Origin of the sequence: Aliihoeflea sp. (genome assembly GCF_052435475.1) — a bacterium.
In the GTDB taxonomy this organism is placed as follows: Bacteria; Pseudomonadota; Alphaproteobacteria; order Rhizobiales; family Rhizobiaceae; genus Aliihoeflea.
The window spans coordinates 366689-418186 of sequence record NZ_JBQVMV010000001.1 but is presented as its reverse complement, the minus strand read 5'-3'; the positions used below and the strand labels follow the sequence as shown (position 1 = coordinate 418186).

Genomic DNA, 51498 nt, shown 5'->3' with positions numbered 1-51498 from the left:
CGGCACATATTTGCCGGTCGCCGTGATGCGCCCCATGACGGCTCCGGCCTTGAGAAGGCCCGAACCGGCAGCGACGACGCCCTGCTCTCGCGAGCGATAGCCATTTGCTTCCGAAACGAGATAATGAGCCGCTCCTGCGAAGCGGTCTTCAATCAAGATGGTCATGAACCCAGCCTCCTGTTAGCGGCGCTTGTTGGAACGGGCGACGGCTTCGGCGAGAGGTGTGCGATCCCCCTTGCGCGCAGTCGCAGGCGGCTTGCCGCCGGTGAGACCCTCGCCATTGAGGCGACGCCGCTCGAGGTCAGCAGCATCGTCAGCATCGTCGCCCGCCAAGCTGGCGACCGGGGCCTTCGCGAGCATCGCCTTGACGCGATCTTCGGAAAGATCGGTCTCGACCAGTTCCTCCGCGAGGCCCTTGCGACCCTTGGCCTCGGGAAGCGCCAGAATGGCGGTCCTCCGTGCCTTGTAAGCCGCTACGGCGGAAGCGCCGCCTTCGTTGCGGGCCTTGTCGAGATCGGCGGTCGAATGTGCCGCCTGCGTTGGCTCTGTCATGGAAATCTCCTTGGTCTGACGGGAGGTCGCGGCGGTCGCCGCTTGGCCGGCGTCGAGACGCCAGTTCTTCTTGCTTGCCAGCGCCTTGAGACGCTGCGGCGCATGGGCGTAGCTGCGGTAGTCGAAGGCCGCGATCGCGCGCGCCTCGCTCTCGCTCGTCGCGTCGGCGAAGCCCTCGGCGACGGCCTCGTCGGGCGCGTACCAGCGTTCCGCCTTCATGATCGCCCGGCATTCCTCGGGCGTCTTGCCGGATTTCCGCGCATAGATGCGCGACCAGGATTTGGCGATGGCATCGAGCTGCTCGATCGTCTTCGCGTGTTGGTCGGCATTTCCATGGGTCCAGCCGGCAGGATCGTGGATCATCATGATCGAGCCGATCGACATGGTGACCGTATCACCCGCCATGGCGATCAAGGATGCTGCGGACGCGGCGACGCCGTCGATCACGACATCGGTGCGACCAGGACGCCTGTCGAGAAGCGCGTGAATGGCGGCGCCCTCATCCGTGTAGCCGCCGCCGGAGTTAATGAAGACGGTCAAATCGGCGTCGTCGTCGATCTGTGCGAGAGCCGAGATCACGTCGGCATGGGTGAAGTGGTCGCCGAAAAAGAAATCGCCGACATCGCCGGTGAGCGTCAGCTCGCCGTCTTTCAGTATCGCAGCCATAGTCTTGATCCTCAGTAGGGCCGCATTCGGCCTGATTTTGCGAAGCGAACGCGGCGCGGAGTTTCGCCCCGCGAGATCTGGCACTCGCGGATCGCCTCGTTGAGGGCGCGCTGGACATCACCGATCGACGCGTTCGAGAAACGGGTCATGTCTTCCCCGAACCGGGCTTCGGTGACCATTTCACCCATCAACAACGCTTCTTCGACCTTGCGAAGCGTCGCCGCCCGCGCACACCAGTCGACGGCCAGGGGATCGTAGATTTCGGGCATCATGCATCCTCCCGCGCCGGTGTGCGGGCGCCCTCGACGGCCGCGCCATCGGGACCGGCACCATTGCCGCCCCTGCTGCGTCCATGCGGAACGGCCATCCCGATCGCAATCATCTTCTCGATCTCGAGCGCGATCTGGTCGGTCTCTTCCTCCCAGTCCAGCCCCTGCTCGGCATAGATGCGCTTGAGAGACCGTGTGCCGGTCTCGAGGCCGACCTTGTCGGCAAGTGCATCCTTGTAGGGATCGGCCGACGGCTTCGGCGGCCCGCGCCATTCCGATCCGACCACTCGCTCGCGGTTGGCCAGAAACGCCTGCAATCCTCCCTTGAGCGGAAGGCGGCCTTCGGCGATTCCCTCCTCCAGCCAGGCTTCGAAGATGCCCTGGGCGAAGGGCGCGGCGATCCGTTCGCGGCGGCGCAGGACGATCGGCCAGATCGTCGCCGTTTCCATGCGAACCGACGAGTAAGTCGAGTTCGAATGATCCATCGTGAAGCTGGTCGCCGTCAGGCCCAGGCACCGCGCCATCTCGCGCTGCAGATCCTGCTTGTAGGGCACATATTGCGATCCCGGCGTCGCGGCTGTGTGCATCTCGAATTCCTCGCCCGGACCAAGGTGATTGATCCGGGCGGGATCGTTCATCGCGACGCCCTTTTCCTTCAGGGCGTCGATCCGCATCGACCAGATGTCGAGAAGATCGTCCGCAAGCCCGCTCGCCCCTTCGATACCCGACAGCTCGTCGCGCAGGGTCTCGATCGCCTGGAACGCCTGTTCGCTCGGTTCCGGGCTCTTGATGGTCGCGGCAAAGATCGTCTGCATCAGTGCCGTCGCAAGCGTCGCGTCGGCAAGCTGGTCGCTCTGCGCGACCACCTTGAGAATGGGTGCCACGAGCGTGATCCCGCGCGAGCTATCCGGGTTGTCGCCGCGGTCCATGACATGGATAACGTCGCGGGCGGCTACATCGTGGTCCATCTCAATCCCGGCGTCGCGCCGCCGGAAACGATAGGTCTGCGGCCGGCCGGTGGCATCGTGGAAGATGCCCATGTCCAACCCCTCGAACTCCCGCGACACGCGCGGCAGCCGGTGCGGCGCGACGAGCGAGACCTTGGTGCCGGTTTCGATCCCGTAGAACCGCCGGCGGTTGCGCGGAATGAAGTCGAGCACGCCGAACGCTTCGCCATAGGCGAAATAGTGGCGCATGACGCCATCGATCATCTCGGCGACGGTCTTCTTGCCGGCGAGATCGCATTCGGCCTTCGCCCAGGCATACCGCTTCCACTCGGCCTCGATCAGCTTGACCCAGTCGGCCTGTTCCTTTTGATCGTAACCGAGCCGGCCAAGGTCGGGCTGGGCGTTGAGCTTCAGTTCGGCGCCGATCGTATCGGCCATGATCTGATCCACCGCGCCGGCGATCCATCCCGAATTGTGCATGAAGTCGATCGCGAGCGCGGAAGCGCGCTCCGCCGCCTGCCAGACATCGATCTTCGCGTCGCGCGTCACCGCGCGGCGCATGGCAAGAATGCCCGACGTGTCGCCGCGCAGATAACGCGCCACCGGCTTCACCCGGTCCTGCAGGGATCCGGCTTCTGCGACGACGGTGACGGCACGCCGCGCGGCCGGAACCCGAATGCGTGGTTTGGCCGCCATCGTTCCATTCCTGCTACTTGTACGCGTTCCAGCGTTTTCGGGTCCGCCTCGCACCGACACCGGCAACGGGCTCCGCCTTCTTTTCGAACGGGCTGGGCTGGCCGCTGAACAGGTCGGCTTCCGCCGGGGCGCCATGCACCTTCACCAGGAGGTCGACCCATCGATCCAGCGTCAGCCGCATCTTGTGCTCCAGATGCCAGGCCAGCGACAGCGCATAGACCGTGGCGTCAAACCAGTCGTTTGCCCGCCCGACGATCCGTTTCCATTCCCGCGCGGCCTTCGGATTGATCAGCCGCCGCGCCCGTCTCGAGATCGTCGCGCGCGCTTCCTCGTCCGGATCGACGAGCCGCTCGGCCGTCATCTCCATCGCGAAGTCCTGGTCGCAAAGGTCAGGCGGCAGATGCAGCGTGTTGCGCGGCCACGATCCCCTGGCGTCCGGACCGAGAACCAGATTGGCGAGCCCGGCCATGACCTCGGTCTTGATGTCGTAAAGACCGACCGGGTAGAGCATGACCTTCGCGATTCGGCGCTTGCGCTGATCCTTGATGTCCTTCTTCACCGGCGTTCCGAGCCACGGCAGGCCGACCTGATGCCGCCCGTCGAGGGCGTAGCAGTTCGGCCGCGTCGCGCAGAACAGATACACCCGGTCCGTCGCGAAGCCTGAATCGACGCCCGACAGGTCGATCCCCTTTTCCAACCCGCCTGCGGTCGGAAAGGTCCGGCCGAGCGCGTCGGCGAGCGCGATCCAGGGTTCGTCGGACTGATCCGGCGCCCCCTCGAAAACCTCGCGCGCGACGAGCCAGCGCTGGCCGAGCGGGCCGATCGCATAGACCAGCCACTTGATGCCGTAGCTCTGCACGTCCGCCGCCGACACGACGAGGCCGGCCTCTGCCGGAATGATCCCGCGCGGAAAAGGGTGCGCCTTCACCGCATCGACGATCTTCTCCCATTCGACGGCGACGCCGCCGGGATCGTACGGCTCCGCCAGATCCTGCTGGCTGAACACGCGCATCTTCGTCGTGTCGCCCTGAGCGTTCTCCCAGCGCTGCCAGATGTCGCCGAACCGTTCGCGCGGCGCGTAGGCGGCCCAGAGGTGATAGCTCGGCTGCCAGTCGCGGCACCGACCTTCGCATGGCGGGCAGACATAGGCGTCGAGATCGTCCGCCGCGATCGTTTGCGGTACCGGGTCGCTGCCCTCCGGAACACGGGTCGCAATCCAGATGCCGCCGGCGAGCATATCCATCTTGTGCGCGTCGCGGATTACACCGTCGCATGATAGGCATCTGAAATGCGCCGGCGCATCGTCAGACGGCCCGCGCATCTGGTCGAAGATCAGCGGCTGGCGGATCGAGCAATGCGGACACGGCACATAGAAATGCCGCTGGTCGCCAGCCTCGAAATCCGCCGTGATGGCACACTCGCCAGCGATGCCCGGCGTCGAGCCCTGCCACTCCTTGGCCATGTCGCCGTAAAATTTCTGACGCGCCCGTGCCTGGTCGCGGGGGCTGCCGCGGCCGTCGACATCGCTCGGATAGCCGGTCACCTCGTCCATGGCGAGGTTCTTGATCGAAACCATCTGCAGACCCTTCGAAGAACCTGCGTTCACGATCAGCCCGAAACCGCCGGCGAAGCGCTTGTAGGATGTCGTCGAGCCCTGCTCGTCGCGGCTATTGACCGGCATGACCTTGTGCGAAATGCGCGGGCTCGCCTCGATCGTCGGCTGCAGCTTGACGCGATTGAACTTCGTTGCCTCCTCCAACGTCGGCAGCACGATCATCATCGAGGCTGGCGCCTGGTCGACCGTGTAGCCGAACCAGTTCTCGATCGCCGTCGACTTGCCGAGTTGCGCTGCCCACCGCGCCGTCACCCGGCGCGCGGGATGATCGGGATGAAGGCAGTCCTGCGGCTCACGCAGATAAGGGACGCGATCGGTGCGGAATGGTCCCGGCCAGGGCGAGCCTGATTCTGCGGAGACGACGCGGTGCCGGTCTGCCCATTCGGAGATCGTCAGATCCTCGACGGGTCGACTCGCCGCCTCCAGCCCGGAATAGAACGTGACGGCGCCATGCGGAATATCAGGAAACTGGCTCCGCACGTCGTCGAGGGTCATTGGAGCAATGCCTGTGCTGTCTGGTCGATAGGTTTGTCGCCCGCATCTGCCGCGCGCCGGAACCGGTCGAGACTTTCGAGGACGTTGCGGTGGAAGACTTCGAGGCCAGCGCGCGAGAACGTCTTGAATGCGATGCGCGCGGTCCGTTCATCCCAGCCATATTTGAGCGCCACCGACTGTGCCTCGCTTTCAACGGCCTGGTCGAACGCGCTCACCATCAGAGCGATGGCTTCGCGCGCGGCCCGGTCCACCTCCGCGGTCGGCGTCAGTCGACGCCTACGCTCGGCGAGGTCCATTTCGCGCAGCTCGGCGTCCGCCTGCGCTTTCCGCGCCGCGCCGTCAGACTGACTGCCCGCAAACCGCGAAGGTTGACCGGCAGCCGGTTTGGCGTCAGGCGATAAGGCCGGGCTGGGCATTGACGGCCGTAGGCGGATATTCTCCTGCCGATGTGCGACGAGATCCTCGTAGTTGACGAGATTCGATCGGCCGTTCTCCTGAAGAGGCAGCGCCTCCGAATGCTGTTTAAGGTATCGAGACAAGGTCGAGCGGTCGACCGGATCGCCAGCCGCGGTCAACCGATGCGCCGCCTCCGTGATCGAAATCCAGTCCATCGTGCGTGATCCGTGCATTCGTTCGTGCAGCACGCGTGCATCCGTGTACCGCTTTCAACCCGACCCACTGGCAAAACCCCGGGAGCATTTCCGCCCGTGTGGCCGCGTGGATCGCGGTACGGTCCCTAAACCGGGGGGTGTTGCAGTCGGCAAAAGCCGGTCGACCGACCCGATCCCGCATCACCCGAACGCCCCGCCGGGCAACCGCCTCAGCTCGTGCGCCAAACGCTGCGGCATGACCCTCTGCACGGTCGAGTGGAAGGAACGAACGGTCGCGCCCGTTGTCATCTCGTTCGGGATGACGACGCCCGACTGCACCACCTTGATGGGGAAGCGCGCCTTGCCGACGCGCTGCATCACATGCCCCAGGAACACGATGCCCTTGCGGTTCGGAAACCGTCCGCCCTTGATGAATGTACCGCCGAACACCTGCCGCTTGCCAAAGGGCGAAGCGACGACGCCGGCGCGCGTCTCGCGCGGCCGGAAGAACTTCAGCGAGATATCTCCGCCGCGTGCCGTCATCCGATAGGTCAAAGTACCGGGCTGCGACCGCGCCACCGCCACTGCCTTGACGATGGTCTTGAGTGGCAGGCCTGTCTGTCCGGTAAGTTCGCGGCGAACCTGCGTGCGCGCCATGTCGCCAGTTCGGTTAACGACGCGATTAACTACGGTCTTGAATCGCTTGTCGGTCAGGCCTTGCAGGCTCTGCGCAAAGCGGTCGAGCCCTGTCCTGTCGCCCCAGCCGATGATCAGATTGGCCATGGCGCGCTCCAACGAATGAGGGAGTCTGGCGGCTGGGCGGGTTGGTGACTTTCACCCGCCCCCCTTGCAGGTGGCGGGACCGGCCACCACTTCTTGGTCAACGTAGCTCAGCGGATAGAGCACGAGGTTTCTCAACCTCGAGGTCGTGGGTTCGATTCCCACCGTTCCCACCAAGAGCGTCCCTTCGGGGGCGCTCTTCTATTTTCCCGCCGCTCTCCCGCCTGCTTGACGCTGTTGTGGCATGGCTTGCACAGGCACTGCAGGTTGTTCTCGTCCCAGAACAGCGTCTCGTCGCCACGATGAGCGGTGCGGTGATCCGCCACGAGCTTCGACGTTTCCGCCTCTACCCGACCGCATCCGGCCATTTGGCATGTGAAGAGATCGCCGACGAGCACCTTCCAGCGCAGCTTCTGCCAGCGGCTCGTCTTGTACCATGCGCGCCATGCGATGGTTGCATCGAGCCTCCGTGACCGGGCTGGCTCGTTTCCGCCCGCATATCCGATGCGAGGGGCAAGCTTGCCTACGCGCGGAGCGATGCTCTTCAGCCTGCCCATGAAGATGATAGTGTTCCATGCTTCCGCACTTGACCCGAGTCGGGAGCCGCGTGGCTCTCACGGGTCTGGATCGGTCAGGAGCTCCGCCACGGTTGCCCGCGGCTGCTACGCTGTGTCGGAGGAGCAATCCCCACGGTCGACCGGCGTCCATGGGGAGAGTCGCTACGCGAGTCGCTCAATCTGCGCAAGCTTGACGTCAACGATCATGTCGGCGCCGAACAGCATTGTGCGTACGCGCGCGGCCCTGCCCTTCGCATATCCTTCCAGCACACCGCTGAAGGCCGCATAGGGACCGACATTGATCTTCACCCGCGATCCCACATTTAAGCCCGTGGGGATATTGCGCTCATCGAACGCACCCTTCTGGGCAAGATCCATGAACGCGGTCATCTGCCGATCGCCGATAGGATGCGGCCTGTCACCCTTGCCAATCACTGCCTGGATACCGCGGACGCGTAACAGCCCGGCAACCGCCTGGTCGGATTGCGCGACGCGGACGAAGATGAGCTTCCGCAAAACGGGAATCTGAATGGCCTTACCGCCCGGCCTCACACCGCGACGAGGCAGGACGACCCGCTTCTCGGGCACGACCGCATCCACATGCATCTTCACTAGCGCATCGCGGATCTCGATCTCACCACGCCCGAGCGTGCGAAAGGCGAACCAACGCCGCACGCCCGGCACTTCCATTCCCGCCGCGTCGAGCAACTGCGCATCAAGCGCGCGCCGCTGCTCTTCGCCCAGGACTTTGGCTGGCACGGGATAGGGGTTGCCCTGCCCGTCGAGCCAGACCTGTTCGCCGTCACTCAGCTGCTTGCGCTCGATTGCCATTATCATCGGTTTCCCTCGTCTGCGGCCCTCAGGGCCAGTTCGAACGCATCCAGTTGCCCCGGCCCGCCAGCCGGCAGATAGACTACCGGCTGGTCACCAGGATCTGGCATCCACGGCCAGCCGCGCCGCGCGAACTCGTTCCGCCATGCGGCAAAGGTGCTGGACCCGACCGGCACCGGCTCGAAGTTCGAGCCCAGCTCGTGCCACCGGCGCGCGAACTTGTGCCCTTGGCGCAGCATCGCCTTCCGGTAGAGCACCGACAGCAGCGGCCAAGCCTTCTCCGCTTCGCCTTCCGCCGTCAGCAGATGCGCCACGATCCACGCGCCCCATGTCTTCGAGAACGGCGATGCGAACTCGTTGAACGGCTGCGCTGGCGCCGCCGGCAGCTTCTCCCAGCGCCGTTCGGACAGGTACACACCGAAGGTGCAGACCACCGTTCGCCCGCCAACCTTGGCATGGGTCAGATAGTCGTCGAGCCGGGCCACCGCCTCGTCGCGCTCTGCCGCCGACAGAGGCATCGCCGCCGCCAGGGCCTTGGGCGCGCTGTCGGTCACGTAGGTCGGCCAGCGCGGGTGTACCCGCTTCAGCCAGCGCACGATCTGTTTTCCTTCCTCCGCTCGCGTCCGCGCTCTCTCTTCCTCGTTTGAAGAAGTTGTTTGAGAGGGGTCGTTAATAGGTGCCGGTCCAGGATCGGCAGGGGGTGCCGGTTCTGGACCGGCAGGGGGTGCCGATATACCGGCAGGGGTGCCGACATACCGGCAGGGGTTATCAGCGTCGCAAACGGTCTCGACTGCGGGATGAACCGGGTCGAGGATGACGCGATAGGAGTGCGCGCTGTCACGCCCGCTTTCGCTTTCGAGGACGTGCCGCTCCAGATAGCCGGCGCGGATCAGCCGCTCGATCGCCTCGAACACGGTCGAGCGCGCACAGCCCATCTCGTCGGCCATCTTCACCTGGCTGCGACGGCACCATCCGAGATCGTCCGTATGGCGCCCGAGAACGCACAGCACTTGCAGGTCGCGAGGCTTCAAAGAGCGATCCGTCGCCGCCCGCGCCGGTATGATAGAAAGTCGAGGTCCGGTCATTTGGCAGCCTCCGCAACTGATTCGCGGGCCGCGCATTGAGTCGCGTCCGGTGGGAGGGCAAAGCCATGGATGAAGGGCGTTTCGATTAGCCCGTCCGCGCCTTCGTCGAGAAGCGCGGCAACATCGCCGACACGGTGACGAGCACGGTCCAAGCGGCAGACATCTTGCTGAACCGCTGGCCGGGTGATCGCGGCGCGCGCAAGCACCTTGCCGCGCGCAAGGCGTGCATCGCCGTGCTGGAGGGCATCAAGGAAGCACGCGCCGCGCGGTTGGCCTTCGAAGCCGCGGCGAAGGAAGCCGACATTCTCGCGCCCTCGGTTACGCCGATTGGCAAGAGTGAAGGGCCCGTGCTCTGGAACAAGCGCACGCGAATGCTGAAGCGCGATCGGTAGTCGGCGCTCTTGACGGCGCCTGAGCGGATTCCCAAATCTTTTGCCTCCCGAACTGCGAGGGAGAACGACGTTCACGCAGGCTGCTTTGCAAGCCCAAGAGCCACGGAGGTCACAATGCTCGCGCAACACTTCGACAAGCCGGTCCGCGTATGGGTCGGGCTCGGTTTTCCGCGACAGCTCAATACTGTCGTCGATGCCTATCAGATGCTGACAAGCTGGAATGGAAACAGTCCCGAGCAAAGGGCGGCCATCCGTGCGTGCAAAGCGGCATTGTGCGGCGAGGTCGATGCCGAGACGGCGCGCGGCGTCGTACTGGCCTTTGCGCGCAAGAAGGACATCCTGGTTGAAGACGGCATATTGCCGCCGCCGGTGATGAAGGGCAGCGCCAGCCACGTTTAGCGGCGCCGAGGCGGATCTGACTACTTCAGCATAGCGATCAGGATGGGTCGGCTTTCTCATCATGCCGCCCCCTCCTGACTCGTCCAAGGCGCGCCCTTCCGCTTGTAAGGCCGCACGCCTTCGGCTGCCTGTGCCATCCGCTCCAGGTGCCAAGTTGTGAACATCGTCGTGGAAGCCTCGCGCTCGGCGTCGGTGACCTCGTCGAGCCGCCCGCAGCGGCGCTGTTGGTCGTATTGATGCGCCAGCTGTTTCACGAGACAGCGAGGGCTCGTCTCGTCGCAGTCCGGCGGCACGCATCGGAAACACGGATCGTCGGTCACCGCCCCACCCTCTTCCAGTTCTCGAAATCGCCGCGCAGGCGCTGCCAGCGCTCCACGGCCTGTTGTGAATCGTTGATCTCGCGCCGTGAGGTCACGCCAAGGAGCGAGCGCAGCTTTGCCGCCGTGCGTTCGTCGGTGGCGGGGTTCTCAAGACCGTGCTTGTCGATCAGGAAGCGCTTGAACGCCGGGTCCTGGCACCGCATCGCCGCCTCAGTTCGGTAGTCTTTCGACCGCCCGGCCTTCGCCGCTCGCGCCGCCGGCGACGCCTCTTCAGCACTCGCCGCAGGCGCGGCCTTAACCGTTGCCTGGCCGTCATCGCCCGCCGCGCCGGCGCGCTGTCCGCGTGTCGCCGCGATTGCCCGATCGACAAGCCCGAGCAGGAAGCGGAGTGCCGACGGCAGATCGGCGATGAGCTGGCGTTCCTCGGTCGTCGCGACGCCAGTGAATTCGAGCAGCTTGATCAGGCTGCCGTCACGACCCCGCGCCTCGACAAAGGTCGTCGCGCCATCGGTGGCGAACAGCCATTCGGCCCCGTCGAGCGATGCCAGCTGCGCGCGGATCGTTGCGAGGCGTTTTGCTTCCGTCATCGCCCGCCTCGCGCGATGTCGACCATCAGCAGCCGCGCTTCTTCGAAGGCCGGATTTTTATGCCGACCATCATCGCCGCGAATGGCGTGCCAGGCCGCGCGGCGGAAGCTGATGAACATCACGCCCTCGTCAAAGCCCGCCCGCGTACAGGCCGCCTCGAACACGTCGCGATATTTCATCAGCACGGCGTCGGAGACGGCGAGCAGCACGACAGCGCGCGCTGCATGGTCGCGCGCGTCGTGGATTTGGCGGATGATCGGCAGAAGGCTATCGGTCATGGGAGACCAGCCCGGGCCAAGAACTGGCGCCACTTCGCGGTCAGCGCCAACTTCGCCGCCCCCTCGTTTTTCGCCTTCTGCGAAGGACCGACCGTTGCGTCAGGCCCAATGAACATGCGCCATTCCAGCCGGTTACCGTGACTGAATATCGCTCCGATTTCCACGTCACCGGCGACAGCGAGCTTTCGACCCGGCTCATCGATCCAAACCAGCGGACCGTTATCGGCTGCAGTCGACGCCCGTTCGCCTGGCTCGCGCAAAGGCACGTCCTGCAGCGTCTTCCAATCTACGCGGTTCACAATTGTCGGGCCGCGATAGGCGCCGGTCGCGTCCGCCTCCCACACGAACCAGGCCGTGTTCATGCTGCTTTGCGCCTTCGGCCCGTCCCAGCCGTCGCGGTGCATCATGGGCAACCGGCGCGTAAACACGTGCACGCGCGCGGGCGGGTTCTCATCCATGGCAAAACAACGTTCGGGATCTTCGAACCCGCACAGGAAATTTAGGTTGAGCAGCAATGCCATCTTGCGCGGCCGATGGGCGCGCAGCGCATGTGCGATGAAACTGTTCAACGCCTCGCCATAGGGAGGGTTGGTGACGATATCGCACGGCCTGTCCATGCCAATCGCCGCCGCGCCATCGCGATCGATCTGCCGGAAATCGCCGACATGCTGGACCGCACCATGCCGGTCTGCCGTCTCGCGATCGACAAGATCGGAAAGGAAGACCTCATATCCGGCATCTTCCAGAATGCGGCTGATGGCACCCTTGCCGCAGGCAGGCTCCCATATCTCCAGGTGGAAGCTTTCGAGCGCCAAAAGCGCCCGCGTCGCCTCAAGCGGCGTCTCATAAAAATTGTCGCCGCGCTCTTCACGGGTCGCGGTCTTGGTGCCGATGTTGTTGCGCAAGCTGGCGCGCGATGGTTCGAGGCCGGCCTCAAGCCGCGCCTGGATGGCCCGCTCCACGATCCCAGGTGTGACGCGCTCGGCATCCCGCAGCTTGCGGGCATCGTGGATTTCGTGTCGCGAGAACCCGACATCCTCAGCCCGCGGCGGCGGAATGTCGTCGTCGACTGCGACGACTTTCTTTGGGCGCCCGGTACGTTGCCCGACTTCGCCGCGCTCCTGGGCGGCATCATATTCATCGGCGATACGGATTTTAGCGCGGGATTCGATGAGCAGCGCGTCACCCTGCAGGCGCCGAGCCTTGTCGACCAGCCGTTCGGCCGCGCCAAATCGTTCCGCAAACCCGCCCGCCGCCTTTGCCTGATCATAGGCGCCGGCCGCCAGCATCCGCGCGGCAATCACATCGCCGTCGTCGAGCAGCGCGCGCGCACGCTCCACCACGGCCGCAATGTCAGATGCGTCAGAAATGGCGACCGGCATGTTCATGTCGGTTAGGCCTCAGGCGAGCCTTCGAACGACGGGAGTTCCGTTCGCTCGGCAGCATCCCGCAAGTCGCGCCCGACCTGCTCCCGGAGGAAGAATTCCCAGCGATAGAGCTGGTAGAACCACTTGATGTCGCCGCCCGAGATTCGGTAGCGCAACCGCGCCGGAATCCTCACGGGCTCACCGTCGATGAAGGCGGGAACGGACACCATGAAGATGCCCGGGATGGTGACCTTTTCGCCCTTTGCATTCTGGTGCTCTTCGGCAAACTCGACGACGCGTTCGCCCGTCTGCAGGCGAATGCCCTGCTTGGCCTTGGCGGAGACGAAGACTTCCAGATGACGCGATAGTTCAAGCACTTCGGACGGTGTCGCAAAGCGTTCCTTGAAGAGACGCTCATATTCGCTGACTTCGCCATCCATAGGCGCGGCAAGCTCGGCAGCGTGCTCTTCGAGGAAGGCGGCAAAGACCTCCTGTGGCATCGCGTTGCCGCTGCCATTGACCCAGGCCTTGAACTCTTCGGTCAGCGGAAATTCATAGACGATGCGATGATCGCGACGGCGCGCGTCGACGCCTTCACGATCGTAGTTCAACACCGCTGTCAGCGTCGGCTTCGGCCAGGTCGTCTTGCCGAAAATGACGGATTCGCCGTCCTTATGCCGATCGATGAGCGCCACGAAGCTATCGAGAGTATCGGCGCGCGCCGTGCCATGGCGGGCTGCCGGCGCCTGCCGGTATTCGTCGATCAACGACTTGATCGAATGAAACCGCTGGTTCTTGGCGTCGAACGCAATCTCGACGTGCTCCGGCAGACCCTTGCCGAGACCTTCTGTCGATATCTTGATCACCGACGGCGCAGCGGCATCGGTGGCAAGTTCGGAAATCAGTTTGACGGCGGTGCCGTCGAGCATGGTGGTTTCGGCCATTGCCGGTTCCTTTCAGGGTTTGACTGGATCAAGCGGTCGCGGCCTCGTCGTCCGGCTCCTGAGAGCCGACCGCGCGGGCCGAGAACATGTCGATCTGGTTGGGGTGCTGGACTGAAAGCTGACCGTCGATCACCCAGAAGGGCGTCTTCACGAACTTCGCCGTTTCGGGCAGCTTGACCTTGACTTCAGGCTTGATGTCGATGCGCCCGAGTTCGTACTCGAGCACAACCTTGAGGGTGATTTCGGCCTTGCATTTGTCCGCCGGGCATTGTTCGAGCGCGACCAGCGCCTCCTCCATCTTCTCGTCGAGGTGACGCGAGAAATCGCCCCGCGAGACGAGACCGATCATCTCGCGGAAGGTTCGCAGCATTCTGCTCATGGCAAAGTCCTCTCTGATTTGAGCATTCGGTGATGAAGGAGCACGCGCGCCGCGCAGGCCGCGCCGCTTTCGACAGCGGCCATGGCAAGGCTGTCGACTGCCGACGCAGGCATCGCAGCGATGTTGCCGAAATAGACATGGCGGGTTTGGTTGGAGCGGTTCATCCCCGTTCCTCCCGCCGCGCTTCGCGCGCGCGATGCTCAAGCTGCGCGACGGTCATGATGATCGGCTTCAGAACGGCTGGCGCGCTATCGTAGTCGCGGCCAAACCGGCCGTTTAGCCGAGGGAGCATCGCACGTGGGACAAGCGCCCAGTTCGCAGGATCCGTGTCGAGGCGGTCACCGAGACACTTCAGGCACATGCCGTCCGGCAGCGGACCGTGCTTCTGCTCCCAGAGCCAGCGGTGCTTCAGCACATAGCGGCGCTCGAAACCCGTATGGGGATTTGTCTTCTCCACGCTGATCTCGACATAGCCGTCTTTGGAGACCCGCTCGTGGCCGGCATAGTTCGTGTTGTGCGGCCGCTGGCCCTTCTTGAACTGGGTTCGGGCGGAGTTGGCGTTGTAGGGCATCGGCTTGCCCTTGTTCGCCGGCACCTGGCCTGGCACGAACTGGCCCGTGCGCCCCGTCAACCAGCCTTTGCGCTTGCACAGCGCCGTCAGTGCGCCCAGCGTTACATCGGTGCGACCGAATGCACGAACGAACTCCGCATGGAGCAGGCGACGCGTCATGCATTGACGCAGCTCGACGAACGCCAGCTCCGCGGCGCTGTAGGAGATGGGATGCCCCTTCATGGCGCACCTTCCTTTTCGGGCGCGCCGAGCATCGGCAGATGTTTCATGAAGCGGTCGCCGTGATCCGCAACCAGCTTGCAGGCCTGCAACTGGAGCCGCGCGTTGTCGACGATCTTGTCCGCGACGCTTACGATGGCTTCGGACCGTTTGACCTCGTTGTCGATTTGGTCGCCAGTCAAGCCTTCCTCAGCCAGCCGCTCGAGCTGCATGAACAGGTGATTGTTCAGGTCGACGAGACGATTTTTCATCACGCCGCCCTCTTCGCTTCGAAGATCAGGTCGCGCGTGGCCTTTCGCTCACCTTCCGTGCCGGTGCCCTTCACGCGCATCAGGTGATGGCGACACCAGCGGGTGTTGCCGAAGGTGGCGGCGCCGCAGAAGAGATGCGTCTCGCCTCGCGCGGCATCGTTCACCGGGAACCGGCAGTCGCGCCATTCGAGATCCGCGAGCGGTAAGCGCCGGCTGGCGGCGTCATACGCACGCGCCTCGTCGGAGGTGGCAGGCGCCTCGTAATCGTTTGAGGCCACACCGGCGCGCGCCATGTTGGCGGCATGATGCGGGTTCCGGTTGCCGCGCATCAGCGCGCCGCGCCCGCGTTCCTTGAAGATCTTCGGCCGCTCCGCGACCAACTTGCGGACCACGTCATGGCAGACAGGCTTGCCGAACCGGTCGGAGAGCACGTCGGCGATGCGTTGGTAAGACTGGTTCCGGCTCCAGAGCTGGGCGGCGAACGCAACCTCGTGCGCGAGCAAAACCACTTTCGCTGGGCGCTTCACCGGCGCAGGCGTATCGCTCTTCACGCGTGGCGCAGCCTTGGGCTTGGCGACAGCGCGACCCTGGCGATCTTTGCGCCTGGCAAACCGCAGCGATTCCCGGCCTATCATACCCATCACGGCCGACCGAGTGCGCACCACGCCGAACTGCGCGGCGACGCGGTTGGCTATATCGGCACCCGAAAGCCCGTCATCGTTCCAAAGCTTGGCGGCAAAGACGATCTGCTCTTCGGTCCAGCTATTCTCGCGCGCGGTCATCAGCCCTGCCCTCCCTTCACCAGGGAAAGCCCGCCCTCGCCGCGCGCCGCGGCGGTCGCCTTGCGCAGTTCGGCAAGCGCCGCCTCCAACTTTCCGGCCGCTCGGTCGATCTGGGTGGCCTCGGATGGCGTCAGCATTCCGTCGGCGAATGCCATCGCGCCGGCCGCCATCAGCTCGCCCGCCTGGACGATCGCCTCGGCATGGCGCGACATGATGCAGCCATTGGCGACTTCGACCGCCTCGCGATCCAGAAGGCGGCGTCCGCGTGCGGCAACGATTGCCTCGGACATGTCGAATCGGCCGCATTCCTCCTCGAGCTTGAACACCGCATCGAGCGGCATCAGCTCCGGGCTGTCGGCATTGGCCCAGCGACCGACGGTGCTCTTGCCGTAGGAGCAGACTTCGGCGGCGCGTTCGATGCCGCCGGCCGCCGCGATCAGGTCGCGCTGCTTGGCCTTGAGCAGGAAGTGGCGGGCATTGGCATTGGGGATCATCAGTGCGGTCCTCGAAAGACGAAAGCGTTCCCACGCCGGGAAAACCCGGCGTCGTTTCCCATGGCGGGAAAGGTTCGGAAGTCTCAGATTGAAGCGGTCAGAAGGTCATGGGGGACCGCATGGAAAACGGGCACACATCATGGGCTTGCACCCGCTTCGAGGTTTCGGTCGGCAACGGCACGGGCCAGTCGCGAGAGGCCAAGGGTCCGCGCGCGCTCGCAAGCAAGTCGCTCTACAAGTTGCGCAACGCCGATGCCATCATGTGCGGCGAGCGCCTTCAGCAGGATAATTGTTGCAGACGAGGGAGCGATAAGATGCGCCCCCTCGCCCGCATTGGCCGCGCCGTCGTTCACCGGGGAGGACGAACGGTCGAGCGGCGCGGCAACGCCTGTGCCCCAGGCGGAAAGGGAGTGAATAGAGGCGCTCATTCGGCGGGCTCCATGCTGGGCCGGGCAATCCCATCGGGCCAAGCCAAGCCCTCGGGCCAGTTCTGAGAGAACCAAGCCATGGCGCCCTCGTACCGAGTAGTCGTGATGTCAGCGGTGCCTGCCAGGCGATCGAGCACCTTGCCATCGCGAAAGACCAGCGTGGATACACGCGACACGCTCAGCTCGCGGTTGCGAGCATATTCGGCGGCGACGGACAGGAGGCGCTCTTTCAATGTCATGGCTGCAAGGGATGAGATATGTTTACCGCATTGTCAACGATAAACTTACCGCTAACACCCAGCCCGCCCACGCGGTTAACTTACCGCATGGCTAACTCGATCATCGACCGGATCAACATCCGCCTTGAAAAGACCGGAAAAACCGCGCGCAGAGCCTCGCTCGACGCCGGCCTCAGCGACGCATTCATCCGAAACATTCTCATTGGAAAATCGGGCACTCCGCGCGCCGATAACCTTCAGCGCCTGGCTGACGCTTTGGGCACCACGAATCTTTGGCTGCTCAACGGGACCGGACCGGAAGAGCCATCCGCAGACGATGCCGTCGAAGCCGTAGACGTCCCGCCCTCAGCCGGTTCAAACGCGAGTTTCCCGCCCCGATATGAGAGATTCCCCGCCGGCACAGTCGCCCTTATGGGCCAGTCGGTCGGGGGTCCTAACGGTCGCTTTGTCCTGAATGGACAAACGATCGACCGACTCTTCTGTCCTCCCAACCTAGTTGGCGTCGAGGGCGCTTATGGCGTGAGGGTGTACGGCACTTCCATGGAGCCGCGATATTTTGCCGGAGAGACAGTCTGGATAAATCCCCATGAACCGGTGCGCAGCAACGACTTTGTGGTTGTTCAGCTCGTGTCCCCCGACGAGAGCGGGGACCGCGAAAGCTACATCAAGCAGTTCGTCTCACGGTCGAACAAGACCCTTCGACTGCGGCAGCTAAATCCGGACGAGGGTGAAGCGGAGCTTCTTGAGTTTCCCGCAGACCATGTGTTCGCCGTCCATAAGATCGTGTTTCAAGCGAGCCTCTAGCCACATCCCACTCCGGCACAATTGTTAGGCTTCGGCTCTCGACCGGGAGTCGTGGGCACTCTCCGCAGCGGATCTTGCTGCAGAGATCGCCGAATGTATGTACGCCCAGCTCAGCAACACGTCGAAAATTGCGCAGGTTAAGAGTGCGCGAATGACCGCAGTGATCACAGGCGACGAACAGCCGCCTCAACTCAACAATCAATCGGCCGCTCATATCCTGATCCGCTCGCATGCTTTCCTCGTGTCCAAAGTGTGCGACAAACTGACTCAGAAAAGAGAACGGAGCAAGAACAAATGATTCGGCTCCACGTTTCGTCGCACCATATACAGATGCGGTATTTTTATCGCATGGTGGATTGACGCAATAAGTTTACCGCATTATCGTTTCTCGTTATCGCAGTCCCGCGATGGAGAGAGACATGATCCAGTTCCAGCATCCCGACCACGCAAGCCTGCCCACCGGCATCCCGGTGGAACTTGAGACCGACCCGGTTCAGATCATCGCCAGCGCGATGATCGAGATGAGCGCTTGCGGACGCACGGTCGACGCCGAGGCGCTCGTCGAGCGCACCAGCCTCAGCTCAGCCGAGATCGAATCCAACTGGCGCAAGGCACGCGACGAGGCTAATCGCCGCGTCCGCTCGACCGGCCGCTACCACGCGGCCGCCTGACCATGGCCCGCATCTATCTCGCGTCCTCGTGGCGCAACCCGCACCAGCCGTGGATGGTCGAACTGCTTCGCCAGAAGGGCCATAAGGTCTACGATTTCCGAAACCCGCCACACTCGACCGGATTTTCGTGGTCGGACATTGGCTTGGACGCCAAGACTTGCACCGCCGAAGAATACCGCACGGCGCTGCAGACGCATCCCCGCGCGGCGCAAGGCTTCAATGCTGACTTCGCCGCGATGCGCTGGGCCGACACCGGGCTGCTTGTGCTGCCCTGCGGCCGGAGCGCTCATCTCGAACTTGGCTATATGGCCGGCGCGGGCAAGCGCACCCTCATCCTGACGCAGGATGGCGAGGAACCCGAACTGATGGCGCTTCTCGCGAACGAGATTTGCATATCGGTCGACGAGGTCCTGGAGAAGCTGGGGTCTAGCCGATGACCGCCCGCCTCGTCAGCATGGAGGGCGCGGCGCTCGTCGCCGCAGACAACCGCCGCGCGGCTGCCGAGGCCTTCCACGGCTATTCCCCGCGCATCGCCATTGCGCTCGCTCTGTCGCTCATCGCAGGCGTCGTCGCGGTCGGCACGCTGACCGCCCTGCAGGCGATGGAACGCCAGCATGTCGAAAGGCAGGTGTGACGATGGAGATCGTCGCTCTCCTCGCCATCACGCTCGGCTTCCCGGTTCTCGGCGTTGCGCTCGTCGTGCGCCAGATCCGCCGGCGCCCTGCGGCCGACGAAACCTTCCTTCAACACGAAGACGATTGGGGCGCCCGATGATCGCTCAGACCAATCCCGATGCCTCCCATCGCCGCAAAGGCGTGCGCCAGCCTCGGCAACCTTCCTCGCCAGGCTTCTATTGGGCGCGTCAGATCGCCGTCGATCCAGGCACGCGCGATGAAGACGAGTTCGAGCCGATGCCGAAATTCGAGCCGGTCGACGTGTTTGAAAACCACTACGACGAAAGCGCACCCGATCGGCTGCGCGTCCTGGTGCCGGGCATCGAGAAATCGCAAAGCCTCCGCAACTTCGAATGGGGAGCGCCGATCCCGCCGCCGGCACAGCCATGACCCCTGATATACTCGCCGCCGCAGCCGCCGTCCTCGCGCTCGCCCGCGGCCTCTACCTCCTCTACCGGGATGGCCAGGATGGCTGAGACGTCAAACATCGAATGGACCGACGCGACCTGGAACCCGATCACCGGTTGCTCGGTCGTCTCGCCCGGCTGCACGAACTGCTATGCGATGAAGCTGGCCGGCACACGCCTGAAGCATCATCCCAGCCGCGCAGGGCTGACGCGCGACACGAAGGCGGGTGCAGTCTGGAACGGTGAAGTTCGCCTCAACGCGGAATGGCTTGACCAACCGCTCGGCTGGAAGCGCCCGCGGATGATCTTTGTCTGCGCGCACGGTGACCTGTTCCATGAAAGCGTTCCCGACGACTGGATCGACCAGGTGTTCGCCGTCATGGCGGAGGCGCATTGGCACACCTTTCAGGTGTTGACGAAGCGCGCGGAGAGGATTCGAGCCTATATCGGATCGGATGCAACCCTTGAACGGATAGGCTTGATCCAGCGCCGGGTACATGACGATTTCTGTGCCTACACGAATGTGGCGATCGACGGCATCTGGCCGCTCTCGAACGTGTGGCTCGGTGTCTCGGTCGAAGATCAGGCACGCGCCGACGAACGCATTCCCGCCCTGCTCGCAACGCCGGCAAAGATCCGCTTCCTGTCTGCCGAACCGCTTCTCGGTCCGATCGATTTCTACGCGACCAGCGCCGTCATGCCGGTCGATGCACACCCCTGGGCGAATGGACCGATTCTGCAGGGCATCGACTGGGTCATTGCCGGAGGTGAAAGCGGATCGGGCGCGAGACCAATGCATGCTGGGTGGGCGCGCGTTCTCCGCGACCAGTGTGCAGATGCAGACGTCGCGTTCTTTTTCAAGCAATGGGGTGCCTTCCGCCCTCTGACGAACGCAGAACACGGCCAAGCTTGCGGCGCTGTTCTTGTGGACTGCAATCCTCATGATCGCAGCTCCTACATGCTGCCTGCGACGAAGAAGAGCGCCGGGCGACTTCTCGACGGCGTCGAGCACAACGACCTGCCGCAACCGCGCGGGGTGCCCGCGCTATGACGAAAGCGGAGATGGTAACCGGCCTCGCACCAGGCCGCAGACTCGTTCAAGAAGAATGGGCAGACGGCTCTGAGATCACCGCCGTTGACGAGCTCGTCGCTGAAGGCATCGCGTGCGCCACGCCTTGGCAATGGCGATACGGCTTCCAATGCATGCGTCGGATCGTGACGGGAGCAACGTCATGATCGAGCGTCACGAGGGCCGCATGCAGGTGCTCTGCGACACCTGCCCCGCCTCTTACCCCAACACCTACGCCGCCGAGGACTTTCAGGTGATGATCGCCGACGTAAAGACGGCCGGCTGGCGGCTGACGAAGGCCGTCGTCGACCCGCAGCGCGGACGTGGCACGACCGACCTCTTCGGCAAGCCGTCAGTCGTCGCCGGCGAGACCAAGCCGCAGGAATGGCTCCACGTCTGCCCGGACTGCCGACAGCACCGCCGCGAGAAACCGGAGGGACTGTTATGAGACCGCAGCTGTCGGCGCCCACCATTCGATTCCCCGTGCACCCCCGCCTTGTGCCCGCGGTGAAGGCGGCACGCTTCCTCCACCTGACGCTTTCCGAGTTCAACGCGGCGTTGCCGGCACTGCGCGCCGAACACTTTCCGAGCGCTTGCCGGATCACCGGTCACTACGACCTGGTGGCCATTGAAGCCTGGCAGGATCGGCGATCCGGCTTGACGAAACCAACCGGAACGGTGGCTGATACGGATGCGCTGATAGCGGAGAGGCTCGCGAAACTTGGCTAGGATCAAGCTCAAGCATTACGTCGTGCGCAAGGGCAAGCACGGTTACTGGCTGCCGACGCCGAAAATGCAAGCCATGGGGTTTCGTCCGATTCCGTGCGGCCATGATGGTCCGGAAGCGTGGAAGATCGCGAAGGAGTGGGAAGACCGTTACCAGGCCGCGCGCCGAGGCGAACTGCCAGACACGGCGAAGGTCTATCCGTCCGGCTCGATCGGCGACGCCTTCATGCGCTATCGGCAAATGCAGGCCTGGAAGACGCGGCCGATCCGTACCCGTGAGGATTGGGAGCGCGGTTGGGGATGGATCGAGCCCGTCTTTGCGGACCTTCAGCCGGCCTCGATCACGCTCGAGCATCTCGACCGCTGGTATCACCGACTGTTGCAAAAGCACGGCGTCGACACCGCGTATCGCGCCATGAAGACGTGGCGGGCGCTCTACAATGTCATGGCCGGCATGAAGCTCTGCGCACCTCGTGCAGATCCCTCGCTGGCAATCCGTAGGCAAACGCCGAAAGGGCGCAACCAGGTCTGGCGCGCCGGTGAGGTCGTTCGCTTCGTGAAAGGTGCCTGGCGCGCAGGCTTCAAGGGCCTTGCATGCGTCATCGCGATTGCGTGGGACACAAGCTTTTCCCCGGTCGACGTACGCTCGCTGACAAGCGCGCAGGCGATGGAGACCGACGATGGCGCCTGGGGGTTTCTCATCGCCCGGACGAAGACGCGCGAGGCGGCATTTGGCACGCTGTCCCCGCGGACGCGCCGCCTCGTCGAGGCATATGTCGTAGACCTCGGCGTGACGCTTCTGGACGATGCGCCCATCTTCCGCACACGCGGCTTTGCGCCAGGGCCGAAGGGCGGCCGGCCGCGAGCTGGCGTGCCCTATACCAAGGATTCGCTCGTCGATGATTTCGCGGACGTTCGCCGCCTCGTCTTTGGCGTCGACGAAAAGCGGCGCCTGATGGATATGCGCAGATCCGGCGCGGTCGAGGCCAATGCCGGCGGCGCGGCAGTGGAGGCGATCGCGGCGAAGATGGGCAATTCGATCGATGAGAACAAAGCGCTGCAGCGGACCTACATGCCGGTCAATCTTGCGGCGGTAAGAGCGGCTGACGAAGGACGTCGCAGGGGCCGCAAACTGCTCGGTTCGGAACAGAACCAATACAGAAAGTTGAAACTCGGTTCGAAAGCGAGTTGAAACTTTTTGCCAGCAATTCGCTGAAAGCCTTGGAAATAATGGCGCGAGTGACGGGGCTCGAACCCGCGACCTCCGGCGTGACAGGCCGGCACTCTAACCGACTGAGCTACACCCGCGCTTGACGCTTGCGGCACGTTTCGTGCGGCCCGCGTTGGTGGGTGAATTAAGCGGTTCGACTGGAGGTGTCAAGCGCTCGAAGCGCGCCGGACCGTTATTTCGCAGGCGATCCGACGCGACGCAGCGGAAGCCCGCCACGCCGCCAATTCGGCCTTGCACGCACGGCGCTAACCGCATAAATCTCCAGCCTCGTGAGGGCGATTAGCTCAGTTGGTAGAGCGCTTCGTTTACACCGAAGATGTCGGCGGTTCGAGCCCGTCATCGCCCACCATGTTTTTCAACGCGTCCCGAACACCTGTCAGCGCGATAGTTCGCGCTGAGCGCGGCAATGATCGCACGCTCGAGTCCCGGGACGAGGGATGTCGTTCTGGTATTGATGATCGGCGACTAGGCCGAATGCGCGAAGGCTGGTTCCGGGCGCAGGAGGGCCGCGCGCAGGGCTGGCTGATCGACCTCGACGCCAGTGAAAATCCGGAATGCGTCGACGCCCTGATGGAAGAAGAGCTCGTAGCCTGACAGGATCGACAGGCCGGTGGCGCGGGCGGCGATGAGGAATTCGGTCTCGACAGGGGTGTAAACGGCGTCGAATGCCCAGCGTGCGCTCTTGAGGGTGTCGGTCGGGAAAGCACTTCCGGGGTGGCCGACCATGCCGAGCGGCGTCGAATTGACGAGGCCGGCCGCACCGTCCATCGCCTCTTGCACCGAAAGCGCCAGGCGAACCGGCAGGTTCGCGGACTGGCGGAGGGCGGCGGCGAGCGCTTCGCCCTTGCGGCGGTCCGGATCGAAGATCGCAAGCTCCTCGGCGCCGAGGCCAGCCAGTGCAAAGGCGATCGCCTTGCCCACACCGCCCGCCCCTGCCATGGCGACGCGGCCAGGAGCCGAATTGCTGAAATTCGCGCGGAACGCCGCGGCAAAGCCTGTGCAATCGGTATTGAAGCCCTGCGGGGCCCCCTCTCCGAAGAGGACGGTGTTGCACGCGGCGACGGACCGGGTCTGCGCGTCGCCGATGGCAAGCCGTGCGAAGACCTGCTCCTTGTAGGGGTAGGTGACGTTGATGCCGCGGTAGCCGCTCTCGGCGCATCGGGCGAAGGCGGCGTCGAAATCAAGCCCGAGATCGGCGGGAATCAGCGGCTCGTATCGGACGTCGAGGCCGCACAACTCGCCCGCCAGCCGATGAAGCAGGGGCGACTTCGAGCGACGGATATTGTCGCCGATCAAACCGAGCTGAATCACTGCGTCCTCCCTGGGCGCCCATATGCGGTTCGACGCCGCATTCTATGGCAAGGATTACACAGCATCGCTGCCAATTTCAAATGGCAAAATCGATTATGTCATATGTTTTTGAATTCGTGTTCGTTTCGTCAGGCGATCGTGCCCGTCGCCAGCGCATGCTCCACCCCGCCGCGCACATGCAGTTCCAGCAATTCCTGCGCCCTCGAAGCGTTGCGCTCCAGCGCGCAGTCCAGCAACGCGCGGTGCTCCTTGGCAGCAATGTCGCCGCGAAACGACAGTGCGATCATCTGGTAACGCAGATATTTATCGAACACGGCGGCGTGGGTTTCCATGAGGACGCTGGAGCCGCAAGCCGAGATCAGCGCCTGGTGGAATTCCCAGTCGTAGCGCTTCCACAACTCCGTCTGCGAACGGTCGCCCTCCTTCATCCGGCGCTCCATCGAGGACAGTTTGTGATGGGCGGCAACCACCCGCCCCTCCCAGTCCATATCCCCGGCCACGAAGGACTGTTCGAGCGCGTGGCTTTCCAGAAGAAGCCGCAACGCCGCGATTTCCTTGAGGTTTTCGATGGAAACCGGCGCGACTTCGAAGCCGCGCTGGCCTTCGGCGAGGACGAGTGCCTCGGAGGACAGCCGGTTCAGGATTTCGCGCAGCGTGCTGACGCTGGCCCCGTACTCATCCTTCAACCGCTCGAGCTTCAGTTTTTGCCCCGGTGCCAGCCGGCCGAAGATGATGTCCGTCCTGATCCGGCGATAGGTGTTATCTCCGATGGTTTCGACTGATGCTTCGAGGAGAGCCATATCTGCTTGTCTTCCGATAGAAATGCGAATGTCCGACGAGTTTGCGCCGCGCGCAGTTTCGATGCAAGCGGCCGGGCGGCTGCAATGGCGACCCGCCATCTTGCGCCATAGAAAATGAATAATCTCATACGAAATTGCATTTGCCTATTGAACTGGGGCGTTTCCGGTGCAATGAATTGACGAGAGGTGGTGCCGGGAGGACCATCGAACGACTTCATTCGATCAGGGAGGATCACCATGTCGCTTTCATTTACCCGTCGCGCGGTTCTGGCTGCCAGCGCAGCCATGCTGCTCGTTTCGGCCGCGCCTGCCTTTGCGCAGGACAAGGTCCAGCTTCGCTTCTCGGCCGTCTTTTCCGAGCAGGACATCCGCGCCGAGATGATGAAGAAGTTCCAGGAGGAGATCGGTGAGGAATTCGATTTCCAGGGCTATTACGGCGGCAACCTGTTCAAGCAGGGCACCGAGCTCGTCGCGCTCCAGCGCGGCAATCTGGAAATGGGCAATATCGCGCCGCAGGACATCTCCAACCAGATTCCGGCCTGGTCGATCCTGACCTCGGCCTATCTCTTCCGCGACGCCGACCATCTGAAGACCTTCTTCGCCTCCGAAGCAGGCGACGAGATGAAAAAGATGGTCGAGGACCAGCTTCAGGTGAAAATCCTCGGCCCGACCTATTTCGGCGCCCGACAGGTGGGGCTGAAGACGGACAAGAAGATCAACACGCCCGAGGACATGGCCGGCATCAAGCTGCGCATGCCCGGCGGCGATGCCTGGCAGTTCCTCGGTCAGGCGCTGGGCGCGAACCCGACGCCGATGGCCTATGCCGAAGTCTATACCGGCCTCCAGACCGGCGCGATCGACGGGCAGGACAATCCGCTGCCGAACGTCCAGAACATGAAGTTCGACGAAGTCATGTCGCAGATCGTCCTGACCTCGCATCTCGTCGGCTTCGACCTCCTGACGATCTCGCTCGACGCGTGGAACAAGCTGTCGCCCGAGCAGCAGGAAAAGGTGCAGGCCGCCGCCGACAGCGCCATCGAGTGGAGCACCGCCGAGCACCTCAGCCAGGAAGAAGAGCTGGTCGCCGGCTTCAAGGAGAAGGGACTCGAGATTTACGAGCCGGATCTCGACGCCTTCCGCACGCACGCGCAGAAGATGTATCTCGAATCCGCGCTCGCCGAGAGCTGGCCGGAAGGCATGGTCGACACGATCAACGGCCTTTAGTCTGATCTGAACGGCGCCGCGGTTCGCGCGAAGCGGACCGCGGCGACATCGTGACGGGGAGGATCGACATGCGTCTGGCAACGATCGGACATTGGCTTTATCGACGTGCCGAGAACATCCTGGCCTTGATGCTTGCGGTGATGTTTCTCTCCTTCCTCGCGCAGATCATCTTCCGCTATCTCCTCAACCTCCCGATCGGCTGGACGTCGGAACTGACCGTCGTCATGTGGCTGTGGCTGGTGCTTTGGGGCGCGGCCTTCGTGGTCCGCGAGGAAGAGGAAATCCGCTTCGACCTGGTCTATGGCGGTGTCGGGCCCAAGGCGCGGCGCATCATGGCCATCCTGAGCGCGCTGGCGCTTCTCGGCCTCTATCTCCTGTCGCTGCCAGCGGTCTGGGACTACGTCACCTTCATGAAGGTGCAGTCGACCGCTTATATGAAAATCCGGTTCGACTTCCTGTTTTCCATCTATGTGATCTTCGCCGTGGCCGCGATCGGCCGTTACGGCTTCATCTTGTGGAAGGCCCTGTTCGGCCGGGCGCCGAAGGAGTTCGATCCCACCAAGGCGAGTTCGGGCGTATGAGCTTTACCGATCCCTTCACGCTGTGCATCGCGGCTATCATCACGCTGAGCCTGCTCGGCCTGCCCATCGGTCACTCGATGATCGCCGGATCGATCCTCTACCTTTACGCCGCCGGGCTCGACATGGGCACGGCCGCCGAACAGCTCCTGAACGGCATGTATACGAGCTACATTCTGCTGGCCGTTCCCCTGTTCATCCTGTCGGCCGAGATCATGAATTCCGGGTCGATGACCGAGCGGCTCCTGGGCTTTTGCAATGCACTGGTAGGCCGGTTTCGCGGCGGGCTGGCGCAGGTCAACGTCGTTCAGTCGATCATCTTCGCCGGCATGTCCGGCTCCGCCATCGCCGATGCCGCGGGCACCGGCAAGATGATGCAAAAGATGATGACGGACGGGAACAAATATCCCGCCAGCTTCGCCGCCGCGCTGACTGCGGCGACGGCTGTGATCGGGCCGATCATCCCGCCATCGATCCCGATCGTCATCTATGCGCTCGTCTCCGACGCTTCGATCGGCTACCTGTTTCTCGCAGGCATGCTGCCCGGGCTGCTGATGGGGATCATGATGATGGGCATCGTCGCCTGGTCTGCCCGCCGGCGCCACTTTCCCGTCGAGCCGCCGGTGCCGGCGCGCGAGATACCGGGAATCACCCTGCGCGCCCTGCCCGCGCTGCTAATGCCCGTCGTCCTGCTGGGCGGCATTTATTCGGGCGTGACGACCCCCACCGAAGCGGCCGCCATTGCCGCCGCCTACGCGTTCCTCATTTCGACGCTGCTCTATCGCACAACGACGCTTGCGGGCAGCTACCAGTCGTTGCTTTCGGCCGCGCGGACGACCGCCTCCATCGGCATGCTGATCGCGGGCGCGCTAGTGTTCAACTATGTGGTGACCGTCGAGAATATCCCGCGCGCGCTTTCGGCCTATCTGCAGGCCTTCGACATGTCGCCGACGACGTTCCTCATCGTCGTCAATCTGCTGCTGCTGGTGCTCGGCTGCCTTCTCGAGGGAACGACGATCCTTTTGATCGTGATCCCGGTGCTGATCCCCACCGCGCAGGCGCTCGGCGTCGATATGGTCCATTTCGGCATCGTGGCGGTCGTCAACATCATGCTCGGCCTGATCACACCGCCCTACGGGCTGCTGCTGTTCATCATGACGAATATCGGCCAGGTGTCGCTGCGCGCGCTCGTCGGCGAGATCATGCCCTTCCTCTACGCAATGCTGGGCGCGCTGGCGATCATCACCTTCTTCCCCGATTTCGTCCTCTTCCTGCCGCGCATGTTCGGCTACCAAGGCTAGTTTCGATGACCGCACCGATCTACGTTCTCAACGGCCCCAACCTCAACCGGCTCGGCACGCGCGAGCCGGAAATCTACGGTTCGACGACGCTCGGCGAGGTCGAGGCGCTTTGCAGGACGGCGGCGGGCGATGTGCCGGTCGAGTTCCGTCAGTCGAACCGCGAATACGAGATCGTCGACTGGGTGCACGAGGCGATCGATCGTCCAGGTGCCGGCATCATCATCAACCCGGCCGCCTTCACCTTCACCTCGATCGCGATCCTCGATTCCCTGAAGATGTTCCCGCGCCCGATCATCGAGCTGCATATCTCCAACATCCATCGGCGCGAGGACATCTACCACAACTCGCTGGTGTCCAAGATCGCCACCGCCGTCATCGCCGGGCTCGGACCGAAGGGCTATGGCGTCGCCGTGCGGGCGATGCTGGACCTCGTTGCCGACGCGAAACGGCGTTGATCCTGTCGTCCGCGGGGTTTCGCCGAACGACTGGACTGAATTAGTTCAAGTTTTAAGTTTCACACGACTTTAACTACGAAGAACGTAGGGGTTGGTTAACCTTCCCGATTAAACAGATCGCAATACGGCTTCTGTAGATTTGGCCTTGTCACAAAGCGGGGACAAGGAGCCCAAATTCCAATGAAGAACCTTCTGAAGCGTTTCAAGAACGACGAATCCGGCGCAACCGCCATCGAATACGGCCTGATCGCAGCCCTCATCGGCGTGGTCATCATCGGCGGCGCGCGCATGGTCGGCACGTCGCTCGACGCGACCTTCACGACGATTTCGACCGAGATCGACGGCGCGAACTGATCCGTTCCAACGTATGTCGACACAAAAAAGAGCCGGCTTTCGCCGGCTCTTTTTCGTTTCAGCCATAAGACCGTGAACTTAGTTCACGGCGTCCTTGAGGCCCTTGCCGGCCGAGAACTTCGGCACGTTGCGGGCCGGAATCTGCACTTCGGCGCCCGTCTGCGGGTTGCGACCGGTCGAGGCTTCACGGCGCGAAACCGAGAAATTGCCGAAGCCGACCAGGCGCACGTCGCCGCCCTTCTTCAGTTCGCCGGAGATAGCGGAGAACACCGCGTCGACTGCGGACTGCGCGTCGGCCTTGGAAAGGCTCGCTTCTTCGGCAACCGCGGCGATAAGCTCGTTCTTGTTCATTGAAAAACTTCCTTTCGGTTGAAAGGCCGGAAAACTGGGTTCTGCCGGCAGCGGGCGGAGTGTAGGCACACCATCGTCTGCAACCAAGCGAAAAGCTGGCCTTGGGCGCGCAAAATCCCAGCTTTTCTGCGGTTTTTCAATCAAAAAGCCGGGCACTGGGCCCGGCTTTCGCAATTATCAGACGCTTTGTTGCAACCGTGTCAGTGAGCAAGGCTCGCCGAGGCCGAATCGTCGGCCGTCACGGGGGCGGAAGTCGCCGGTTCCGTCCACTCGATCGGCTCGGGCTGGCGCACGAGTGCGTGGCTCAACACCTCGCCGACGCGGCTGACCGGCACGATCTCCAGAGCGTTCTTCACGTTCTCCGGAATGTCGGCCAGGTCCTTTGCATTCTCCTCGGGGATCAGGACCTTCTTGATGCCGCCGCGAAGGGCAGCGAGGAGCTTTTCCTTGAGGCCGCCGATGGGCAGGACGCGGCCACGCAGCGTGACCTCGCCGGTCATGGCGATGTCCTTGCGGACCGGAATGCCCGTCAGCACCGAGACGATGGCCGTGACCATCGCGATGCCGGCGGACGGACCGTCCTTCGGTGTTGCGCCTTCCGGCACGTGGACATGGATGTCGCGCTTGTCGAAGAGCGGCGGCTCGATGCCGAAATCGATCGCACGCGAGCGGACATAGGACGCGGCAGCCGAGATTGACTCCTTCATGACGTCCTTCAGATTGCCCGTCACCGTCATCTTGCCCTTGCCGGGCATCATGACGCCTTCGATCGTCAGCAATTCGCCGCCGACTTCCGTCCAGGCGAGGCCCGTCACGACGCCGACCTGATCCTCGCCGTCGACCTGGCCGAAGCGGAAGCGCGGTACGCCAAGATAGCTGTCGAGATTCTCGGCGGTCACTTCGACCGACTTGACCTTGGTGCGCAGGATTTCCGTCACCGCCTTGCGGGCGAGCTTCATCAATTCGCGCTCGAGGTTTCTGACGCCAGCTTCCCGCGTATAGGTGCGGATCGTCTCGCGCAGCGCCTCGTCCGTGACCGAGAACTCGCCCTTGTTGAGCGCATGGTCGCGGATGGCCTTGGGCAAAAGGTGCCGACGGGCGATCTCGACCTTCTCGTCCTCGGTATAACCGGCGATACGGATGATCTCCATACGGTCCATCAGGGCCGGCGGGATGTTCAGCGTATTGGCCGTCGTCACGAACATCACGCTCGACAGGTCGTATTCGACCTCGAGATAGTGATCCATGAAGGACGAGTTCTGTTCCGGATCGAGCACTTCGAGCAGAGCCGAAGACGGATCGCCGCGGAAATCCATGCCCATCTTGTCGATCTCGTCGAGCAGGAAGAGCGGGTTCGACTTCTTCGCCTTCTTCATCGACTGGATGACCTTGCCGGGCATCGAGCCGATATAGGTGCGGCGGTGACCGCGAATCTCGGCCTCGTCACGCACGCCGCCAAGCGCCATGCGGATGAACTCGCGTCCGGTCGCCTTGGCGATCGACTTGCCGAGCGAGGTCTTGCCGACGCCGGGAGGACCGACGAGGCACAGGATCGGACCCTTGAGCTTCTTCTGACGGCTCTGGACAGCCAGATATTCGACGATGCGTTCCTTGACCTTGTCGAGGCCGAAATGATCGGTGTCGAGCACTTCCTGCGCGAATTCGAGGTCCTTCTTGACCTTGGAGGGCTTGCCCCACGGGATCGACAGCAGCCAGTCGAGATAGTTGCGCACGACGGTGGCCTCGGCGGACATCGGCGACATGGTGCGCAGCTTCTTCAGCTCCGCATCCGCCTTCTCGCGGGCTTCCTTGGTCAGCTTGGTCTTCTTGATGCGGTCTTCCAGCTCGGCCGCCTCGTCGCGTCCGTCCTCGCCCTCGCCAAGCTCCTTCTGGATCGCCTTCATCTGCTCGTTGAGATAGTACTCGCGCTGCGTCTTCTCCATCTGGCGCTTGACGCGCGAGCGGATGCGCTTTTCCACCTGCAGAACGGAAATCTCGGCTTCCATGAAGCCCATGGCCTTTTCCAGCCGCTCGCGCACGGAGAGCGTCGCGAGCATTTCCTGCTTTTCGGGGATCTTGATCGCGAGATGCGAGGCAATCGTGTCGGCGAGCTTCGAGTAATCCTCGATCTGGCTCGCGGCGCCGACGACCTCGGGCGAGATCTTCTTGTTCAGCTTGACGTAGTTTTCAAAGTCCGAGACCACCGAGCGCGAAAGCGCCTCGATCTCGACTTCCTCATCCTCGGGCTCGGCCATCAGCTCGGCGGCGGCCTCGTGGTATTCCTCGCGCTCCATGAACGCGGTGATGCGGGCACGCGACGAGCCTTCGACCAGCACCTTGACGGTGCCGTCGGGCAGTTTCAGCAGTTGCAGGACGCTTGCGACCGTGCCGATCTCGTAGATGCCATCGGCCTGCGGGTCGTCGTCGGCCGCATTCTTCTGGGTGGCAAGCAGGATCTGCTTGTCCGAACCCATGACTTCCTCGAGCGCGCGGATCGACTTTTCGCGACCGACGAACAGCGGCACGATCATGTGTGGGAATACCACGATGTCGCGCAGCGGCAGGACCGCGTAGGTCGTCTGGTCGGGGGCGCTGGAGAGCTTGGTCATGTTCCAACCTTTCTGTCCGCGACCGCCATGATGCAGCCAGCCGCGAATCTCATATTAGCGGCGTCAAGGCCTTCCGCCTATTGTCCTGATGGAGAGGACATGAATTGAGCAGCACGGAAGACCTGGCGCCCGAATAGCACTTAGGTGGCGTCGCAATCATGGGAGATCAAGACGCAGGCTGCCGCAACGTCGCCATGCCAAAGACGCATGGCGGGCGCGGGAAAACCCGCGCCCGGATCGCGATCAGGCGCTGGCAGAGCCTTTTTCGTGCTCGCGCTCGGAGTAGATGTAGAGCGGACGAGCCGAACCCTGCACCACGTCATCGGAGATGACGACTTCCTGCACGCCTTCGAGCGCAGGCAGTTCGAACATGGTGTCGAGCAGGATCGCTTCCATGATGGAGCGCAGGCCTCGCGCGCCGGTCTTGCGCTCGATCGCCTTCTTGGCGATTGCCGAAAGCGCGGTCTCGTGGAAGGTCAGTTCCACGTTCTCCATTTCGAACAGGCGCTGGTACTGCTTGACGAGCGCGTTCTTCGGCTCGGTCAGGATCTGGATCAATGCCGGTTCGTCCAGGTCCTCGAGCGTCGCCAGAACGGGCAGACGACCGACGAACTCGGGGATGAGGCCGAACTTCAACAGATCCTCAGGCTCGACCTGACGGAAGAGATCGCCGGTGCGGCGGTCTTCCGGCGAGGCGACATTAGCGCCGAAGCCGATGGAGGTCTTGCGGCCGCGGTCGGAGATGATGCGGTCGAGGCCGGCAAAGGCACCACCGCAGATGAAAAGGATGTTGGCGGTGTCGACCTGCAGGAATTCCTGCTGCGGATGCTTGCGGCCACCCTGCGGGGGAACCGAAGCGACGGTACCTTCCATGATCTTCAGGAGCGCCTGCTGGACGCCCTCGCCCGACACGTCGCGCGTGATCGACGGGTTGTCGGACTTGCGCGAAATCTTGTCGATCTCGTCGATATAGACGATGCCGCGCTGCGCCCGCTCGACATTGTAATCGGCCGACTGGAGCAGCTTGAGGATGATGTTCTCGACGTCCTCGCCGACATAGCCGGCTTCGGTCAGCGTCGTCGCGTCGGCCATGGTGAAGGGCACGTCGATGATGCGGGCGAGCGTCTGGGCAAGCAGTGTCTTGCCGCAGCCGGTCGGGCCGATCAGGAGGATGTTGGACTTCGCCAGTTCGACGTCGTTCGACTTCGAGGCGTGGGCGAGACGCTTGTAATGATTGTGGACGGCGACCGACAGGACGCGCTTGGCGTGCGGCTGGCCGATGACGTAGTCGTCCAGAACTTTCAGGATTTCCTGCGGCGTCGGAACGCCTTCGCGCGACTTCACCATCGAGGATTTGTTTTCCTCGCGGATGATGTCCATGCACAATTCGACGCATTCGTCGCAGATGAAGACCGTCGGGCCTGCGATCAGCTTGCGCACCTCGTGCTGGCTCTTGCCGCAAAACGAGCAGTAGAGCGTATTCTTGGAATCGCCACCGCTGTTGCTGATCTTGCTCATTTGGTACGTCCTTTCGGCACCGCTCGTCGGCACCGCCCCAACACGGCGCCGAACCTGAATTCTAAGGCGGGCGAACCGCCCTGCCAAGAATGTCGCATCAGTGAACCCAATTCGCCCCGAGATGCAAAACGCGAATCGGTGTCCTCCGTGCGAATCCCCAGCAAAAAGCTAAGCCTGCTATCGTTGAACATAGCTTAACCTAGGAGCGCAACGACCTTCAGGGAACAGCCGATTGTGACGGAATTGCCGCGTTGCGCGTCAAAACCGCGTCATCGCCCGTTCCCCGGCCATCACGCGGCCGGCTTGTCGGTCTCGACGGCCTCGCGCTCGGAGATGACGCGGTCGATCAGGCCCCAGGCCTTCGCCTCGTCCGACGTCATGAAGTGATCGCGGTCGAGCGTCTTTTCGATCGTCTCGTAATCCTGGCCGGTGTGCTTGACATACACCTCGTTCAAACGGCGCTTCAGCTTGATGATGTCCTGCGCGTGACGCTCGATGTCCGACGCCTGGCCGGAGAATCCGCCCGAGGGCTGGTGCACCATGATGCGCGCGTTCGGCGTGGCAAAGCGCATGTCCTTGTGACCGGCGCAAAGCAGGAGCGAGCCCATCGAGGCCGCCTGGCCGATGCACAGCGTCGAGACCGCCGGCTTGATGAACTGCATCGTGTCGTAGATCGCCATGCCGGACGTCACCACGCCGCCGGGCGAGTTGATGTAGAGCGAGATTTCCTTCTTCGGGTTCTCGGCCTCGAGGAAGAGAAGCTGCGCGCAGACGAGCGTTGCCATCCCGTCCTCGACCGGACCGGTGATGAAGATGATCCGTTCCTTCAGAAGGCGCGAGAAGATGTCGTAGGCGCGCTCGCCTCGATTGGTCTGCTCGACCACCATCGGCACGAGGCTCATATAGGTATCGACGGGATCTCTCATGTCACTTCCTTCAAGGGATGGTCGGCCTGGTCGGACCGAATCTGAATGGTCGCTGCTGACCCTTAAATAGGATGGCGGGTTCGGCCTGCGCAAGAGCGGCGGACAGGTGTCCTGTCACGCCGATTCGACGACCTGATCGGCGCGCATCCAGTGACGCAACGTCGCCAGATCGCTGGTCTCGACCGCATCCGCGACGCGCCGGCCGACGGCCGCGCCGAACTTGTAGCCGTGGCCCGAACAGGCCGAGACGACCAGCGCGTGGCCGATATGTGCGCTGTAGAAGGTTTCGTCGTGGGTGAAGGTGTAGACGCAGCTCGATGTCGACGCGATGCGGTACTCGTCGAGCCGGGCGATGGACGGTACGAAATGGCTGACGATCCGGCCGCCCTCCTCCGGCGCCATTTCGCGATTGTCGTCGGCGTCGATCGTCATCTGCCGATGCAGTCCGGTGCCGAATTTCAGCCCGCCATCGCCCGAGGGCGGGATGATGTAGCCTTCGTCGTCCGCGCCGACGTCGAGCAGCGTCGGCGCCGCAGCCCAGGCTTCGCGCAGATCGACCGGGGGTTCGAGATAGGCGACGGCGGTGCGATAGGGCTGGAGGTCGACGGCAAGGTCTGGAAAGAGCCCGAGCACCCAGCCGCCTGCCGTCACAACGAGGCTGTCGGCGGCGAGCACCGTGCCGGTCGCCAGAGTCACCGTCGCGCCGTCCACATCGACGCCGACGACCTTCGTGTGCTCGCGTACGTCGGCTCCGTTGGCGCGCAGCCATTCGGCGATGCCGTTGGCGATGCGGCGGCAATGGAGCGCGCCGCCTTCGTCGGAATAGAGCGCGTACCGAAGGCCCCTGCCCTCGATGAAAGGCCAGCGGGCAACCGCCTCTCCGGCAGGGACGATCTCGAAGGGATGGCCACCGGCGGCGAGGCCCTCGCGATGCACGTCCGCGGCGTCGCCTTTCGCGTAGGAGAGACAAAGACAGCCGCGATGGTCGTAGTGTCGCTGCCCGAGGTCCTGCCAGAGTTCGTCCCAGGCCGAGAAGGCCTCGTCGATCTGCGCCGCATAGCCCAGATGCGCGCCATAGGCGCGGCGGATGATGCGGTGGTGATCACCGGAGGCGGCGAGCGGATTGGGAATGGCCCCCTGCTCGACCAGTGTCACCTCATGCCCGCGCTTCGTCAGCGCCCATGCCGTCGAAAGGCCCGAAATGCCGGCGCCGACCACGATGATCTTCATCGTCCCTGTATCCCTCGTACCCTATCCGCTGGCCTACCATAAGGACTGGAACCGGGCAGACAAGTCGCGCTAGACGCACACGCATGACCCAGCCCGCGACCCTCCAGTTCGATCCCGCCACGCTCCGGCTTCGCCTCGACCCGCACGATGCCGTCTTCTTCCAGGACCCGTATCCGACCTATGCCTGGCTGCAGGCGCGCACGCCGGTCTTCCATTGGGAAGAGTTCGGCGCCTGGTGTGTCGCCTCCTATGAAGGCGTTAACCGCATTCTGCGGGACCGCAATTTCGGACGCGAGAAGCCCGGCGGCTATGCCGATTACGTCTCGCGCTCGGGCGATCGCTCGCATCTGGCCGATTTCGACGCCGTCGAGGCGCGCTCGATGCTGGAACTGGAACCGCCTGTCCACACGCGTCTGCGCACGCTCGTCAACCGCGCCTTCGTTTCGCGGCAGGTGGAGCGGCTGCGCCCGCGCGTCGAACAACTGGCGCATGAACTGATCAACGGTTTCGAGGCGAAAGGGTCCGTAGATCTCATTCCCGCCTTCGCGACGCCGGTGCCGATCGTCGTCATCTGCGAAATGCTGGGCGTTCCGGTCGAGGAAGGCCCGCAGCTTCTCGATTGGTCGCACCGCATGGTCGCCATGTACATGCACGGCCTGACGCGCGAGATCGAGGCCGACGCCAACCGCGCGACGGCAGAGTTCTCCGCCTTCATCCGCGAGCATGCGCGGGCGAAGCGCGCCGCGCCGGGCGACGATCTTCTCAGCCTTTTGAATTCTGCGCACGAGAACGGCGAGAAGCTGAACGAGGACGAACTCGTCGCCTCCGCCATCCTGCTTTTGAATGCCGGGCACGAGGCGACGGTACACCAGACCGGCAACGCTGTCCGCGCGATCCTGAAACAGGGCGGCGATCCGCGCCGGTTCGTCACCGACGCCGAGGCGACGACGGCAACCGTGGAAGAATGCCTGCGCTTCGACGCGCCGCTGCACATGTTCAACCGCTTCGCAGCGACGGATTGCGAGATCGCGCCTGGCGTGTCCGTCCAGGTCGGCGAGCGCATCTGGCTGATGCTGGGCGCGGCGAACACGGATGCGAGCGCGTTCGCCGATCCGCTTGTTTTTCGCCCAGGACGGACGGACCAGAAGAACGTGTCGTTCGGCGCCGGCATCCACTTTTGCATCGGCGCTCCGCTCGCGCGGCTGGAGATGCAGGCGTCGCTGAAGGTGCTGTTCGAGCGGTTGCCGGGGATGAAGCTGGCCGAGGAGCCGCGCTATCGCGACACCTATCATTTTCATGGGTTGGAGCGGTTGGTCGTTAAGTGGTGAGGCCGCGCTCTACGTTGCCCCCCGCTGTCCTGCCGGACATCTCCCCCGCAGGTGGGGAGATTTCTCACGTCATCGACACCGCGTGATCTCCCCCTCGCGGGGGAGATGTCCGGCAGGACAGAGGGGGGTGCGAAGGATCGCGACGCTAAACCCGCACCACATACTCCTTGCGCGTCGTCTCGACGACTTCCCAACTTCCCTTAAAGCCGGGACGAAGGACGAAGCTGTCGCCGGCTTTCACCGTTCGGGCAGCGCCGCCATCCTCGGTGATGACGGAGAAGCCGGAAAGGATGCGGCAGTATTCCCATTCGTCATATTCGATGCGCCATTTGCCGGGCGTCGATTCCCAGATGCCGGCGAAGAGGCCGTTGCCGGCCTCCTCGACGTTCCAGGTTCGGAACTGCGGGTTGCCTTCGATGACGCGCCCTTCGGCGGGTTGGCCCGCCTCCGGGTCCACTCCGGAAATGCCGAGGCCGACGATATGGCTGACATACATGGCACCCTCCCGCGATGATCAGGCCTTCATCAGCGCCTGTTCCAAGTCGGCGATGATGTCGGCGACGTCCTCGATGCCGACCGACAGGCGGATGACGTCGGGGCCGGCGCCGGCGGCCGTCTGCTGCTCGTCCGACAATTGGCGGTGCGTGGTCGAGGCCGGGTGGATGATCAGCGACTTGGTGTCGCCGATATTGGCGAGGTGCGAGAAGAGCTCGACGCCCTCGACGACCTTGACGCCGGCCTCGTAACCGCCCTTGAGGCCGAAGGTGAAGACGGCGCCGGCGCCCTGCGGCGAATATTTCTTCTGCAGTGCGTTGTTCGGGTCGCTCGCCATGCCCGGATAGGACACCCAATCGACCTTCGGGTGCTTCGACAGCCATTCGGCGACCTTCAGCGCATTGTCGCAATGGCGCTGCATCCTGAGAGGCAGGGTTTCGAGGCCCGTCAGGATCATGAAGGCATTGAACGGCGAGATGGAGGGGCCGAAATCGCGCAGACCAAGCACGCGGCAGGCAATGGCGAAGGCGAAATTGCCGAAGGTTTCGTGCAGGACGATGCCGCCATATTCGGGGCGCGGCTCCGACAACATCGGATAGTTGCCGGATTTCGACCAGTCGAACGTGCCGCCATCGACGATGACGCCGCCCATGGAATTGCCGTGGCCGCCGATGAACTTGGTCAACGAGTGGACAACGATGTCCGCGCCATGCTCGATCGGGCGCAGGAGGTAGGGCGAGGCCATGGTGTTGTCGACGATGAGCGGCAGGCCGTGTTTGTGCGCGATCTCGGCGATTGCGGCGACGTCGACGAAGGTGCCGCCCGGATTGGCCAGGCTTTCGATGAAGATGCCGCGCGTCCTGTCGTCGATCTGGTTCTCGAAGGTCGACAGATCATTGGTGTCGCCCCAGCGCACTTCCCAGCCGAAATTCTTGAAAGCGTGGCCGAACTGGTTGATCGATCCGCCGTAGAGCCGGCGCGCGGCGACGAAATTGTCGCCCGGCCGCATGATCGTGTGGAAGATCAGGAGTTGCGCCGCATGGCCCGACGCCGTCGCCAGCGCTGCCGTTCCGCCCTCAAGCGCGGCAAGGCGTTCCTCGAGCACGGCCTGCGTCGGGTTCATGATGCGTGTGTAGATGTTGCCGAACGCCTTCAGCCCGAAGAGCGAGGCGGCATGGTCGGCGTCGTCGAAGACGAAGGAGGTCGTCTGGTAGATCGGCGTCGCGCGGGCGCCGGTTGCCGGATCGGGCTGCGCGCCCGCGTGAACCGCCAAGGTGTTGAAGCCAGGTGCGCGCTGCGCCATCGTACGTCCTCCAAATGAATGCAAATTGTCAGGCCGCACAGTCATCGCAAAGCACCGGGCCAAAAGCAAAGACGAATGTTGCGCGCCGAGGCAGTCCGGTGGCAACTATTTCTGCCGGATGCCGAAGCTCTGGAAGCCGGAGCGCATGATCGGCTTTTTCGACGAGATGACGCCGCTGTTGACGCCGTTCCAGCCGATCTCGCCCGCGAGCCGGGCATATTCGATCTTGGGGCAGCGGTTCATGACGACCTCGATGCCGGCGGTTTCCAGCCGCTTGGCCGCGGCATCGTCGCGCACGCCAAGCTGCATCCAGACGACTTTCGGAAGCGGGTCGAGCGCCAGCACCTCCTCGATCACGCTCGGCACGGCATTCGAGGCGCGGAAGATGTCGACCATGTCGATCGGCTCGGGAATGTCGGCGAGCTTCGCATAGGTCATACGGCCGAGGATTTCCCTGCCGGCGTGGCCCGGATTGACTGGCAAGACGGCGTAGCCCTTGTCGATCAGGTATTTCGCGACGAAGAAGGAGGGGCGCACGTCATTCGCCGACGCGCCGACGATCGCGACGGTCTTCACCTTGTTCAGGATGCCGGAGATGTAGGAATTGTCGTAGGAATCGTGGTTCATTCGGGTAGCGATATGCGCCCTTCTGCATCGATCGGAAAATCGGGATTGTGTGCGACTTCCCAAAGATGGCCTTCGGTATCGGCGAAATAGCCGTACCAGCCGCCCCAGAGTGCGCGTTGCGCGTGTTTGACGATGCGCCCGCCGGCCTTTTCTGCCGCCGCGAGGACTTCGGAGACTTCCGCGTCCGAACGCGTGTTGTAGGCAAGAGCCGCACCGGAAAAGCCCAGACGGCTGTCTTCGACGCCGGCATCGGCCGCGAGCTTTTCGCGCGGCCAGAGCGCCAGCAGCGTTCCGCCCATCTGGAAGAAGGCGACGTCACCCGGCACCTTCATACCCGCCTTGAGGCCCATCTGGTCGTAGAAGCCGACCGCGCGGTCGAGGTCGTCGACGCCGAGCGTGACGATTGAGATGCGCGGCTCCATCATTCGTCGGTCCACTGCGGCTTGCGCTTCTCGACGAACGCCCCGATGCCTTCGGCGGCGTCGCGCGCGAGCATGTTCTCGACCATCACCCGGCCGGCATAGTCGTAGGCCTCCGAGAGGCCCATTTCGGCCTGCGCGTAGAAGGCCTCCTTGCCGATCTTCAGCGTCATGGCGGATTTCGAGGCGATGGTCTGGGCGTATTTGCCGACGATCTGGTCCAGATATTCGGGCGGCACGACACGGTTGACGAGGCCGAACTCGCGTGCAGTCGTCGCCTCAATCATCTCGCCGGTCAGCAGCATTTCCATCGCGTGCTTGTGCGAGATGTTGCGCGACAGTGCGACCATAGGCGTCGAGCAAAAGAGGCCGATATTGACGCCGGGGGTGGCGAAGGTCGCCTCGGTCGTCGCGATGGCAAGGTCGCAGCTTGCGACGATCTGGCAGCCGGCGGCGGACGCGACGCCGGCCACGGCGGCGATGACGGGCTTGGGATGGCGCACGATCTCCTGCATGAACGCGCCGCAGGCCGTCATCAGCTCCTCGAACCAGGCGCGGCCACGATCAGCGTCGGCGCGATGCGCGGTGATCTCCTTCAGGTCGTGCCCCGCGGAAAAGACCTTGCCCTCGGCCGCGATGACGACGACCCGCACCGATGCGTCGTCCCTCGCCGCTGCCAGATGACGGCGCAGCGTCGCGATCATCTCCATCGACAGCGCGTTCGCCGACGGCGAATCGAGCACGATCCGCAACACCGGGCCGTCGCGTTCGGCACGCGCCGGCTCCATCCGTACCGAGGCGAGAGCAGTCACATTCATTCGCAGTCTCCGTGGCGTCTTTGCCGATCCTTAGCATCAAAGAAGACGCGTTTCATGCCCCTACAACACTCTTGCGTTTGCGGCGCGTTGCATGTTCCTTGGCGCGACGAGGATGGGAGGACAGGCATGCACGGATCGAAGCCATCGAGCGTTCCGACGCCGGTGATGACTGCCGACGAGGTCAATTCGTTGCTCAGGGAGGTCTACCCACAACTCAACGAGGATTTCGCCGCCTATTCCACGACCGAAGTCTTTCCGGGCGGCTGCACCGTGCGCCTCGACGCCGACCATAGGCACCTGCGCCCCGGCAATACCGTCTCCGGCCCTTCCCTCTTCACGCTCGCCGACATCGGCGGCTATGTGTGCGTCCTTTCCCATGCCGGGCCGGACGCGCTTTCTGTCACCACCAACCTCAACATCAACTTCATGCGCAAGGCCGAGGCAGGCCCGATCGACGGGCATTGCCGCATCCTGAAGCTCGGTCGCAGCCTGATGGTGTTCGACATCGAAATGGTCAGCGGACCCGACCGGCAAGTCGTCGCACACGCGACCGGAACCTATTCGATCCCGCCGATGCGGGAGAAATGATGCGGTAAAATAATACCGTATTCTTACAGAATTGATTTCGTTGAATATTTTTCCGCAACGTTCGCTTTCGGTCGCTTGACGACGCGGAAGGCCGGCCGTATAAGCCGATCCGAACGCGCCTCCATTTCCGGAGGCCGTTTTTTGTTGGGCCGCAAGGCGTCAACACAAGCAACAAGAAATGCCTTCCTTCGCGAAGGTTCGACAAGAAAGATCGAAACCATGAAGACCTTTTCGCAGAAGCCTGCGGACGTGGTGAAGAAGTGGGTCGTGATCGACGCCGAGCATCTCGTCGTCGGCCGTCTGGCCTCCATCGTCGCCAATCGCCTGCGCGGCAAGCACAAGCCCACTTTCACGCCGCATGTCGATGATGGCGACAACGTCATCATCATCAATGCCGACAAGGCCGTGTTCACCGGCAAGAAGTTCACCGACAAGGTGTACTACTGGCACACGGGCCACCCGGGCGGCATCAAGGAGCGCACTGCGCGCCAGATTCTTGAAGGCCGCTTTCCCGAGCGCGTCATCGAGAAGGCTGTCGAGCGCATGATCCCGCGCGGCCCGCTCGGCCGTCGCCAGATGAAGAATCTGCGCGTCTATGCCGGCTCCGAACATCCGCACACCGCCCAGACGCCCGAGACGCTCGACGTCGCCGGCCTGAACAAGAAGAACACGAGGCTCCAGACCAATGGCTGAACTCAACTCCCTCCAGGACCTCGGCCAGGCGACCGGCGCGTCGGAGCAGGCTGCTCCGGTTCACGTCCAGAAGCTTGACAAGCAGGGCCGCGCCTATGCTACCGGCAAGCGCAAGGACGCCATCGCGCGCGTCTGGGTCAAGCCGGGCTCGGGCAAGATCATCGTCAACAACAAGGAATTCGGCGCCTATTTCGCGCGTCCGGTCCTGCAGATGGTGCTCCAGCAGCCGATCGTCGCCGCTGACCGTAACGGCCAGTACGACGTCATCGCCACCGTCGCTGGCGGCGGCCTCTCGGGCCAGGCCGGCGCCGTCCGTCACGGTATCTCGAAGGCGCTGACCTACTACGAGCCGGGCCTGCGCGCCGTGCTCAAGAAGGGCGGCTTCCTGACCCGCGATTCGCGTACCGTCGAGCGCAAGAAGTACGGCAAGGCCAAGGCCCGTCGTTCGTTCCAGTTCTCGAAGCGCTAAGCGTTTCGCATTCGGAACTTCGAAAAGCGGGCCTTCGGGTCCGCTTTTTTCGTTTCACATCTGTGCTATGTGCCTTGGTCTCGAAGGAGCCATCCATGCCCGCAAAGACGATCGACAACGGATTCACCGCGCGCCAGCTCACCGGAGCGGCGAGCGACCCGACGCATGCGGGCGCGCTGTCGTTCATGCGGCGCAGATATACGAAATCGCTCGAAGGCGCGGATGTGGTCGTCTGGGGCATTCCTTTCGATGCCGCCGTCTCCAACAGGCCGGGCGCGCGGTTCGGTCCGCAGGCGATCCGGCGCGCTTCGGCGATCTTCGACAACGATCCGCAATATCCGTTCGATGCCGATCTCTTCGAAGACCTAGCCGTCATCGACTACGGAGATTGCCTGCTCGACTATGGCAACCATCAGGAGACGCCGGCGACGATCGAGCGCGAAGCTGCCACGCTGGTCAATTCGGGGGCATTCGTCGTCTCGATGGGCGGCGATCATTTCGTCACCTGGCCGATTCTCAAGGCGCATGCCGCCAAATATGGCCCGCTGGCGATGATCCAGTTCGACGCGCATCAGGACACCTGGTTCGACGACGGGAAGCGGATCGACCACGGTTCGTTCGTCGGCCGCGCGGTGCGCGACGGCGTGATCGACGCATCGCGCTCGATCCAGGTCGGCATCCGCACCCACGCGCCGGACGATTGCGGCATCCAGATGCTCTATGGCTACGACGTCGAGGAGATGCGGGCCGACGAGATCGTCGCCTCGATCAAGGCGCGTGTCGGCGACGCCAAGGCGTACATCACTTTCGACATCGACTGCCTAGACCCAGCCTTTGCGCCCGGAACCGGTACACCGGTCGCCGGCGGCCCCTCCTCCGCCAAGATGCTCTCGGTGCTGCGCAAGCTCGGCTCGCTCGACATCGTCGGTGCCGACATCGTCGAGGTCGCACCGGCCTACGACCATGCCGACATCACGGCGATTGCGGGCGCCTCCGTCGCGATGCACTATATCGGGCTTCTGGCGGAGCGACGATCGCGGCTGGCAAAGTGAATCAAGCGGCTGACGGATCGAGTCCGAAAGCCAGCCCAAGCGATTGTTTCAAAACGAATTCGAAGTGACGAGCATGAAACCGAAAATTTTCATCGACGGCGAACACGGCACGACCGGCCTGCAGATCCGCACGCGGCTTGCCGGCCGCGACGACCTCGACATGCTGTCGATCCCCGAGGCGGAGCGGCGCAACGACGCCCTGCGCGAGGAGATGCTGAAGGCGGCCGACGTCGCGATCCTGTGCCTGCCCGACGATGCGGCGAAACAGGCCGTCGCGATGCTAGAAGGCACGAATTCGACCCGCATCATCGACACATCGACGGCGCACCGCATCCATCCCGACTGGGCCTATGGCTTTGCCGAGCTCGACGAGGATCAGGCCGAGAAGATCGCAACCGCGCGTCTCGTCGCCAATCCGGGCTGCTACCCGACCGGCGCGATCGGGCTCATCCGGCCGCTGGTCAAAGCCGGCATCCTGCCGGCCGACTATCCCGTCAGTGTCAATGCAATCTCCGGCTATACGGGCGGCGGCAAGCAGATGATCGCGCAGATGGAGAACGCGGACGCGTCCGACCACATCGCCGCGCCGCACTTTCTCTACGGCCTCACGCTGGCGCACAAGCACGTGCCGGAGATGATGCAGCATGGGCTGCTCGACCGCCGGCCGATCTTCTCGCCGAGCGTCGGCCGCTTTGCGCAGGGAATGATCGTACAGGTGCCGCTGCACACGGCGAACCTCAACGGCGCGCCGGGCGTGGGTGACGTTCACGCCGCACTTGCCGCACATTATGCCGGTCAGGACGTGGTCGAAGTCTTGCCGCTCGAGGCGAGCGGCAAGCTTTCGCGGATCGACCCGACCGAACTCAACGACACCAATCGGATGAAGCTGTTCGTCTTCGGCAACAACGCGGCGGGTCAGGTCAATCTCGTCGCCGTGCTCGACAATTTGGGCAAGGGTGCGTCGGGCGCCGCCGTCCAGAATATGGATCTGATGCTGTCGAAGCGCGCCGCCTGACGCCGGTCAGCGGGCGTAACCGGCTGCGGCCTGCGACGGATACGCCCCCTTCGTGCCGCGCCAATGCGCGGCAGCGAAGCCGAGGACGACGATCGCGAAGGCGTGGTGCGCCAGCGCCCAGCCGAGGGGCACGACCAGCACAAGCGTCGTGATCCCGATCAGCGCCTGCGCGATGATCATGACCAACAGCACAACCGCGCGACGCGAATGCGTCGTCGAAGGCGCAATACGCCAAGCCGAAAAGACGTGCCAGACCGCCGCCGCTAGCAGCACGTAGGCGCCCATGCGGTGGACGAACTGGACGGTCTTCGGGTTCTCGAAGAAATTGCGCCAGACGGGCTCTGCGACCAGCAGGCCACCCGGCCAGAACGCGCCGTCCATCAGCGGCCAGGTGTTGAACGTCAGGCCGGCATGAAGGCCGGCGACGAGCGCGCCGAGATAAATCTGGAACAGGACGAGGACCAGCAGCCATCCGGCCTGGCTGCGGGTGCGATCGGGCGCGGGGCCGGCCGAATGCGGCGCGAGGCCGCGCGCGATCAGCATCGTCGCGCTGAAGATGAGGCAGGCGAGCATCAGATGCGTTGCGAGCCGGTACTGGCTGACGCTGACGCGTTCGGAAAGCCCGGAGGCCACCATCCACCAGCCGATGAAGCCCTGCAGGCCGCCCAACGCCAGCAGGCCAAGCAGCTTGGGCTTCAGGTGCTGCTCCAGCCGCCCGGTCAGCCAGAAGAAGGCGAGCGGGACGGCGACGAGGAAGCCGACGCCACGCGCAAGCAGGCGGTGCGCCCATTCCCACCAGAAGATCGTCTTGAACTCGTCGAGGCTCATGCCCCGGTTCATCTGCTGGTATTGCGGAATCTGGCGATACTTTTCCAGTTCCTCCTGCCATTGCGCCTCGCCGATCGGCGGGATGACGCCGTGGATCGGCTTCCATTCGGTGATCGACAGGCCCGAGCCGGTCAGCCGCGTCGCGCCGCCGACGACGAACAGTGCGAACAGGACGAGGAGGACGAGGTAGAGCCAGATGCGGACAAGTCGCCGGTTGCGTGCCTCGCGGGCACGGGCGTCGAAGGGAAGGCTGTCGATTGCTGCCGACGCGGCCATCGCGTGGTTCCTCGGGTGGTTGGCGTGGCGGAGAAGTGCCGCATCGGCCCCGTCAATTCAAGCGCCTGCCCTGCGCGACATGCCGTCGCGTTTGCCATGGATGCATGTCTGGACTAAACGATGGCGCAGAAGGAAAAGCCATGCCCGTTCGCCTCAAGAAGCTCATCGGAACCGTTCTTCTGGTCCTGCTCGTCGCCGTCTACGCGATCGTGGCGACGATTATCGCCGTGGCGCAACTCGCCGAATCCAGCGTCTGGGTCCACCTCGCCTATTTCTTCCTGACGGGATTCCTGTGGGTCATCCCGGCCATGTTCATCGTCTCATGGATGGCAAAGCCGTCGAAGCGCGACCTCGCACGCAATCTATAGCGTCACCACGCGCCGCCGGGAGTTGGCGAAGGTGGTGATGCCGGTCAGCATCGTGCGCAGATGGCCGATATCCTGGTAGCGCCCGTTGAGCGAGATGCGCGGCAGCGCGTGCATGTGGTCGCGGTGTTCGGGGTGAAGCGTGCCGTGCCGCGTCGTCACCGCGGAAACAAAACCAGCCTCCTTCGCCAGCCTGATCTCGCGCGCGCCAACCGCCCGCTGATGCCCGTAGGGATAGGCGAAATGGCGCGGCCGGATGCCCGTTTTCTCAGTGATCACGTCGGCCGAACCGCGCATTTCGATGAGCGCGCATTCTTCTTCGAGCCGCGCCAGATTGTAGTGCTGGATCGTGTGTGCGCCGATCGTGCCGAGCCGGTGACGCGTCACGGCAACGATGTCGTCCCACTTCATGAACGGGCTCGTCGACACCTCACGGCCACCCATTTCGTCGAGAACGGCCTGACGCTCGGTTTCGGAGACCCGCGTCGCCATCAGGCCCGAAAGATGTCGGGCGGTCGCCAGTTTCTCGACCGGCGAAGACGTCGCGCGGACAGAATCGTCGAGCGGGGACGGCATCGCGACCTCGTCGCGCATCAGGGCCAGTTGCTCCACAACCTCCCACCAGGGCTGGACGGACCCGTCGATGAGGCCGGGCGCGACGTAGATGGCGAACGGCGCGTCGTGGTGCTCGAACATCGGCAGTGCTTCGGTGAAGTTGTCGAGATAGGCATCGTCGAGCGTGATCGTGGCGACCTTGGCGCGGCTCCCGGTTCCGAGGTGATCGACCATTTCGTCGAGTGACACGAACGCGAATCCGCTCCGCTTCATGTCCGAGATCGCGCGATCGAGGAAGTCGGGCGTCACCGACAGATGATCGTTCAGCCCCAACCCCTTGCGGGGCGTCGCGGTCACGCTGTGAAGCATCAGGATCGCGCCCAGTCCGGACAGATGCGGCTTCGCCATTCGGGCGATTCCAGACCATCGCGATGCGTTCAGCACGAATCTGCGAAGGCGTTCCTGGTTGTCGGTCATTTCGAAACCTTTGTGCCCTAACCTCCTCCGCCGACAGCAGAGACACGCTGAACACCATATGGGCGAAGAGTTGAGGCATGGTTGACGCTCTGGAAACGGCCGACGGGGCGCGCGCCGGGCTTGCCATCACCGTGGAAGCGGCGGGGCTGCAGGCGCTTCGGCGCTACCGCGACTTTGCCGGGCCGCGTGCGAAAGGGGCGGCTCAGCATCCGCTCTGGTTCGAGAAATGGCTCGAAACGACCGGCGAGCGCGGATGGATCGTCTGGGTCGCGGACGGAACAAACACGCTTGCCGCGCTGCCGCTCGTCGAAACACGCATTTCCGGGCTGCCCGCGCTCGCCTTTGCCGGCGGCGCCCATGCCAACGGAAATTTCTGCCCCGCAACCCATTCCGGCACGGCGGTTTGCATGGCGGCGCTCAAGGCCGCGATACGCCAATCCCTGCCGCATGTCGCCCTGTTGTCGCTCGAACGCCAGCACCGGACCCTTGACGGGCAGACGAACGTCCTTGCGGCCATGGCGACGCGAACCAGCCCGAACATCGCCCTTGCGGCAAGCCTCGACGGCGGTTTTGCCGGCCTCTTGTCGCGCACCAACGGCAAGAAGAAATCGAAGAAGCGCCGCGCCCAGTGGCGACGCTTCGAGGATGCCGGCGGCAGCGCGGTGGTGAAACCCGCAACGACCGCCGAAATCGACGCGATTCTGGACGCGTTTTTCCGACTGAAGGCTGCCCGGCTCGAGAAGGCGGGTATTGCAGACGCCTTCGGCGATCCGCAGATCCGCGAATTCTGGCGGGCGATTCTCGACGCCAGCCGCGAAGAGGCCGATACGCCATTTTCGGTCGAAGCGCTCGTCGTCGGCGGCAAGCCGAGGGCGATTACCGGCTCGACGCACCTTCGCGACCGAACGGTGTGCGAATTCGGCGCCATCGAGGACGGCGACCTGGCATCGATCAGCCCGGGCGAATATCTGGCCTATTCCAATCTGGAAGAGGCCTGCGCGAAAGGTCTGCCGCTCTACGATTTCAGCGTGGGCGACGAGGCCTACAAGCGCTCCTGGTGCGATATCGAGATTTCGCATTTCGACGTCGTCGTCCCGCTGACGCCGGCGGCCCGCCTTGCCGTTCTCGGCTTCGACGTGATTGCCGGAGCCAAGAAGCGGATCAAGGCCAGCCCGAAGCTTTGGGCCTTCGCGAAAGCGGTGCGTCGCCTCAGGTGATCAGGCGACCGTCCGCGCCTCGTCTTGTGCCTGCGGGGCCGGTGCGACGACGCGAGCGGCCTCTCCATATCCTGCTGCGAACAGGCTTTCGGACGCCGCCAGCACGCGGTCGTCCGCCGCATCGATGACGCCGATCATGATCTCGCTCGTGTCCCCCGCGACCCGGCGAAGGCCTTCGCTTTCGGTCGGTCCGCACTCGACGACGACGATGTCATAGGCCGTCGTCAGCGACGTCAGGATGATCGGCAGGCGGTCTGCGGCGCGCATGGCGCGACGCGGTTCGGCCGTGCCGACGGGAATGACGTGCGCGTCGGAATAGAGGTCGCCGTGGATCGTCTCGGTGAACTGCGCTTCGGCGGCCAGGAGGTTGGTGATGCCTGTATAGGTGCGGCTTTCCAGCATGTGGCTCGACGGCGTTCCGGTGAAGGTGAGATCGAGATAGAGGACGCGCATCCCCGCATCGGCCAGCTCGCGAGCGACCATGACGGAGGCCGTCGAGGCCTCCTCACCCTCCGGCGATACGAATATGGCACGCGAGACGCCGGCGGCGATCAGTCGTTCGGCAGCCGTCTCGACGGAGACGTCGAGTGGCAGCGGGCCAGCGTCATGCGAAACAGCGGCGGCCTCGGCGGATGCAGCGGCGGGCATGACGAGATGGGGAACCGGATGAACACGCGCGCCGCCCGCCGCAGGGCGCATCGCCCGACCGCTGAACAGTTCGCCCAAAAGTGTGCCAACGATCATCAGCAGAAGCGAGCCCATGAAGGCGGCGCCGAGGATCGGGCCGTATTTCGGATAGTAGGAATCCACCGGCGGCGTGGCGCGTGCGAAAATGCGCGCGTCGACCGGCAGATAGTTGCGGTCGCCACGCGCGCTCGCCTCGCGGAAGCGTGTCAGGTAGGATTCGAGGAGTTCGCGCTGCGCCGTCGCCTCGCGCTCGAGCGCGCGCAGTTCGACCTCTTCCGTGCCGGCGGCAGCGGATGTCGATTTCAACGCGTCCAGATCCTGCTGCAAGCGCTCTTCGCTGCGCTGGGCCGCGCGGGACTCGTTCTCGAGGCTCTGCAGCACCGTGCGCGCTTCTTGGCGGATACGCGTCGACAGGTCGGCCAGTTGCGAGCGCAGGCCACGAAGGCGCGGATGGTTGTCGAGAAGCGTCGTCGACAGATCGGCGATCTCCGCGTTCAACTGCACCTCGCGCTCGCGCAGACGCTGAACGACCGGCGAGGCGAGAACTTCCGGTACGGCATCGAGCGACGCGCCGGTATCGATCGCCTGGCGGACGCCCTCGGCCCGCGCCTCGGCGGCCGAGCGACTGGCGCGCACGCGCGACAGTTCGGACGAAAGCTCGGAGAGCTGCTGGCTTGCCAGCGTCGAATTGTTCTGGCCGACGAGAAGCCCCGAACGGGCACGGAACGCAGCCACGTTCGCTTCGGCCTCGCGGACCCGCTCCCGCAGATCGGCGATCTCGGGCGCGAGCCAGCCGGTCGCGTCCTCGTTGGAAAGAAGCTTTGCAGCGCGCTGTTCGTCGAGATAGGCGTCGGCGATCGCGTTCGGAACGGCAGCGGCCAGTTCGCGATCCTCGGACGAGAAGCGCACAACGATGACGCGGGAATTCTCGACGCGATAGACGGAGAGCTTCTCGCGCATGATGTCAATGGTCGTCTGCGCGCGCAGCAATTCGTCCGAGCCGCCGAGGCCGAACGAAGCGAGTATGCCGCCGCTCTGAAACTCGGCACGCTCGGCGAGCTGCAATTCGGCGGCGACGCGGCGCAGGATGTCACTTGAGGCGATCACCTCGACCTGGCTTGCAACGCCCTCATCGTCGAGGATAGGCCGATCGCCCTCGCCCGCCCCCGACATGCGCGTATAGGCGGACTCGCGGGCTTCGATCAGAATGCGCGTTTCGGCACGGTAGAGCGGCGTTGCGAAATAGGCAAGCAGGAAGGCGGCGATGGTCACGACCAGCACGACCGTCAGGATAGGCTTCCACCTGTCGCGCACACTCAAGGCGAGACGGCGAAGGTCGATATCGACGTCGTTGCCACCCACTTGCATTCCGCTCATAGCGAATCCACTCCGGCCCAAGGCGCCCAGAAGTAAAGACACATGGTAACCATCGAGTTAACGATTGCGGCGGCGCGCGCGGCAATCATGACTGGGCTTTACCGGCCATTAACCTTAACGAGCCGATAACAGGCCATCTGCAATCGGGCTGCTTCGCGGCTCTAGGGATGGACGCTCGCCAGGTCATGAAACGCCCCGCTCTTTATGGTCTCCTCGCTCTCGCGTTCCTCTCGGGCTGCACCAGCTACCAGCCCGCCCCGCATGCCTTCCACGAGGCGATCAACCAGCCCTACGTCCTCGACGCAGGCGACCGGGTGCGGATTTCGGTTTTCGAGCAGGCATCGCTGACCAACAGCTACTCCGTCGACCAGTCCGGCTACATCGCCTTTCCGCTCATTGGCGCGGTGGCCGCGCGCGGCTATACGCTGCAGCAGATCGAAGGCCAGATCGCGACCAAGCTGCGCGACGGCTATATCCGCAATCCCGACGTCACCGCCGAGATCGATCGCTACCGGCCGGTCTTCATCATGGGCGAAGTGGGTGCGGCCGGACAGTATTCCTACGTGCCGGGCATGACGGTCCAGAAGGCCGTGGCGGCCGCTGGCGGCTATACGCCGCGCGCGCAGCAGCGCGACGTCGATATCACGCGCCAGATCAATGGCGAGGTGATGACGGGCCGCGTGACGACGACGGACCCGGTCCTGCCCGGCGACACGCTCTATGTGCGCGAACGCTTCTTTTAGGGTTTCGCGCGCATAAGGTCGCATGCGGATCGTCCATACGTTCAGATCTCCGGTCGGCGGCATCTTCCGCCATGTGCGCGATCTCGCTTCGGCCCAGCATGCGGCCGGCCACGAGGTGGCCATCGTCTGCGATTCCACGACCGGTGGCGAACATGAAGACCGCCTTTTCAAGACGGTCGAGCCCTATGTCTCGCTCGGCATCCACCGCATCGCCATGCAGCGCCATGTCGGGATCGGCGACCTGAAATCGGCCATCCGCGCATTCAACCTTCTCGGCGATCTGAAGCCGGATGTCCTGCACGGCCACGGCGCCAAGGGCGGCTTTTACGCGCGTTTCTTCGGCACGCTGCTCAAGCGGCGGCACCGGTCTCTCGAGCGGCTCTATTCTCCGCATGGCGGGGTGCTGCACTATGATCCCCGCTCGGCGGCCGGGCGTGGCTATTTCCTCGCCGAGCGCCAACTGGAGCGCTTCAGCGACCACATCCTTTTCGTCTCTGATTTCGAACGGCGCACCTATCTCGCCAAGGTCGGCACGCCGCGCGCACCGCACAGCCTCGTCTATAACGGCTTGCAGGCGTCCGAATTCGAGCCGGTGGAAACGCGGCCCGATGCCGCCGACTTTCTCTATATCGGCATGATGCGCGACCTGAAGGGACCCGATCTCTTCATCGAGGCACTGGCGCAGGTGCGGGACCGGTTTCCGGCTGTCAGCGCACACATGGTGGGCGACGGTGACGACCTTCCCCGCTATCGCGACCGCGTCGCCCGGTTGGGCCTCTCCGTCACCTTCCACGCCGCCATGCCTGCCAGGCTGGCGTTCGGCATGGCGCATGTGATGGTGGTGCCCTCGCGCGCGGAGGCGATGCCCTACATCGTTCTGGAAGCACTCGGCGCCGGGCGGCCGATGATCGCCACCGCCGTGGGCGGAATTCCCGAAATCCTCGGCGCGAACTCGCCTGCCCTCGCCGAACCTACCACCGACAGCCTTGCTGCGCTGATGATCCGCGCGATGGAAGATCGCGGCTGGCTCGCCGCTTCCATGCCCGACGCGAGGCGCCTGGAGCAGGATTTCAGCGCCTCCGCCATGGCGGGGCGTATCGAAAGCATTTACCGTAAATCTGCTTGAGGGGCGACAGGCCCTTCGTTTCAAGCGTTTCTTAGGGCAGCCACCGTAAGGCTTTCTCGCAGATTGCG

65 protein-coding genes and 2 tRNA genes (1 of these 67 running past the window's edge) are annotated in these 51498 nt (G+C 63.8%); 29 read left to right on the top strand and 38 right to left on the bottom strand.

Going from position 1 to position 51498, the window contains the following annotated elements:
* The 9 genes from ACT6QU_RS02155 to ACT6QU_RS02115 form a co-directional block, all read right to left on the bottom strand.
* Window positions 1-165 carry the 5' portion of a head decoration protein gene (locus tag ACT6QU_RS02155; protein WP_444563194.1) on the bottom strand. Its footprint begins 210 nt before the window's first position, so the window shows 165 of its 375 coding nt (coding positions 1-165); its start codon is at window positions 163-165; the stop codon falls past the left edge of the window.
* Between the two features lie 15 nt (window positions 166-180).
* Window positions 181-1218 carry a head maturation protease, ClpP-related gene (locus ACT6QU_RS02150; protein WP_444563193.1) on the bottom strand — a complete coding sequence of 346 codons (1038 nt, stop codon included), beginning with the start codon at window positions 1216-1218 and terminating at the stop codon, window positions 181-183.
* An 11-nt stretch (window positions 1219-1229) separates the two neighbouring features.
* Entirely contained in the window at window positions 1230-1490 is a 261-nt protein-coding gene (locus tag ACT6QU_RS02145) for a hypothetical protein (protein WP_444563192.1), read from the bottom strand.
* Window positions 1487-3130 (bottom strand): phage portal protein, encoded by a 1644-nt coding sequence (locus ACT6QU_RS02140; protein ID WP_444563191.1) that lies wholly within the window; start codon window positions 3128-3130, stop codon window positions 1487-1489. The genes ACT6QU_RS02145 and ACT6QU_RS02140 overlap by 4 nt, the downstream gene beginning before the upstream one ends.
* Window positions 3131-3143: 13 nt before the next feature.
* Window positions 3144-5240 carry a phage terminase large subunit family protein gene (locus tag ACT6QU_RS02135; RefSeq protein WP_444563190.1) on the bottom strand — a complete coding sequence of 699 codons (2097 nt, stop codon included), beginning with the start codon at window positions 5238-5240 and terminating at the stop codon, window positions 3144-3146.
* Window positions 5237-5851, bottom strand: coding sequence for a hypothetical protein (locus ACT6QU_RS02130; RefSeq protein WP_444563189.1), 615 nt, complete (start codon window positions 5849-5851; stop codon window positions 5237-5239). The genes ACT6QU_RS02135 and ACT6QU_RS02130 overlap by 4 nt, the downstream gene beginning before the upstream one ends.
* Before the next feature lie 180 nt (window positions 5852-6031).
* Window positions 6032-6613, bottom strand: coding sequence for a phage tail protein (locus tag ACT6QU_RS02125; RefSeq protein ID WP_444563188.1), 582 nt, complete (start codon window positions 6611-6613; stop codon window positions 6032-6034).
* Window positions 6614-7329: 716 nt separating this feature from the next.
* The gene (gene nusG, locus ACT6QU_RS02120; RefSeq protein WP_444563187.1) at window positions 7330-7998 is read right to left on the bottom strand and encodes a transcription termination/antitermination protein NusG; all 669 of its coding nucleotides are present in this window, start codon (window positions 7996-7998) and stop codon (window positions 7330-7332) included.
* Window positions 7999-8000: 2 nt separating this feature from the next.
* Window positions 8001-9083 carry a helix-turn-helix domain-containing protein gene (locus ACT6QU_RS02115; protein ID WP_444563186.1) on the bottom strand — a complete coding sequence of 361 codons (1083 nt, stop codon included), beginning with the start codon at window positions 9081-9083 and terminating at the stop codon, window positions 8001-8003.
* A 134-nt stretch (window positions 9084-9217) separates the two neighbouring features.
* On the opposite strand from ACT6QU_RS02115, the gene ACT6QU_RS02110 reads away from it, so the two are divergent.
* Both ACT6QU_RS02110 and ACT6QU_RS02105 read left to right on the top strand, forming a co-directional pair.
* Entirely contained in the window at window positions 9218-9475 is a 258-nt protein-coding gene (locus ACT6QU_RS02110) for a DUF982 domain-containing protein (protein WP_444563185.1), read from the top strand.
* Window positions 9476-9589: 114 nt separating this feature from the next.
* Window positions 9590-9874: a DUF982 domain-containing protein gene (locus ACT6QU_RS02105; RefSeq protein ID WP_444563184.1), complete on the top strand. Its 285-nt coding sequence runs from the start codon at window positions 9590-9592 to the stop codon at window positions 9872-9874.
* 59 nt (window positions 9875-9933) lie between these two features.
* Here the strand turns inward: ACT6QU_RS02105 and ACT6QU_RS02100 are convergent, their stop codons facing one another.
* From ACT6QU_RS02100 to ACT6QU_RS02040, 13 genes are all read right to left on the bottom strand, one after another.
* Window positions 9934-10194, bottom strand: coding sequence for a hypothetical protein (locus ACT6QU_RS02100; RefSeq protein WP_444563183.1), 261 nt, complete (start codon window positions 10192-10194; stop codon window positions 9934-9936).
* Window positions 10191-10781, bottom strand: coding sequence for a hypothetical protein (locus ACT6QU_RS02095; RefSeq protein WP_444563182.1), 591 nt, complete (start codon window positions 10779-10781; stop codon window positions 10191-10193). Before ACT6QU_RS02095 ends, ACT6QU_RS02100 begins: the two co-directional genes overlap by 4 nt.
* Complete coding sequence (locus ACT6QU_RS02090) at window positions 10778-11059, bottom strand: hypothetical protein (RefSeq protein ID WP_444563181.1); 282 nt, start codon at window positions 11057-11059, stop codon at window positions 10778-10780. Before ACT6QU_RS02090 ends, ACT6QU_RS02095 begins: the two co-directional genes overlap by 4 nt.
* Window positions 11056-12447, bottom strand: a complete 1392-nt coding sequence (locus ACT6QU_RS02085) for an SAM-dependent methyltransferase (protein WP_444563180.1) — start codon at window positions 12445-12447, stop codon at window positions 11056-11058. The genes ACT6QU_RS02090 and ACT6QU_RS02085 overlap by 4 nt, the downstream gene beginning before the upstream one ends.
* Window positions 12448-12452: 5 nt before the next feature.
* Window positions 12453-13370 (bottom strand): DUF2303 family protein, encoded by a 918-nt coding sequence (locus tag ACT6QU_RS02080; protein ID WP_444563179.1) that lies wholly within the window; start codon window positions 13368-13370, stop codon window positions 12453-12455.
* Between the two features lie 28 nt (window positions 13371-13398).
* A complete protein-coding gene (locus ACT6QU_RS02075; protein ID WP_444563178.1) occupies window positions 13399-13749 on the bottom strand; it encodes a hypothetical protein in 351 nt (116 codons plus the stop codon).
* On the bottom strand, window positions 13746-13913 hold the full coding sequence (locus ACT6QU_RS02070; protein ID WP_444563177.1) for a hypothetical protein: 168 nt from the start codon (window positions 13911-13913) through the stop codon (window positions 13746-13748). Before ACT6QU_RS02070 ends, ACT6QU_RS02075 begins: the two co-directional genes overlap by 4 nt.
* A complete protein-coding gene (locus ACT6QU_RS02065; protein WP_444563176.1) occupies window positions 13910-14542 on the bottom strand; it encodes an HNH endonuclease signature motif containing protein in 633 nt (210 codons plus the stop codon). The genes ACT6QU_RS02070 and ACT6QU_RS02065 overlap by 4 nt, the downstream gene beginning before the upstream one ends.
* Entirely contained in the window at window positions 14539-14790 is a 252-nt protein-coding gene (locus ACT6QU_RS02060; RefSeq protein WP_444563175.1) for a hypothetical protein, read from the bottom strand. The genes ACT6QU_RS02065 and ACT6QU_RS02060 overlap by 4 nt, the downstream gene beginning before the upstream one ends.
* Window positions 14790-15572: a GcrA family cell cycle regulator gene (locus ACT6QU_RS02055; RefSeq protein ID WP_444563174.1), complete on the bottom strand. Its 783-nt coding sequence runs from the start codon at window positions 15570-15572 to the stop codon at window positions 14790-14792. The genes ACT6QU_RS02060 and ACT6QU_RS02055 overlap by 1 nt, the downstream gene beginning before the upstream one ends.
* Window positions 15572-16066, bottom strand: a complete 495-nt coding sequence (locus tag ACT6QU_RS02050; RefSeq protein ID WP_444563173.1) for a hypothetical protein — start codon at window positions 16064-16066, stop codon at window positions 15572-15574. The genes ACT6QU_RS02055 and ACT6QU_RS02050 overlap by 1 nt, the downstream gene beginning before the upstream one ends.
* 137 nt (window positions 16067-16203) lie before the next feature.
* Entirely contained in the window at window positions 16204-16494 is a 291-nt protein-coding gene (locus ACT6QU_RS02045; protein WP_444563172.1) for a hypothetical protein, read from the bottom strand.
* Window positions 16491-16733, bottom strand: a complete 243-nt coding sequence (locus ACT6QU_RS02040; protein ID WP_444563171.1) for a hypothetical protein — start codon at window positions 16731-16733, stop codon at window positions 16491-16493. The genes ACT6QU_RS02045 and ACT6QU_RS02040 overlap by 4 nt, the downstream gene beginning before the upstream one ends.
* Before the next feature lie 87 nt (window positions 16734-16820).
* Here ACT6QU_RS02040 and ACT6QU_RS02035 point away from each other — a divergent pair, with 87 nt between their 5' ends.
* The 11 genes from ACT6QU_RS02035 (at window position 16821) to ACT6QU_RS01985 (ending at window position 22276) form a co-directional block, all read left to right on the top strand.
* A complete protein-coding gene (locus ACT6QU_RS02035; protein ID WP_444563170.1) occupies window positions 16821-17537 on the top strand; it encodes an XRE family transcriptional regulator in 717 nt (238 codons plus the stop codon).
* Window positions 17538-17688: 151 nt separating this feature from the next.
* Window positions 17689-17835, top strand: a complete 147-nt coding sequence (locus tag ACT6QU_RS02030) for a hypothetical protein (protein ID WP_444563169.1) — start codon at window positions 17689-17691, stop codon at window positions 17833-17835.
* A 121-nt stretch (window positions 17836-17956) separates the two neighbouring features.
* Window positions 17957-18208, top strand: coding sequence for a hypothetical protein (locus tag ACT6QU_RS02025; protein WP_444563168.1), 252 nt, complete (start codon window positions 17957-17959; stop codon window positions 18206-18208).
* A 2-nt stretch (window positions 18209-18210) separates the two neighbouring features.
* Window positions 18211-18645: a hypothetical protein gene (locus tag ACT6QU_RS02020; RefSeq protein WP_444563167.1), complete on the top strand. Its 435-nt coding sequence runs from the start codon at window positions 18211-18213 to the stop codon at window positions 18643-18645.
* A complete protein-coding gene (locus ACT6QU_RS02015) occupies window positions 18642-18842 on the top strand; it encodes a hypothetical protein (protein ID WP_444563166.1) in 201 nt (66 codons plus the stop codon). The genes ACT6QU_RS02020 and ACT6QU_RS02015 overlap by 4 nt, the downstream gene beginning before the upstream one ends.
* Window positions 18843-18844: 2 nt before the next feature.
* A complete protein-coding gene (locus ACT6QU_RS02010) occupies window positions 18845-18982 on the top strand; it encodes a hypothetical protein (RefSeq protein ID WP_444563165.1) in 138 nt (45 codons plus the stop codon).
* A complete protein-coding gene (locus tag ACT6QU_RS02005) occupies window positions 18979-19272 on the top strand; it encodes a hypothetical protein (RefSeq protein ID WP_444563164.1) in 294 nt (97 codons plus the stop codon). The genes ACT6QU_RS02010 and ACT6QU_RS02005 overlap by 4 nt, the downstream gene beginning before the upstream one ends.
* Before the next feature lie 78 nt (window positions 19273-19350).
* Window positions 19351-20340: a DUF5131 family protein gene (locus tag ACT6QU_RS02000; protein ID WP_444563163.1), complete on the top strand. Its 990-nt coding sequence runs from the start codon at window positions 19351-19353 to the stop codon at window positions 20338-20340.
* Between the two features lie 181 nt (window positions 20341-20521).
* A complete protein-coding gene (locus ACT6QU_RS01995; protein ID WP_444563162.1) occupies window positions 20522-20806 on the top strand; it encodes a hypothetical protein in 285 nt (94 codons plus the stop codon).
* On the top strand, window positions 20803-21087 hold the full coding sequence (locus ACT6QU_RS01990; protein ID WP_444563161.1) for a hypothetical protein: 285 nt from the start codon (window positions 20803-20805) through the stop codon (window positions 21085-21087). The genes ACT6QU_RS01995 and ACT6QU_RS01990 overlap by 4 nt, the downstream gene beginning before the upstream one ends.
* Window positions 21080-22276, top strand: coding sequence for a hypothetical protein (locus ACT6QU_RS01985; RefSeq protein WP_444563160.1), 1197 nt, complete (start codon window positions 21080-21082; stop codon window positions 22274-22276). The genes ACT6QU_RS01990 and ACT6QU_RS01985 overlap by 8 nt, the downstream gene beginning before the upstream one ends.
* A 39-nt stretch (window positions 22277-22315) precedes the next feature.
* Here the strand turns inward: ACT6QU_RS01985 and ACT6QU_RS01980 are convergent.
* Window positions 22316-22392, bottom strand: a tRNA-Asp gene (locus ACT6QU_RS01980).
* A 196-nt stretch (window positions 22393-22588) separates the two neighbouring features.
* On the opposite strand from ACT6QU_RS01980, the gene ACT6QU_RS01975 reads away from it, so the two are divergent.
* Window positions 22589-22664: transfer RNA gene (locus tag ACT6QU_RS01975), tRNA-Val, on the top strand.
* A gap of 116 nt (window positions 22665-22780) precedes the next feature.
* Here the strand turns inward: ACT6QU_RS01975 and ACT6QU_RS01970 are convergent.
* Together ACT6QU_RS01970 and ACT6QU_RS01965 are read right to left on the bottom strand one after the other, a co-directional pair.
* Complete coding sequence (locus ACT6QU_RS01970) at window positions 22781-23626, bottom strand: shikimate dehydrogenase family protein (protein WP_444563159.1); 846 nt, start codon at window positions 23624-23626, stop codon at window positions 22781-22783.
* Window positions 23627-23754: 128 nt separating this feature from the next.
* Window positions 23755-24426, bottom strand: a complete 672-nt coding sequence (locus tag ACT6QU_RS01965) for a GntR family transcriptional regulator (RefSeq protein WP_444563158.1) — start codon at window positions 24424-24426, stop codon at window positions 23755-23757.
* A 237-nt stretch (window positions 24427-24663) separates the two neighbouring features.
* Here ACT6QU_RS01965 and ACT6QU_RS01960 point away from each other — a divergent pair, with 237 nt between their 5' ends.
* The 5 genes from ACT6QU_RS01960 (at window position 24664) to ACT6QU_RS01940 (ending at window position 28338) form a co-directional block, all read left to right on the top strand.
* Entirely contained in the window at window positions 24664-25650 is a 987-nt protein-coding gene (locus ACT6QU_RS01960) for a sialic acid TRAP transporter substrate-binding protein SiaP (protein WP_444563157.1), read from the top strand.
* A gap of 68 nt (window positions 25651-25718) precedes the next feature.
* Window positions 25719-26231, top strand: a complete 513-nt coding sequence (locus ACT6QU_RS01955) for a TRAP transporter small permease (protein ID WP_444563156.1) — start codon at window positions 25719-25721, stop codon at window positions 26229-26231.
* Window positions 26228-27529 carry a TRAP transporter large permease gene (locus ACT6QU_RS01950; protein WP_444563155.1) on the top strand — a complete coding sequence of 434 codons (1302 nt, stop codon included), beginning with the start codon at window positions 26228-26230 and terminating at the stop codon, window positions 27527-27529. The genes ACT6QU_RS01955 and ACT6QU_RS01950 overlap by 4 nt, the downstream gene beginning before the upstream one ends.
* A gap of 5 nt (window positions 27530-27534) precedes the next feature.
* Window positions 27535-27984 (top strand): type II 3-dehydroquinate dehydratase, encoded by a 450-nt coding sequence (locus ACT6QU_RS01945; RefSeq protein WP_444563154.1) that lies wholly within the window; start codon window positions 27535-27537, stop codon window positions 27982-27984.
* Window positions 27985-28164: 180 nt separating this feature from the next.
* Entirely contained in the window at window positions 28165-28338 is a 174-nt protein-coding gene (locus tag ACT6QU_RS01940; RefSeq protein WP_444563153.1) for a Flp family type IVb pilin, read from the top strand.
* A 78-nt stretch (window positions 28339-28416) separates the two neighbouring features.
* Here the strand turns inward: ACT6QU_RS01940 and hupB are convergent, their stop codons facing one another.
* From hupB to ACT6QU_RS01915, 5 genes are all read right to left on the bottom strand, one after another.
* Entirely contained in the window at window positions 28417-28689 is a 273-nt protein-coding gene (gene hupB, locus ACT6QU_RS01935; RefSeq protein ID WP_024586089.1) for a DNA-binding protein HupB, read from the bottom strand.
* Between the two features lie 200 nt (window positions 28690-28889).
* Window positions 28890-31298: an endopeptidase La gene (gene lon / locus ACT6QU_RS01930; protein ID WP_444563152.1), complete on the bottom strand. Its 2409-nt coding sequence runs from the start codon at window positions 31296-31298 to the stop codon at window positions 28890-28892.
* A 243-nt stretch (window positions 31299-31541) separates the two neighbouring features.
* Window positions 31542-32816: an ATP-dependent Clp protease ATP-binding subunit ClpX gene (gene clpX / locus ACT6QU_RS01925; RefSeq protein ID WP_024586091.1), complete on the bottom strand. Its 1275-nt coding sequence runs from the start codon at window positions 32814-32816 to the stop codon at window positions 31542-31544.
* 290 nt (window positions 32817-33106) lie between these two features.
* Window positions 33107-33742, bottom strand: coding sequence for an ATP-dependent Clp protease proteolytic subunit (locus ACT6QU_RS01920; RefSeq protein ID WP_024586092.1), 636 nt, complete (start codon window positions 33740-33742; stop codon window positions 33107-33109).
* 114 nt (window positions 33743-33856) lie between these two features.
* The gene (locus ACT6QU_RS01915) at window positions 33857-34972 is read right to left on the bottom strand and encodes an NAD(P)/FAD-dependent oxidoreductase (protein ID WP_444563151.1); all 1116 of its coding nucleotides are present in this window, start codon (window positions 34970-34972) and stop codon (window positions 33857-33859) included.
* Window positions 34973-35055: 83 nt separating this feature from the next.
* On the opposite strand from ACT6QU_RS01915, the gene ACT6QU_RS01910 reads away from it, so the two are divergent.
* Window positions 35056-36300 (top strand): cytochrome P450, encoded by a 1245-nt coding sequence (locus ACT6QU_RS01910; protein WP_444563150.1) that lies wholly within the window; start codon window positions 35056-35058, stop codon window positions 36298-36300.
* Window positions 36301-36445: 145 nt separating this feature from the next.
* On the opposite strand, the gene ACT6QU_RS01905 is transcribed toward ACT6QU_RS01910, so the two are convergent.
* The 5 genes from ACT6QU_RS01905 to ACT6QU_RS01885 all read right to left on the bottom strand — a co-directional run bounded on the left by ACT6QU_RS01905 (window position 36446) and on the right by ACT6QU_RS01885 (window position 39932).
* Window positions 36446-36796, bottom strand: coding sequence for a cupin domain-containing protein (locus ACT6QU_RS01905; protein ID WP_444563149.1), 351 nt, complete (start codon window positions 36794-36796; stop codon window positions 36446-36448).
* 18 nt (window positions 36797-36814) lie between these two features.
* Window positions 36815-38098 carry an O-acetylhomoserine aminocarboxypropyltransferase gene (locus tag ACT6QU_RS01900; protein WP_444563148.1) on the bottom strand — a complete coding sequence of 428 codons (1284 nt, stop codon included), beginning with the start codon at window positions 38096-38098 and terminating at the stop codon, window positions 36815-36817.
* 105 nt (window positions 38099-38203) lie between these two features.
* Complete coding sequence (locus ACT6QU_RS01895; protein ID WP_444563147.1) at window positions 38204-38725, bottom strand: CoA-binding protein; 522 nt, start codon at window positions 38723-38725, stop codon at window positions 38204-38206.
* A complete protein-coding gene (locus tag ACT6QU_RS01890) occupies window positions 38722-39147 on the bottom strand; it encodes a VOC family protein (protein ID WP_444563262.1) in 426 nt (141 codons plus the stop codon). Before ACT6QU_RS01890 ends, ACT6QU_RS01895 begins: the two co-directional genes overlap by 4 nt.
* Entirely contained in the window at window positions 39147-39932 is a 786-nt protein-coding gene (locus ACT6QU_RS01885; protein WP_444563261.1) for an enoyl-CoA hydratase, read from the bottom strand. The genes ACT6QU_RS01890 and ACT6QU_RS01885 overlap by 1 nt, the downstream gene beginning before the upstream one ends.
* Before the next feature lie 156 nt (window positions 39933-40088).
* Between ACT6QU_RS01885 and ACT6QU_RS01880 the strand changes: the two genes are divergently transcribed.
* From ACT6QU_RS01880 to argC, 5 genes are all read left to right on the top strand, one after another.
* Window positions 40089-40550, top strand: coding sequence for a PaaI family thioesterase (locus tag ACT6QU_RS01880; protein WP_444563146.1), 462 nt, complete (start codon window positions 40089-40091; stop codon window positions 40548-40550).
* A gap of 219 nt (window positions 40551-40769) precedes the next feature.
* A complete protein-coding gene (rplM, locus tag ACT6QU_RS01875; RefSeq protein ID WP_024586101.1) occupies window positions 40770-41243 on the top strand; it encodes a 50S ribosomal protein L13 in 474 nt (157 codons plus the stop codon).
* On the top strand, window positions 41236-41712 hold the full coding sequence (rpsI, locus tag ACT6QU_RS01870) for a 30S ribosomal protein S9 (protein WP_024586102.1): 477 nt from the start codon (window positions 41236-41238) through the stop codon (window positions 41710-41712). The genes rplM and rpsI overlap by 8 nt, the downstream gene beginning before the upstream one ends.
* Before the next feature lie 95 nt (window positions 41713-41807).
* Complete coding sequence (gene speB, locus ACT6QU_RS01865) at window positions 41808-42764, top strand: agmatinase (RefSeq protein ID WP_444563145.1); 957 nt, start codon at window positions 41808-41810, stop codon at window positions 42762-42764.
* A 73-nt stretch (window positions 42765-42837) separates the two neighbouring features.
* Window positions 42838-43779 carry an N-acetyl-gamma-glutamyl-phosphate reductase gene (gene argC / locus ACT6QU_RS01860; RefSeq protein WP_444563144.1) on the top strand — a complete coding sequence of 314 codons (942 nt, stop codon included), beginning with the start codon at window positions 42838-42840 and terminating at the stop codon, window positions 43777-43779.
* A gap of 6 nt (window positions 43780-43785) precedes the next feature.
* Here argC and ACT6QU_RS01855 read toward each other — a convergent pair whose 3' ends face one another.
* Window positions 43786-44883 carry a COX15/CtaA family protein gene (locus tag ACT6QU_RS01855; protein ID WP_444563143.1) on the bottom strand — a complete coding sequence of 366 codons (1098 nt, stop codon included), beginning with the start codon at window positions 44881-44883 and terminating at the stop codon, window positions 43786-43788.
* Window positions 44884-45023: 140 nt separating this feature from the next.
* Between ACT6QU_RS01855 and ACT6QU_RS01850 the strand changes: the two genes are divergently transcribed.
* Window positions 45024-45251, top strand: coding sequence for a DUF2842 domain-containing protein (locus ACT6QU_RS01850; protein ID WP_024586108.1), 228 nt, complete (start codon window positions 45024-45026; stop codon window positions 45249-45251).
* On the opposite strand, the gene ACT6QU_RS01845 is transcribed toward ACT6QU_RS01850, so the two are convergent.
* Window positions 45246-46211, bottom strand: coding sequence for a polysaccharide deacetylase family protein (locus tag ACT6QU_RS01845; RefSeq protein ID WP_444563142.1), 966 nt, complete (start codon window positions 46209-46211; stop codon window positions 45246-45248). The two genes, ACT6QU_RS01850 and ACT6QU_RS01845, sit on opposite strands and share 6 nt — an antisense overlap.
* Before the next feature lie 146 nt (window positions 46212-46357).
* Between ACT6QU_RS01845 and ACT6QU_RS01840 the strand changes: the two genes are divergently transcribed.
* The gene (locus tag ACT6QU_RS01840) at window positions 46358-47497 is read left to right on the top strand and encodes a GNAT family N-acetyltransferase (protein ID WP_444563141.1); all 1140 of its coding nucleotides are present in this window, start codon (window positions 46358-46360) and stop codon (window positions 47495-47497) included.
* Here ACT6QU_RS01840 and ACT6QU_RS01835 read toward each other — a convergent pair whose 3' ends face one another.
* Window positions 47498-49561: a GumC family protein gene (locus tag ACT6QU_RS01835; protein ID WP_444563140.1), complete on the bottom strand. Its 2064-nt coding sequence runs from the start codon at window positions 49559-49561 to the stop codon at window positions 47498-47500.
* A gap of 185 nt (window positions 49562-49746) precedes the next feature.
* On the opposite strand from ACT6QU_RS01835, the gene ACT6QU_RS01830 reads away from it, so the two are divergent.
* Window positions 49747-50304: a polysaccharide biosynthesis/export family protein gene (locus tag ACT6QU_RS01830; protein WP_029660194.1), complete on the top strand. Its 558-nt coding sequence runs from the start codon at window positions 49747-49749 to the stop codon at window positions 50302-50304.
* A 22-nt stretch (window positions 50305-50326) separates the two neighbouring features.
* Entirely contained in the window at window positions 50327-51430 is a 1104-nt protein-coding gene (locus tag ACT6QU_RS01825) for a glycosyltransferase family 4 protein (RefSeq protein WP_444563139.1), read from the top strand.
* Window positions 51431-51498 lie beyond the last annotated feature (68 nt).

Coding starts and splice junctions, on each gene's coding strand:
- ACT6QU_RS01895 (WP_444563147.1), bottom strand. CDS start 38,725: ATGAACCACGATTCCTACGACAATTCCTACATCTCCGGCATCCTGAAC.
- ACT6QU_RS02015 (WP_444563166.1), top strand. CDS start 18,642: ATGACCGCCCGCCTCGTCAGCATGGAGGGCGCGGCGCTCGTCGCCGCA.
- ACT6QU_RS01940 (WP_444563153.1), top strand. CDS start 28,165: ATGAAGAACCTTCTGAAGCGTTTCAAGAACGACGAATCCGGCGCAACC.
- ACT6QU_RS01905 (WP_444563149.1), bottom strand. CDS start 36,796: ATGTATGTCAGCCATATCGTCGGCCTCGGCATTTCCGGAGTGGACCCG.
- hupB (WP_024586089.1), bottom strand. CDS start 28,689: ATGAACAAGAACGAGCTTATCGCCGCGGTTGCCGAAGAAGCGAGCCTT.
- ACT6QU_RS01845 (WP_444563142.1), bottom strand. CDS start 46,211: ATGGCGAAGCCGCATCTGTCCGGACTGGGCGCGATCCTGATGCTTCAC.
- ACT6QU_RS01995 (WP_444563162.1), top strand. CDS start 20,522: ATGATCGAGCGTCACGAGGGCCGCATGCAGGTGCTCTGCGACACCTGC.
- ACT6QU_RS02115 (WP_444563186.1), bottom strand. CDS start 9,083: ATGACCGGACCTCGACTTTCTATCATACCGGCGCGGGCGGCGACGGAT.
- argC (WP_444563144.1), top strand. CDS start 42,838: ATGAAACCGAAAATTTTCATCGACGGCGAACACGGCACGACCGGCCTG.
- ACT6QU_RS02055 (WP_444563174.1), bottom strand. CDS start 15,572: ATGACCGCGCGCGAGAATAGCTGGACCGAAGAGCAGATCGTCTTTGCC.
- ACT6QU_RS02060 (WP_444563175.1), bottom strand. CDS start 14,790: ATGAAAAATCGTCTCGTCGACCTGAACAATCACCTGTTCATGCAGCTC.
- speB (WP_444563145.1), top strand. CDS start 41,808: ATGCCCGCAAAGACGATCGACAACGGATTCACCGCGCGCCAGCTCACC.
- ACT6QU_RS02020 (WP_444563167.1), top strand. CDS start 18,211: ATGGCCCGCATCTATCTCGCGTCCTCGTGGCGCAACCCGCACCAGCCG.
- ACT6QU_RS02085 (WP_444563180.1), bottom strand. CDS start 12,447: ATGAACATGCCGGTCGCCATTTCTGACGCATCTGACATTGCGGCCGTG.
- ACT6QU_RS02000 (WP_444563163.1), top strand. CDS start 19,351: ATGGCTGAGACGTCAAACATCGAATGGACCGACGCGACCTGGAACCCG.
- ACT6QU_RS01915 (WP_444563151.1), bottom strand. CDS start 34,972: ATGAAGATCATCGTGGTCGGCGCCGGCATTTCGGGCCTTTCGACGGCA.
- rplM (WP_024586101.1), top strand. CDS start 40,770: ATGAAGACCTTTTCGCAGAAGCCTGCGGACGTGGTGAAGAAGTGGGTC.
- ACT6QU_RS01945 (WP_444563154.1), top strand. CDS start 27,535: ATGACCGCACCGATCTACGTTCTCAACGGCCCCAACCTCAACCGGCTC.
- ACT6QU_RS02025 (WP_444563168.1), top strand. CDS start 17,957: ATGATCCAGTTCCAGCATCCCGACCACGCAAGCCTGCCCACCGGCATC.
- ACT6QU_RS01990 (WP_444563161.1), top strand. CDS start 20,803: ATGAGACCGCAGCTGTCGGCGCCCACCATTCGATTCCCCGTGCACCCC.
- lon (WP_444563152.1), bottom strand. CDS start 31,298: ATGACCAAGCTCTCCAGCGCCCCCGACCAGACGACCTACGCGGTCCTG.
- ACT6QU_RS02095 (WP_444563182.1), bottom strand. CDS start 10,781: ATGACGGAAGCAAAACGCCTCGCAACGATCCGCGCGCAGCTGGCATCG.
- ACT6QU_RS01830 (WP_029660194.1), top strand. CDS start 49,747: ATGAAACGCCCCGCTCTTTATGGTCTCCTCGCTCTCGCGTTCCTCTCG.
- ACT6QU_RS01960 (WP_444563157.1), top strand. CDS start 24,664: ATGTCGCTTTCATTTACCCGTCGCGCGGTTCTGGCTGCCAGCGCAGCC.
- ACT6QU_RS02075 (WP_444563178.1), bottom strand. CDS start 13,749: ATGAGCAGAATGCTGCGAACCTTCCGCGAGATGATCGGTCTCGTCTCG.
- ACT6QU_RS01850 (WP_024586108.1), top strand. CDS start 45,024: ATGCCCGTTCGCCTCAAGAAGCTCATCGGAACCGTTCTTCTGGTCCTG.
- ACT6QU_RS01950 (WP_444563155.1), top strand. CDS start 26,228: ATGAGCTTTACCGATCCCTTCACGCTGTGCATCGCGGCTATCATCACG.
- ACT6QU_RS02140 (WP_444563191.1), bottom strand. CDS start 3,130: ATGGCGGCCAAACCACGCATTCGGGTTCCGGCCGCGCGGCGTGCCGTC.
- ACT6QU_RS01835 (WP_444563140.1), bottom strand. CDS start 49,561: ATGAGCGGAATGCAAGTGGGTGGCAACGACGTCGATATCGACCTTCGC.
- ACT6QU_RS02050 (WP_444563173.1), bottom strand. CDS start 16,066: ATGATCCCCAATGCCAATGCCCGCCACTTCCTGCTCAAGGCCAAGCAG.
- ACT6QU_RS02105 (WP_444563184.1), top strand. CDS start 9,590: ATGCTCGCGCAACACTTCGACAAGCCGGTCCGCGTATGGGTCGGGCTC.
- ACT6QU_RS01910 (WP_444563150.1), top strand. CDS start 35,056: ATGACCCAGCCCGCGACCCTCCAGTTCGATCCCGCCACGCTCCGGCTT.
- ACT6QU_RS02065 (WP_444563176.1), bottom strand. CDS start 14,542: ATGAAGGGGCATCCCATCTCCTACAGCGCCGCGGAGCTGGCGTTCGTC.
- ACT6QU_RS02070 (WP_444563177.1), bottom strand. CDS start 13,913: ATGAACCGCTCCAACCAAACCCGCCATGTCTATTTCGGCAACATCGCT.
- ACT6QU_RS01855 (WP_444563143.1), bottom strand. CDS start 44,883: ATGGCCGCGTCGGCAGCAATCGACAGCCTTCCCTTCGACGCCCGTGCC.
- ACT6QU_RS02135 (WP_444563190.1), bottom strand. CDS start 5,240: ATGACCCTCGACGACGTGCGGAGCCAGTTTCCTGATATTCCGCATGGC.
- ACT6QU_RS01840 (WP_444563141.1), top strand. CDS start 46,358: ATGGTTGACGCTCTGGAAACGGCCGACGGGGCGCGCGCCGGGCTTGCC.
- ACT6QU_RS02080 (WP_444563179.1), bottom strand. CDS start 13,370: ATGGCCGAAACCACCATGCTCGACGGCACCGCCGTCAAACTGATTTCC.
- rpsI (WP_024586102.1), top strand. CDS start 41,236: ATGGCTGAACTCAACTCCCTCCAGGACCTCGGCCAGGCGACCGGCGCG.
- ACT6QU_RS02045 (WP_444563172.1), bottom strand. CDS start 16,494: ATGAGCGCCTCTATTCACTCCCTTTCCGCCTGGGGCACAGGCGTTGCC.
- ACT6QU_RS02005 (WP_444563164.1), top strand. CDS start 18,979: ATGATCGCTCAGACCAATCCCGATGCCTCCCATCGCCGCAAAGGCGTG.
- ACT6QU_RS02145 (WP_444563192.1), bottom strand. CDS start 1,490: ATGATGCCCGAAATCTACGATCCCCTGGCCGTCGACTGGTGTGCGCGG.
- nusG (WP_444563187.1), bottom strand. CDS start 7,998: ATGGCAATCGAGCGCAAGCAGCTGAGTGACGGCGAACAGGTCTGGCTC.
- ACT6QU_RS01880 (WP_444563146.1), top strand. CDS start 40,089: ATGCACGGATCGAAGCCATCGAGCGTTCCGACGCCGGTGATGACTGCC.
- ACT6QU_RS02090 (WP_444563181.1), bottom strand. CDS start 11,059: ATGACCGATAGCCTTCTGCCGATCATCCGCCAAATCCACGACGCGCGC.
- clpX (WP_024586091.1), bottom strand. CDS start 32,816: ATGAGCAAGATCAGCAACAGCGGTGGCGATTCCAAGAATACGCTCTAC.
- ACT6QU_RS02130 (WP_444563189.1), bottom strand. CDS start 5,851: ATGGACTGGATTTCGATCACGGAGGCGGCGCATCGGTTGACCGCGGCT.
- ACT6QU_RS02125 (WP_444563188.1), bottom strand. CDS start 6,613: ATGGCCAATCTGATCATCGGCTGGGGCGACAGGACAGGGCTCGACCGC.
- ACT6QU_RS02150 (WP_444563193.1), bottom strand. CDS start 1,218: ATGGCTGCGATACTGAAAGACGGCGAGCTGACGCTCACCGGCGATGTC.
- ACT6QU_RS01965 (WP_444563158.1), bottom strand. CDS start 24,426: ATGGCTCTCCTCGAAGCATCAGTCGAAACCATCGGAGATAACACCTAT.
- ACT6QU_RS02030 (WP_444563169.1), top strand. CDS start 17,689: ATGACCGCAGTGATCACAGGCGACGAACAGCCGCCTCAACTCAACAAT.
- ACT6QU_RS01920 (WP_024586092.1), bottom strand. CDS start 33,742: ATGAGAGATCCCGTCGATACCTATATGAGCCTCGTGCCGATGGTGGTC.
- ACT6QU_RS02010 (WP_444563165.1), top strand. CDS start 18,845: ATGGAGATCGTCGCTCTCCTCGCCATCACGCTCGGCTTCCCGGTTCTC.
- ACT6QU_RS02040 (WP_444563171.1), bottom strand. CDS start 16,733: ATGACATTGAAAGAGCGCCTCCTGTCCGTCGCCGCCGAATATGCTCGC.
- ACT6QU_RS01955 (WP_444563156.1), top strand. CDS start 25,719: ATGCGTCTGGCAACGATCGGACATTGGCTTTATCGACGTGCCGAGAAC.
- ACT6QU_RS01825 (WP_444563139.1), top strand. CDS start 50,327: ATGCGGATCGTCCATACGTTCAGATCTCCGGTCGGCGGCATCTTCCGC.
- ACT6QU_RS02035 (WP_444563170.1), top strand. CDS start 16,821: ATGGCTAACTCGATCATCGACCGGATCAACATCCGCCTTGAAAAGACC.
- ACT6QU_RS01890 (WP_444563262.1), bottom strand. CDS start 39,147: ATGGAGCCGCGCATCTCAATCGTCACGCTCGGCGTCGACGACCTCGAC.
- ACT6QU_RS01900 (WP_444563148.1), bottom strand. CDS start 38,098: ATGGCGCAGCGCGCACCTGGCTTCAACACCTTGGCGGTTCACGCGGGC.
- ACT6QU_RS01885 (WP_444563261.1), bottom strand. CDS start 39,932: ATGGAGCCGGCGCGTGCCGAACGCGACGGCCCGGTGTTGCGGATCGTG.